Origin of the sequence: Cohnella rhizoplanae, from assembly GCF_948329515.1 — a bacterium.
Classification (GTDB): domain Bacteria; phylum Bacillota; class Bacilli; order Paenibacillales; family Paenibacillaceae; genus Cohnella; species Cohnella rhizoplanae.
Map to the genome: position 1 here is coordinate 1 of NZ_CAOJCN010000008.1, position 57,671 is coordinate 57,671.

General features: G+C 55.1%; 43 protein-coding genes (1 of these 43 running past the window's edge). 10 read left to right on the forward strand and 33 right to left on the reverse strand.

The features are described 5' to 3' along the window. The first annotated feature begins 190 nt into the window (after positions 1-190). The gene (locus PQG80_RS13765; RefSeq protein WP_271751944.1) at positions 191-2,500 is read left to right on the forward strand and encodes a right-handed parallel beta-helix repeat-containing protein; all 2,310 of its coding nucleotides are present in this window, start codon (positions 191-193) and stop codon (positions 2,498-2,500) included. Positions 2,501-2,606: 106 nt separating this feature from the next. Here the strand turns inward: PQG80_RS13765 and PQG80_RS13770 are convergent, their stop codons facing one another. The 3 genes from PQG80_RS13770 to PQG80_RS13780 form a co-directional block, all read right to left on the reverse strand. After that, entirely contained in the window at positions 2,607-4,040 is a 1,434-nt protein-coding gene (locus PQG80_RS13770) for a serine hydrolase domain-containing protein (protein WP_271751945.1), read from the reverse strand. Positions 4,041-4,246: 206 nt separating this feature from the next. After that, positions 4,247-4,906 (reverse strand): hypothetical protein, encoded by a 660-nt coding sequence (locus tag PQG80_RS13775; RefSeq protein WP_271751946.1) that lies wholly within the window; start codon positions 4,904-4,906, stop codon positions 4,247-4,249. Positions 4,907-4,932: 26 nt separating this feature from the next. After that, positions 4,933-5,430 carry an AAA family ATPase gene (locus PQG80_RS13780; RefSeq protein WP_271751947.1) on the reverse strand — a complete coding sequence of 166 codons (498 nt, stop codon included), beginning with the start codon at positions 5,428-5,430 and terminating at the stop codon, positions 4,933-4,935. 124 nt (positions 5,431-5,554) lie between these two features. Between PQG80_RS13780 and PQG80_RS13785 the strand changes: the two genes are divergently transcribed. Continuing rightward, positions 5,555-6,250, forward strand: a complete 696-nt coding sequence (locus tag PQG80_RS13785; RefSeq protein WP_271751948.1) for an HAD family hydrolase — start codon at positions 5,555-5,557, stop codon at positions 6,248-6,250. Between the two features lie 27 nt (positions 6,251-6,277). Here the strand turns inward: PQG80_RS13785 and PQG80_RS13790 are convergent, their stop codons facing one another. From PQG80_RS13790 to PQG80_RS13800, 3 genes are all read right to left on the reverse strand, one after another. Continuing rightward, positions 6,278-6,697, reverse strand: coding sequence for a hypothetical protein (locus PQG80_RS13790; protein WP_271751949.1), 420 nt, complete (start codon positions 6,695-6,697; stop codon positions 6,278-6,280). Beyond that, a complete protein-coding gene (locus tag PQG80_RS13795) occupies positions 6,694-6,903 on the reverse strand; it encodes a hypothetical protein (RefSeq protein WP_271751950.1) in 210 nt (69 codons plus the stop codon). The genes PQG80_RS13790 and PQG80_RS13795 overlap by 4 nt, the downstream gene beginning before the upstream one ends. Before the next feature lie 105 nt (positions 6,904-7,008). Further along, entirely contained in the window at positions 7,009-7,233 is a 225-nt protein-coding gene (locus PQG80_RS13800; RefSeq protein WP_271751951.1) for a hypothetical protein, read from the reverse strand. Between the two features lie 142 nt (positions 7,234-7,375). Here PQG80_RS13800 and PQG80_RS13805 point away from each other — a divergent pair, with 142 nt between their 5' ends. Next, positions 7,376-7,702, forward strand: a complete 327-nt coding sequence (locus PQG80_RS13805; protein ID WP_271751952.1) for an antibiotic biosynthesis monooxygenase family protein — start codon at positions 7,376-7,378, stop codon at positions 7,700-7,702. Positions 7,703-7,832: 130 nt separating this feature from the next. On the opposite strand, the gene PQG80_RS13810 is transcribed toward PQG80_RS13805, so the two are convergent. From PQG80_RS13810 to PQG80_RS13835, 6 genes are all read right to left on the reverse strand, one after another. Further along, positions 7,833-8,264 carry a DoxX family protein gene (locus tag PQG80_RS13810; protein ID WP_271751953.1) on the reverse strand — a complete coding sequence of 144 codons (432 nt, stop codon included), beginning with the start codon at positions 8,262-8,264 and terminating at the stop codon, positions 7,833-7,835. A gap of 103 nt (positions 8,265-8,367) precedes the next feature. Further along, complete coding sequence (locus PQG80_RS13815) at positions 8,368-9,162, reverse strand: alpha/beta fold hydrolase (RefSeq protein ID WP_271751954.1); 795 nt, start codon at positions 9,160-9,162, stop codon at positions 8,368-8,370. Between the two features lie 202 nt (positions 9,163-9,364). Next, positions 9,365-10,591, reverse strand: a complete 1,227-nt coding sequence (gene spoIIP, locus PQG80_RS13820) for a stage II sporulation protein P (protein WP_271751955.1) — start codon at positions 10,589-10,591, stop codon at positions 9,365-9,367. A gap of 225 nt (positions 10,592-10,816) precedes the next feature. Further along, positions 10,817-11,251 carry a HEAT repeat domain-containing protein gene (locus PQG80_RS13825; RefSeq protein WP_271751956.1) on the reverse strand — a complete coding sequence of 145 codons (435 nt, stop codon included), beginning with the start codon at positions 11,249-11,251 and terminating at the stop codon, positions 10,817-10,819. A 79-nt stretch (positions 11,252-11,330) separates the two neighbouring features. Continuing rightward, positions 11,331-11,900, reverse strand: a complete 570-nt coding sequence (locus PQG80_RS13830; RefSeq protein WP_271751957.1) for a YdeI/OmpD-associated family protein — start codon at positions 11,898-11,900, stop codon at positions 11,331-11,333. 5 nt (positions 11,901-11,905) lie between these two features. Then, a complete protein-coding gene (locus tag PQG80_RS13835) occupies positions 11,906-12,373 on the reverse strand; it encodes a VOC family protein (protein WP_271751958.1) in 468 nt (155 codons plus the stop codon). A 91-nt stretch (positions 12,374-12,464) separates the two neighbouring features. Here PQG80_RS13835 and PQG80_RS13840 point away from each other — a divergent pair, with 91 nt between their 5' ends. Continuing rightward, positions 12,465-13,376, forward strand: coding sequence for a helix-turn-helix transcriptional regulator (locus PQG80_RS13840; protein WP_271752115.1), 912 nt, complete (start codon positions 12,465-12,467; stop codon positions 13,374-13,376). 61 nt (positions 13,377-13,437) lie between these two features. Here PQG80_RS13840 and PQG80_RS13845 read toward each other — a convergent pair whose 3' ends face one another. The 5 genes from PQG80_RS13845 to PQG80_RS13865 all read right to left on the reverse strand — a co-directional run bounded on the left by PQG80_RS13845 (position 13,438) and on the right by PQG80_RS13865 (position 23,199). Next, a complete protein-coding gene (locus tag PQG80_RS13845; protein ID WP_271751959.1) occupies positions 13,438-14,721 on the reverse strand; it encodes a carbohydrate-binding domain-containing protein in 1,284 nt (427 codons plus the stop codon). 253 nt (positions 14,722-14,974) lie between these two features. Then, on the reverse strand, positions 14,975-21,334 hold the full coding sequence (locus PQG80_RS13850) for an S-layer homology domain-containing protein (RefSeq protein ID WP_271751960.1): 6,360 nt from the start codon (positions 21,332-21,334) through the stop codon (positions 14,975-14,977). A 226-nt stretch (positions 21,335-21,560) separates the two neighbouring features. Further along, the gene (locus PQG80_RS13855) at positions 21,561-22,205 is read right to left on the reverse strand and encodes a peroxiredoxin-like family protein (protein WP_271751961.1); all 645 of its coding nucleotides are present in this window, start codon (positions 22,203-22,205) and stop codon (positions 21,561-21,563) included. A gap of 18 nt (positions 22,206-22,223) precedes the next feature. Further along, on the reverse strand, positions 22,224-22,916 hold the full coding sequence (locus tag PQG80_RS13860) for a cytochrome c biogenesis CcdA family protein (RefSeq protein WP_271751962.1): 693 nt from the start codon (positions 22,914-22,916) through the stop codon (positions 22,224-22,226). Between the two features lie 16 nt (positions 22,917-22,932). After that, positions 22,933-23,199, reverse strand: coding sequence for a thioredoxin family protein (locus PQG80_RS13865; protein ID WP_271751963.1), 267 nt, complete (start codon positions 23,197-23,199; stop codon positions 22,933-22,935). 181 nt (positions 23,200-23,380) lie between these two features. Between PQG80_RS13865 and PQG80_RS13870 the strand changes: the two genes are divergently transcribed. The 3 genes from PQG80_RS13870 to PQG80_RS13880 all read left to right on the forward strand — a co-directional run bounded on the left by PQG80_RS13870 (position 23,381) and on the right by PQG80_RS13880 (position 30,990). Further along, positions 23,381-24,094: a response regulator transcription factor gene (locus PQG80_RS13870; RefSeq protein WP_271751964.1), complete on the forward strand. Its 714-nt coding sequence runs from the start codon at positions 23,381-23,383 to the stop codon at positions 24,092-24,094. Further along, positions 24,091-25,125 carry a sensor histidine kinase gene (locus tag PQG80_RS13875; protein ID WP_271751965.1) on the forward strand — a complete coding sequence of 345 codons (1,035 nt, stop codon included), beginning with the start codon at positions 24,091-24,093 and terminating at the stop codon, positions 25,123-25,125. The genes PQG80_RS13870 and PQG80_RS13875 overlap by 4 nt, the downstream gene beginning before the upstream one ends. A 264-nt stretch (positions 25,126-25,389) precedes the next feature. Further along, a complete protein-coding gene (locus PQG80_RS13880) occupies positions 25,390-30,990 on the forward strand; it encodes an Ig-like domain-containing protein (RefSeq protein WP_271751966.1) in 5,601 nt (1,866 codons plus the stop codon). An 83-nt stretch (positions 30,991-31,073) separates the two neighbouring features. On the opposite strand, the gene PQG80_RS13885 is transcribed toward PQG80_RS13880, so the two are convergent. The 7 genes from PQG80_RS13885 to PQG80_RS13915 form a co-directional block, all read right to left on the reverse strand. Beyond that, positions 31,074-31,949 carry a carbohydrate ABC transporter permease gene (locus PQG80_RS13885; RefSeq protein WP_271751967.1) on the reverse strand — a complete coding sequence of 292 codons (876 nt, stop codon included), beginning with the start codon at positions 31,947-31,949 and terminating at the stop codon, positions 31,074-31,076. A 17-nt stretch (positions 31,950-31,966) separates the two neighbouring features. Beyond that, positions 31,967-32,935 (reverse strand): ABC transporter permease, encoded by a 969-nt coding sequence (locus PQG80_RS13890; RefSeq protein ID WP_432432755.1) that lies wholly within the window; start codon positions 32,933-32,935, stop codon positions 31,967-31,969. Positions 32,936-33,039: 104 nt separating this feature from the next. After that, the gene (locus PQG80_RS13895) at positions 33,040-34,725 is read right to left on the reverse strand and encodes an extracellular solute-binding protein (protein ID WP_271751968.1); all 1,686 of its coding nucleotides are present in this window, start codon (positions 34,723-34,725) and stop codon (positions 33,040-33,042) included. 147 nt (positions 34,726-34,872) lie between these two features. After that, positions 34,873-37,182 carry a helix-turn-helix domain-containing protein gene (locus tag PQG80_RS13900; protein ID WP_271751969.1) on the reverse strand — a complete coding sequence of 770 codons (2,310 nt, stop codon included), beginning with the start codon at positions 37,180-37,182 and terminating at the stop codon, positions 34,873-34,875. Positions 37,183-37,267: 85 nt separating this feature from the next. Then, positions 37,268-37,837: an SF0329 family protein gene (locus PQG80_RS13905; RefSeq protein WP_271751970.1), complete on the reverse strand. Its 570-nt coding sequence runs from the start codon at positions 37,835-37,837 to the stop codon at positions 37,268-37,270. Positions 37,838-37,863: 26 nt separating this feature from the next. Continuing rightward, positions 37,864-38,853, reverse strand: a complete 990-nt coding sequence (locus tag PQG80_RS13910) for a tRNA dihydrouridine synthase (protein ID WP_271751971.1) — start codon at positions 38,851-38,853, stop codon at positions 37,864-37,866. 22 nt (positions 38,854-38,875) lie between these two features. Next, positions 38,876-40,063, reverse strand: a complete 1,188-nt coding sequence (locus PQG80_RS13915) for a winged helix-turn-helix domain-containing protein (RefSeq protein WP_271751972.1) — start codon at positions 40,061-40,063, stop codon at positions 38,876-38,878. Between the two features lie 100 nt (positions 40,064-40,163). Between PQG80_RS13915 and PQG80_RS13920 the strand changes: the two genes are divergently transcribed. After that, positions 40,164-40,769, forward strand: coding sequence for a copper amine oxidase N-terminal domain-containing protein (locus PQG80_RS13920; protein ID WP_271751973.1), 606 nt, complete (start codon positions 40,164-40,166; stop codon positions 40,767-40,769). 84 nt (positions 40,770-40,853) lie between these two features. Here the strand turns inward: PQG80_RS13920 and PQG80_RS13925 are convergent, their stop codons facing one another. The 6 genes from PQG80_RS13925 to PQG80_RS13950 form a co-directional block, all read right to left on the reverse strand. Next, the gene (locus tag PQG80_RS13925) at positions 40,854-41,150 is read right to left on the reverse strand and encodes a hypothetical protein (protein ID WP_271751974.1); all 297 of its coding nucleotides are present in this window, start codon (positions 41,148-41,150) and stop codon (positions 40,854-40,856) included. A 45-nt stretch (positions 41,151-41,195) separates the two neighbouring features. Beyond that, positions 41,196-41,537 carry an endoribonuclease MazF gene (gene mazF, locus PQG80_RS13930; RefSeq protein WP_271751975.1) on the reverse strand — a complete coding sequence of 114 codons (342 nt, stop codon included), beginning with the start codon at positions 41,535-41,537 and terminating at the stop codon, positions 41,196-41,198. Next, complete coding sequence (locus tag PQG80_RS13935) at positions 41,531-41,761, reverse strand: AbrB/MazE/SpoVT family DNA-binding domain-containing protein (protein ID WP_271751976.1); 231 nt, start codon at positions 41,759-41,761, stop codon at positions 41,531-41,533. The genes mazF and PQG80_RS13935 overlap by 7 nt, the downstream gene beginning before the upstream one ends. A 557-nt stretch (positions 41,762-42,318) precedes the next feature. Next, complete coding sequence (locus PQG80_RS13940; RefSeq protein WP_271751977.1) at positions 42,319-42,720, reverse strand: hypothetical protein; 402 nt, start codon at positions 42,718-42,720, stop codon at positions 42,319-42,321. A 5-nt stretch (positions 42,721-42,725) separates the two neighbouring features. Then, a complete protein-coding gene (locus PQG80_RS13945; protein WP_271751978.1) occupies positions 42,726-43,415 on the reverse strand; it encodes a response regulator transcription factor in 690 nt (229 codons plus the stop codon). A 153-nt stretch (positions 43,416-43,568) separates the two neighbouring features. Next, complete coding sequence (locus tag PQG80_RS13950) at positions 43,569-50,894, reverse strand: InlB B-repeat-containing protein (RefSeq protein WP_271751979.1); 7,326 nt, start codon at positions 50,892-50,894, stop codon at positions 43,569-43,571. 224 nt (positions 50,895-51,118) lie between these two features. On the opposite strand from PQG80_RS13950, the gene PQG80_RS13955 reads away from it, so the two are divergent. After that, positions 51,119-53,266 carry an ATP-binding protein gene (locus PQG80_RS13955; RefSeq protein WP_271751980.1) on the forward strand — a complete coding sequence of 716 codons (2,148 nt, stop codon included), beginning with the start codon at positions 51,119-51,121 and terminating at the stop codon, positions 53,264-53,266. 4 nt (positions 53,267-53,270) lie between these two features. Continuing rightward, positions 53,271-53,978, forward strand: a complete 708-nt coding sequence (locus PQG80_RS13960) for a response regulator transcription factor (protein WP_271751981.1) — start codon at positions 53,271-53,273, stop codon at positions 53,976-53,978. A gap of 52 nt (positions 53,979-54,030) precedes the next feature. Here the strand turns inward: PQG80_RS13960 and rlmD are convergent, their stop codons facing one another. The 3 genes from rlmD to PQG80_RS13975 form a co-directional block, all read right to left on the reverse strand. Further along, positions 54,031-55,776, reverse strand: coding sequence for a 23S rRNA (uracil(1939)-C(5))-methyltransferase RlmD (gene rlmD, locus PQG80_RS13965; RefSeq protein WP_271751982.1), 1,746 nt, complete (start codon positions 55,774-55,776; stop codon positions 54,031-54,033). Positions 55,777-55,841: 65 nt separating this feature from the next. Beyond that, positions 55,842-56,759, reverse strand: coding sequence for a diacylglycerol kinase (locus PQG80_RS13970; protein ID WP_271751983.1), 918 nt, complete (start codon positions 56,757-56,759; stop codon positions 55,842-55,844). A 219-nt stretch (positions 56,760-56,978) separates the two neighbouring features. Continuing rightward, a protein-coding gene (locus PQG80_RS13975) for a sirohydrochlorin chelatase (protein WP_271751984.1) crosses the window boundary here: on the reverse strand, positions 56,979-57,671 show its 3' portion. It continues 174 nt past the right edge of the window; 693 of the gene's 867 nt are visible here — the last part of the coding sequence; the start codon falls outside the window, past its right edge; it ends in the stop codon at positions 56,979-56,981.

Here is a 57,671-nt window from a genome sequence, read left to right on the forward strand (position 1 = left end):
CCCCACCCGCTTGCTCGCTTCTACGAGCAAGAAATGTGAGGTTGGCTTGACATAGATATTCTTCGAACATCGTTCGTCAAGGCAGGTGATCTCCACTATCGCATGCGGCAACAAATTGCTTCCTGATGGCTGAAAACCGTCCGTACCCATTTAGGTTCTCATGAACGTACATTTTGGGAGGAGTGATTTGATGTTCACTGTTCGTAGCGCTTCAAGATTGAAATCGGTTTGTCTTGCTTTACTGCTGCTTGCAATCGGATTAGGTTCTATTGCCGTTCCGCAGCCGAAGCTTGCCTTGGCAGCCGGAACGACCTATTATTTTTCCACGACTGGAAACGATACCAATAACGGGACGTCCGTGTTGACGCCGAAACAATCCATCACAGCCGCGAACGCGCTGCTCTCGGCAGGCAATACCGTGCTTTTCAAACGCGGGGACGCTTGGTATAAGAACAGTGTGGACAGTGTAAACGGCACCGGAGCGAATATCGGAGGCTCTCTCATTCTATACGGTAGAAAAGGGACCCTTACCAACCCCATCACGATTGGGGCTTATGGCACCGGAGCGAAGCCGATGATTTCGACCACGCACTTATTGGACGATGCAGGTTGGATCTACGACGGCAGCAGCAACCGTTGGAAACATGCGCTACCAAGCAATACCGACGCTTTGCGTTTGTTCGTAAACGGCGTTTCCAAATACAAGGTCAATACGACCAATTCGAGCGCGAACGAGACCCATGTCGATCAGACCTACGAGTGGTACATCAATCCCACGACCGGTTGGGTATATGCCAATTCCGGTTCTTCGGCGAGCGGACCGAAAAACGTAGAGTTGATTCTTGCCTCTAACGCGGCGCCCGTCTCGATGGGAAATACGGAATATGTGACGGTTCAAAACCTCGATATTAAAGGCGGCGTTGTCAGCGTCGATTCGCCGAGCGCTCATATCACAATCGATAATAATACGATCCGGCAATCCAATCAGACCGGGATCCGCGTTTATAACAGCAGCACAACCAACTTCACCGCGCACGTTTCAAATATAACGATTACGAACAATGTGATCGACAAGGTGTGGACGACGTATGAGAACGATCCGGCTATCTTTTTATCCGGAGACGGGATCTATATGCACGATGCGGCGGAGGGGGGACTCATACGCGGCAATAAAATCGTTAATTTCGGTCACAGCGGCATAGAGCTAGCCTCCACGATATCGACGAGCTATCACGGCGTCCACCATGTCATCGTCGAGCAAAACGATGTTTCGGCAGGCGATTCCGGTTATATGCACGCCTTCGGCGTTTACGGGCTTCCTGGCGAAACTACCGACAATATGATAAGACGGAACTATTTTCATAATTTCACAAGCGTGAGTCATGCGGGAGGAAGCGACAACCAATTTTACAGCAATATCTTTGCGGGGGTTAAACTTACCCCTCAACCTAAACATAGCCAACAGCCTTACGCGCTCGACATCGCTCCCTGGGGATCGATGGAAGCCCGCGACCTGTATATCGTGAACAATACGTTTCTCAATACCGACCATTTTTCCATTCAGGTGACCGACTACAATGCCGCTCCAAGTAATGTGACGAACAATGTGATCGCCAATAACATTTTTGGGCAATATGGCTTCAACGACAACGCGAATGGGGCTATTGGGGAAGTCGCGCTCGATGTCTCAAACGCAGTGACGGGTACGCTATATGTAAATAACAACGCATTCTGGGATTCCAGTTCGAACGTCGCTCGCTTCAAGGATATTTCAAGATCTGTCCTTTATGACATCGACGGACTTAACTCCTGTCCGCATACGACGCCGGACACGTGCGATGCGAACCTAAAAGTAAATGACCCCGGATTCGTCGACTATGCCAATCGCGACTTCCGCTTAAGCGCCAGCTCGCTTGTTAAAGCCTCCGGCACGAATGCGTATGCGGCAGCGCTCGGCAGCGGCTTCGTCGACTTCTACGGCAATCCGTGGCATCCGACAACCCCGAGCATCGGCGCCATTCAGTACGGGCCGGCAGCTCCCTCCAATCTGTCGGCAGGCCGAGCGCCATCGTACAGCAGCACTGTACTCTATGAGGCATCGCCGTCGAACTTGACGGATGGCTATACGACTTACTATGTTGGAGTAGGCGATGCCCATGAGCGTGTCTATGCGCAAATCGATCTGGGGGCTCTCTATGATGTCAGCAAAGTGAAGATGTGGCACTTCTTCAGCGATGGAAGAACGTACAAGGACGTCATCGTCCAGCTGTCCCAAACGGCCGACTTCAGCAGCTACGTAACGACCGTATTCAATAACGATAAGGATAATAGTGCCGGCCAGGGCTATGGCGTGGACTCTGAATACGCAGAGGGCGCCGGCGGGAAAACCGTCAGCTTTCAGCCGATATTGGCGAGGTACGCAAGGTTCTGGATCGGCGGGAACAATACCGACCCGTACAATCAATTTGTCGAGCTGCAGGTTTACGGCACGACGCCATGAGAGAAGCTGGTGTCCATGTACTGAGATGCGGCCTCTCGACACATAAGTGAGGCTTTTCCAGTAGTTAGCTCAACAGCCTGCCGGATCTTACCGGCAGGCTGCGCAATTATAGTATTGTCTCCCTCTTGCCTTCGAGCGTTAATTCCTTCGGAACGAACAAACTATACTCAGAAGTATAGGCAATCCGTAGGGCGTCTCCGTCAAAATGGCATCGATAGGTCTGCACGAAGGCTGTCTCGATCGGCCGAACGGCGAGCAAAAAGGTTTCCTCGTCTATCCAGCCTCCGCTCGCCGCTAGTGCCATGAAGCCGTCCGATGCCATCCGTTCGTTTAACGTCCATGCCGGACGGCCGTACTTCAATAGCCGCTCCTGTCCGTTTTGCGTCCAAACGACGGAGCCGCCTTGCTCTTCTTCGCGCAGTTCCACCTCCGACAGGCCCAAAGGATTGTCGGCCAGCCGGTAACGGACGCCCGACTTGTCTTGCCGCCCGCGCGGCGAGATTCCGGAAAGCCCCGCAATGTGAAGCGAGGCCAGCCTGTCTACGAGCGCTTGGCTTGCCCCTGCAGAGGGCTCGATCGCATCCGCTTCTTTATGCAGCGCCGGCAGCAGGCCGTCCCATACCGCATTCATGACGGGCTGCATATCGTTAACGCCGCTTGTAATCGCAAGTACCGCATCTTCCTTGGGGAATACGAAGATGAATTGGCCGAAAGCGCCATCCGCCCGATACGCTCCATGCCGGCATTGCCAGAATTGATAGCCGTAACCTTGATGCCAATCGTTATCCGGATCGCTGCCGTTCTCTATGCGTTTGCCCGTAGATGCCTCGACCCACTGCTCGGATAGGATGCGGCGGTCTTGCCACTTTCCTTTGTTCAGATAGAGTTGTCCGAGCTTCGCAAAATGCTCCGTGTTCGCGCTAAGTCCCCATCCGCCGACCGTGATCCCCTTCGGGCAGGTCTCCCATTTGACGCCATGAATGCCAAGCGGCTCGAACAATTTCGTACGTGCGTATTCGAACAGGGATTGACCGGTCGCCCGCTGAACAATAGCGGACAGCATATACGTGGCGCCGCTGTTGTAGACGAAAACCGTACCGGGCGTATGCGCGACCGGCAGCGCGAGAAAGGCACGCACCCAGTCCTCATCCGTTGTGATCGCGGGAACCGTGTCCTCTTGGTGTCCGCTCGACATGGTGAGCAGATGCTCTACCGTCATGGACCCGAGGCGCTCGTCCCGCTTCTCCGGCGCATACTCGGGGAAAAAGGAGAGCACCTTGTCCTGAACAGTCAGCAGTCCCTCGTCCACTGCGATTCCGACGCAAGCCGAGGTAAAACTTTTGCTGATCGAATTGGTCAGTCTAAGCAGATTGGTCGAATACGGCTTCCAACCACCTTCTGCAACGACCGATCCGTGACGAAGCAGCATGAACGTATGAATTTCGCCGCTGTCTTCCAGGCGATCCAGGAACGCAAGCAGATCGGAAGAACGGATTCCCTGCGCTTCGGGGGCGCTGCGCTTTAATGCGAGACTTTCCATTTTAAATGGGGCTCCTTTCGAAATCCATCGAATTATATTATAAATTCGAAATCCATCGAAATACATCATCAATAATAACCCTTTTCCTGGTTTGAATCCATGCCTATATTTGCATGAAAAGAGAAGGCGAGCGGCATAAGCTTGCCCTCCAGCTTAATGAAAACGGCAACCGATCATTAGACCCGCTGCCGTCGTGTATGGTTGAATTATTGTTTCTCATGAGCTCCATCATTTAAACGTAATCGCTCTAATTCTTGAAGAACTTCCTTTACATCGCAGTCGGGATTTAAGTGATGGATCATCTCTTCCGTGATGGGAAATTCGTCGTAAATTTTGGCAACCACCTCTAATGATGGCGATAATTCAAAATAACCGATTGCAAACTCTACAAAGTCTTCTGGCGTATGGAATATACAGCCCACTAAAAAATCGGAACCATCGTTTTCGCCATTTGGAATCTCGACTTTTCCCTTGTGCCAGTTTGCGTCATTGTTTTTGCGCCAAATACAAAAAGTCGCATCGTCTATTTCCATGGCATCGTCTTCGAGCAAAGCTAATAATTCCTTTGGAACGTCATCATAAATTCCCGGCAGTACTTTATGTTCGTCTTGCGCATAGGGGCTTAACTCAGATTCATGATCGAAGCCTTTGATTATGGAGCCTTCAGGGGAAAACAAAAGGATGAGATGATCGCCTGCTCCATTATCTATCTTCGCCAAACTAACACCCTCATTCCCATCTTGCACAAAGCTATGGTAACGAAGCCATTCCTCTCGACAAAGAATAATATTTAGCGCTGCTTGGATTTTCATTAGCTTTTTTAAGATTATGGGATCCGGCAACCGCTCCAACACATTTACTTCCATGAATCCTCACCCTTTCATCTCATCTTTCAAGCGTATTTGCGGACCCACTCTTTGATCCGAGAGGCAACTTCGGTTACGTCGGTATCCGTTGTATCGATAGTAGGCATAGGCGGGTCATAGACCTGATCGGCGATTTCAAGCAATTTTTTCGCGAAGTTTTTGTGATTCTGGATCTCTTCCTCCGACCAATTTCTTTCACGCAGACGTTTTTCGCGGGTCTCTTCATTACAATGGAGGTTGAGGTAATACACATGCTTAAAAAAAGGAAAGTCCGCACATTTTTCAATATCCCAAGGCATCATGGTTCCGCAGATGATGGTCATGCGTCCGCTCTGAGCGATATTTCGGGCAACCCGCAGCCAGATATTTCGCACTTTCTCCCAATCATGCCCTATAAACTCTACAAGATGATCAGGATCAAAAACATCAAAGTCAGGCATCCTTATCCGAAGTTCCTTGATGACATAGGTTTTCCCAGACCCGCTTGCGCCCGTTACGATAAATAAAGGCAACTTGCCTTCCATCGTTATAACCTCCTCTCCTATACCGATCTAACGGCAGGAAAGTCTCCCTTCCTGAAGAAACTTATAGAAGAACTGTTGTCTCATCATTCTAAATAACAGCCGCCTAACGGATTGGAGGTCTCGCGTGAGCTACAAAGCCATTCTCTTTGACCTGGACAACACGCTGTTGAACTACTCGGTCAGCGAATTAAAGTCGATGCAAAACACCGTGGAGGCGCATGGTCTCATTCATAAAGAGACTTTCTCTTGGGACGTCTTCTGGGCGCTGTTCAGCAGCGTGAACTTCCGTTATTGGAACGAACGCCTAATGTCCAACTATACGATATATCAGGTGTTAGAGTATTCATTCCGGGACACGCTCGCGGGTCTTGAACTGGACCACACGGAGGCCGACATCCTTGCCAAGCTGTACTGGAAAACCTTTTGCGGCGCTTGCGACTTCGAGGACTATGCGATGGAGATCCTGTCGCACCTGCATGGCAAGCATAAGCTGGCGATCATATCCAACGGCATTGGCGAAGCGCAAAGAAACCGACTGGCCGCGGGAGGAATCCATCACTTCTTCGACGCCTTGATTATCTCCGATGAGGTCGGCTATTGGAAGCCGGACAAAAAAATATTCGACGAGGCGCTTCAGCGATTAGAAATTGACCGTGCGGACGCCTTGTTCATAGGCGATTCCTTGCATGACGATTACCATGGGGCCGTCAACGCGGGAATCGACTTCTGTTATTACAATCGCAAGGGCCAGCCCGTCGATCGTTCCGTTCGCCCGAAGTACGTCATCGATAGTTTAATCCATATCACGACGATATTGTAGCGTAAATAATCGCGCGAATACCCCGGCTCAGCTGCCGGGGTTGGGCTTATGTAAATGCCTCGCGGCGTAGCTGGGATACCGCACGTCGAACGGCAGCCGCGGAATCTGTACCTTCTGGATCAGCTCGGCGTAATCCTCCACGCGCTCCGTCATATACGACCGCAGCGTCGCCCGTTCGACCTCGTACACGCCGCGCCGGCCGGCTACCGAATAAGCGAACCGCAGCACGAGACCCGACCGCTCGGGCTTATCCTGGATCCAGATGCGCCGCTCCTTGAGCCGCCCGAGCGACCGCTCGAGCTCGCCCTGGAGAAAGCTCCCCACGATCGTGGTGATGGCCGTTCGCGTGCCCTTGGCGTCCGCGTGCTGCAGGCGCGCGAGCTCGGCGAGCGTCATGATCTCGACGTGATTCTGGATCAGCTTCAGATCGTCCAGCTCGATCGTCACGATACGCCACGCTCCCGGGACGGCACCGGCCGGCATGCCAGGATGCGATCGGGATGCAGGCTCCGGGGCGCTCGCTTGGCGAGGTCGTAGGCCGATACTTTGTTTGCGGTAACCGTAATGACCTTGACCGTGCGCCGGGTGAATCTCCCCGCCATGTCTTCGTAAATGATCACTACATCATGATTGATGTACTTCGAGACATCCATCCCCATCGCCTCCATAAGAACATGCGTTCTGTTCTTATATTAACCAGAATGTATGTTCTTAATCAATAGGAGGCGGCTTCCATAAACCTGCGGCTCACGGATAAATCAAAAAACGCGCCGCATCCGTAGATGCGAGGCGCCTTTCGAATGGTCGCGACGCTGCGTTAAGCTTGAAAGATAACCGTAGGCGAAACTCCGGTATCCTGCGTAAGCGAACGCGAGCCGGACCGCGACGTTCGCGGCCCGGAAGACGACGTTCGCGTCCGTCCCGACGTCCTGCTGCTTGCTTAGATTCGCGCCTTCGTACGACACGTTGAACGTATAGTTCACGGGCAGCAGCTCCTTGTCGCTGCCGGTCAATGCGCCGAACGAATGCCCTTGTACGATTTTTGCAGTTTAATAAGCTATACAACGGGGCGCACCACGCGTAAAGTAGGTAGGGTAATCGAAAGCGAACGACGGAGGTGCTGACATGAGCGGAATCGCCATTACCCCTGAACCGCCGTATTATGCAGTGATTTTTACGTCTGAACGAACGGACGGAGATAACGGTTATGCGGAAATGGCGGACGAAATGGAAAGACTCGCGTCCCTCCAACCTGGTTTCTTAGGCGTGGAGAGCGCTAGGCAAGGCGTAGGCATCACCGTATCTTTTTGGGAATCGCTAGAAGCGATACAAAAATGGAAACAAAACGAACGACATTTAATGGCCCAGCGGAAGGGCAGATCTGACTGGTATCTCGCTTATAAAACAAGAATCTGCAAGGTCGAACGGGACTATGGCTTTGGAAATGGCTGAATAGTTCGGCAAGCTGCTCGCCAAATCATCCTCTAATGCAAAAACAGGGTTACCCCTAAGCTGTTTGTTCAACAGACTTCAGGGTAACCCGCCGCTTTAACCTACATACTCAGATGCTCCTGCACGCTTTTTAACCGGCGCTCGTCAGAAGCCTGCGCACCCGCTCGTCGCGCAGCCAGAGCGCGCCCCACACGAGGACGGCCACGTACACCGGGAACAGTGTATTTGAAAACAGCGGCGCATCGATCCTCACTTGAGCCGCTACCGCCCCGCCTAGATAGCCGGTCAGCAGCACCGCGCCCCAGAAGGAAGTGCGAGGCACGAGGTACAGGAGAGTTGCGAGCAACGCGAGGACGCCCATCACGGCCATATGGCTCTCCGAATAACCGAGCTCGAGCGTGCCTTCGATGACGGGCGCCGGTCCGACGAGCTTCCCGATTCCGTCAAAAAGCATGAATAAGACGGCAATGCCGCCCATGATCCGCGCCGTCCAGACCCTCCCTCCGCTGCGAGCGCTTGCCCGTACGCCGGTCTTCATCTTCATTTCCCGTTCGATCGTCATGCTCTACATCCTCTCGGCATTGTTTTTCGGCTTCTACTCAGACAACGAACGGCCAACGGCGAGATCGACATACCGGCAAATATTTTTTATGACAGCTCTGGTATTATCGCAAGAAATCAGCCAGGACGGGCGCCAATGCGGCGGGTTTTACGATATGCGTCTGGCCGGGCAGCGTATGATGCTTCGCTTCCGGAAGCGCCTGCGCCAACGCATCCATGGCTTGGCGCATCCAGGACGGGCTCTTGCCGCCGACCGCAACCAGCGTCGGAACCCGGACGTCCGACCAACGGCTGAGCGGCTCCTTGCGGCCCTTCTGCAGGTCGAACGTCAGCCGCGTGTCGTACGGCAGCGTGCGGGCGACCGCTTTGAGCTTGGACCACGCCGGCATGAGCGGCATCAGAGCCACGACCGGGGCCGGCAGCCCCACGCCCGTGCGCATGAACAGCTTGACCGCCGCGCCGCGTCGATCCGCTTCCACTAGCGCCTCCATACGCTTTTCATAATCGTCCGGCAAGGGCCGGCGACTGTCGTCCGTCACGAACGGGGCCTCGTACAAGGCCAGCTTCCGGATCGTCGTCAAGCGCGCAGCCGCTTCCAGCGCCAGCGCCGCTCCCGAGGAGATGCCGTATACGTACGCGGATCCTCCCGCTTCCTCGATCAACGCGGCGATATCCTCGACCTCGCGCTCTACCGCATATACCGCCTGGTCGCCGCTCTCGCCGCGCCCTCTTCGGTCGTACGTGTACACGGCGTATTCCCGCTGCAGCAGCGAAGCCAAAGCTCCGTTCGGTCCGTTCGACCGGCTGCACAACGCCCCGTCGATCAACAGAAGCGGCGGTCCTTCTCCAAGCTTGTCGTACGCGATCCTGGTGCCGTCCTTCGAGGTTACTGTTCTCATAGCGCCTCCCGGTAGATGCTGCGTCTTTATATAGACAACGAACGAGCGAAGCCGGAATCGACAGCGCCGTCGCTCTTTTTCACGATAAAAGCCATGAAAAGAACCTTGCCGACCGAAGTCGCTTCATGGCTCTCATTCATGGCTCTCATTCATGGCTCTCAGATGATAGTTAGTAAAGATAAGTCCGCATATATGCCTTCGATCAAGTCAGCTTCGTCGCTCCTACATAAGCGGCGAATATATCGGCCAACGCATCGGCCGTATGGAGCGACTCCTGCAGGGTGTTGTTGGCGCCGCCGATCTCGATCAGCATGCTGCGCGGGGACAGCGACTGGTTGTACTCCCCGTCTCCGTGCGCCGAATCCTTCATCAATACGCCTCGCGACAACCCGGGGTACTTCTTCTCCAGCCGAGCGCTCAGGGCCTCCGCGAATTGCTTGTTGGCCTTGTAGTCGGCATTCCCCATCCCGATGACGAACATCACCCGGGCATACGACTTGCCTCCCAGCGTCACGGTCGTCTGCTTGCGGGGCACGTCGCCGTCCCTATGAATATCGAAGAAGTATCCGAGCGAGGCATTATTTCTCATGGCCGCCTGGACCGTCTTGCGCGATTCGGCATACGCTTGCGAGTAACCGAGATCCTTCTCCGCGAGCCGCTCCGTGATATCGTCGTCGGCCACGAGGGCCGAGACGCCCTTCTTCCCAAGCGCCGTCCCGAGCCGCTCTCCCACCAGCGTGATGTTGACCTTGGGATCGTCGATCGACAGACCCTGGGTCTGCGTGGCCGCGTTCTTCCACGATTCCCGGTTATGCGTGTGATAAATGTAGACTTGTCCGCCGCTCGCCGACGTGGCCGTCTTGGTTCCGGGCGAGCCGTCCGCCGACACGACCCACGCGGCCACATAGGCCGTCCCCTTCTTGCCGAGCGAGATGCGATACCAATCGCCCTTCTGGGACAGGATGGTATACGTCTCTCCCGGCTGCGCCTTGCCGACGATATCCTCGTCCGTGCTGGGCCCCCTGCGAAGATTCGTGACATCCGTAATCCTCACGACCGCAGGCTTAGCGCTCGCCTGGATGACGGCCGGCTTGGCATCGGCTGTCGTCTGCTTGATATAATCGGCGAATACCCAGCCCGACTTCTTCTCCGAGAGTTGGATCTTCAGCCATTCGCCCTGCTTGTCCAGCACCTCGTAGCTGCCGCTCTTGCCGATCATCTGGATGACGGACGCGGTCAGCTTGGGCGCCGTCCGCACGTTCAGCCGGTCGACCGTGCTCCGGGCATACGTTTGACTAGACTTCAAGGCGGCTGCCTTCACCGAGGCGCTGCTTTTCGACTGGGAGGAAGCCTGCTGTCCGAAGGCCGGCTGGGTTGCGCCGAGCAGCAGACATACGCCGATTACCGCGCTTCCGATCGCATATCGCAACAAGTTGTCCCCTTTCGATTTTGAATATCAAGCGTTATCCTTCCGACTTTGCGTTCAACACGTTTTCGACGCCAATCTCTTATTTCCTGCTCCGAACGCCAATTTTTGCTTATTAAAAAGGACTCATCTCTTCGCAGACCATCCGCGAGAAAGAGCCCTTCGTTGTTTGTCGGGGTATATGATACAACAAAAAAAGAGGGGGTTAGCCCCTCTTTTCCCAAAGTTTTATTTCAGCGAAGCCCACACGTTTTCAAGCCAATTATCGAAGTCCGCGCCTCGTTCGCCTTCGTAGGCATCATAGATGTCGAGTCTCATCTTTTTTAATTTCTCTTTAAACTCTTCGAAGGAATGGCCTGCGGGCAAGCTTTTCTTAATTCGAACCAAAATCTTCGTAACGCCTTTGACCAAGTCGCCTGTTTTCCTGGGCGGCAATACGACGTCTTCGCCCAACTGCTTGAGCTTGTGGTACGCGGCCGCTTGAACGGAATATACCGTATCGTTATTCATCCTATGCTTAAGCACATCGATGGTCTTGGGATTGTTCCACCGACCTAGCTCTTCCACGGCGTTCAGGCGTTCTCTCCAGGACGTGCGATTCGCGGCTGCCTTTAACTCTTCATAATTGGAAGGCAATTCATTCTTCACTTCATCTATGCGCAATTGAACCCATCCCGTCCTTTATGTTCGTTGTCGATCGTAGATATGCATCCATCCTCATCTCTATAGTATAGACTAAATTCTAGTCCTCTAAAAGACGTCCATTATCGTTCCATTGGCCGTACATTTTATTTAGTCTGGTATATGCGATAAACTTGTCCAACCGCTTGTTGAATCGTTCGGAATCCTTCTTATAGCTCTGGATCGTGTCGATTCGGACGGTTTTGTACAAGTCCGGGAACTTGGAGTAATGCTCGTACGCCTTTGCATCCTCCATCAGCCTTCGCTCGATGACCGGGTCGATTCTAAACGCGTCTTGGCGCAGATCCGGAAGGACGCGCCTTCCTTCTTCCGTCATCCGTCCGAGCTTTTCGAGCCGGCGGACCCGCGCTTTATTTAATTCGGTCCACGAGCTTGCTTGGCTTCTGGGAGACAGCCTTTGAGCGAGCGCCGTTTCAGCTATTTTCTTTTTCGTTCCATCGATCCACCCAAAGCATAGGGCTTGCTCGACGGCGTCCAGATACAGCAACGTATCCGGGGTTGGCGTCATCCTGACGACAACCCAACATGATTTTTCGGTCCTGCTATTTTCGCAGAGCCAAGCCCTTAAATCTTCCTTGGCTCGCACGGACAACAGATTTTCCATCTTCATCCTTCTTACGGTTGCTTGGCTGCCAGCACGCGATCCAGGAACTTGTCGGCGTCGCCGTTGAACTTCCAGACGATGCCGAACCGGTCGACCAGCATCCCGAAGCAGGAAGACCAAGGCATGTCGGATAAAGGCATGATCACATACCCGCCGGCAGACAAACGATTAAAATACGCTTCCAGCGTTGGTCGGCTCTCGTTGACGATGCTGATGAGCACGTTATTTCCTTTTACCAGATCGCCCATTCCCTGCTTCATCGAGGACAACAGATCCGATATCATGATCTTCCCCCCGGCAAACGCGATCGACGACTCCATAATCATCCTTAACTCGCTCTCCGGCAAGGGGTAATTCGGATCGTGCGGGAGATCCCCGAATCTCACTTGCTTCACTTCATTCGAGTCCAAAGCCTCCGCATAGAACTGGATCGCCTCCGCTGCATTCCCGTCAAAATTCAAGTACGCGATAACCGCCATGTGTAAAACCTCCTCTTTGTTATAACTGAAGCATAAGCTATGATAGGTGACAGCTAGTATGTCACCATTCCATGGCGGATCGAGGATGAAAATGGAGAAGATCGAGCGGTTAATCGCGATCGTGATGGTTCTGCTGCAAAAGGAAATCGTTTCGGCTGCGACATTTTCTAAATTATTGAACGTGTCCAAAAGAACCGTTCTCCGCGATATGGAAACGCTCGGCTTGTCGAATATACCGGTCTATGCGATCCAGGGAGCGAGCGGCGGCTACGGCATTATGGATGAATACAAGATCGACAAACGTCTGTTAAACAGCACGGACCTGGAAAATATATTATTGGCCCTGAGCGGTCTGGAACAGATCTATGTGAGCCGGGAAGTCGAAGTCACGATCAAAAAAATCGAAGCCATGGTCAACGCCGTAACGCTGAAAAGGTCCGTTCGCTTGTCCTTTTATGACTGGAGCGGCCGCGACGAGATGATGGATGTCTTGAAGATATGCCAAGAGGCGATCTTGCACTATAGACAGGTTACCTTTGACTACATCGATAAAGAGGGCGTGCCGACCGCCAGAACGGTCGAGCCGTACCAGCTTCACTTTAGCGAGATGAGCTGGTATCTGATCGGATTCTGCCTGACGCGCATGGCGTATCGAACTTTCAAGCTGTCCAGAACCGACAATCTGACGTTGGACAAGCGGACATTCGTTCCTAGAGAGGGCGCAGCGGACCAGCGGTTCGCAGCAGGATTTTCGCCCGAGCTCGTGGAAGTGAAGGCGCTGATCTCGCCTGCGATCAGGGATCAATTCATTGAGCGGTACGGTAAACACAGCATCGAGCCCCATAGCGCCGCATTTCTACTCGCAACCATCGACATTCCGCAAAACCGCATCGGGTTCCGGCATTTAGCCGGCTTCGGAACGGAGTTAAAGGTCATCGCGCCTTCCTCTTATGTAGAGGACTTTCAGCGGTACGTCGAGGACATCATCGAAAATTACCGTTAAAAAAGAGAGGCGGACCGCCTCTCCTTATTCAGACTCTCTACGCTGTATGTTCGGCTACCTCTTACCGGCGCATACCGCCTCTGCCGCCACCGCCACCGCCGCCACCCATGCGCGACTGCGTAATTTCCGTGATCTTCTCTCCGTTGACCGTCACGTCTCCGCCGTTCAATTGAGCCGTGCCGTCCGCGTCGAAGGCAGAAGTCGGCGCCGTAACGTTGATGGTGCCGCCATTCACGTACAGATCGCCGTTGGAATCGAACGCGTCCGTATCCCCGCTGCCCATACTTACGTCGATCGTGCCGCCGTTCACCACAATCGATACATCGCCATCGACTTTTTGCGCGGCATTGATGCCGTCATCGTTCGCATGCAGCGTGATCTGTCCGTCATTGATGAGAATGTTGTTAGCTTCGATGCCTTCCGCGCTTTCCGTAATGTTGATGGTGCCGCCGTCGATCTGAACCAGGCTGTTGCCTTGGATGCCGTCGTCGGCCGCGGCGATGTTCAGCGTGCCGTCTTTGATATAGATGTAGCCGAGGGTCGCATCCTCTTCGTTCTCGCTGTGCAGGGCATCCTTGCCCGCCTCGATCGTGATCGACCCGCCATGGATCAGAAGGGCATCGTTCGCCTCGAGCGCATCCGCAGCCGATTGAATATGGTAGACGCCGCCTGTGATCTTGAGATCGTCCTTGGACGAGATTCCGTTCCCTTCCTTCGATACGATCTCCAGCGTTCCGGGGCCATTCAGCGTCACGTCCGCCCTGGAGAAGATCACCGCATCCAGATTCGTCTCTCCATCCGCCGCATAAGTCCCCGTGACCTCCAGATGATTCGTACCGTCCGTGGAGGTCACGAATACCTTATCCGCTGCCTTCGCATAGATGGCCGGCGCGTCTTCGTTGGTGATGCTGACGCCGTCCAGGACGATCTGGACCTTCGCATCCTCGGGGGCTTCCACGACGACCGTCGCATTCGTCGCTTCGCCGCTGAGTACATATACGCCTTCGGCATCGATCGTCACGTCTTTACCGCTCTCGAGCTTAACTTGCGCAGCCCCGGTCAGGTCCGCCGTTTGCTCCAGATCCCGATCGCTGAATAACGTCGCGGTGTCGAGAGCGGAGGTTCCGGCTGCCGACGTTCCGCTCGACGCCGCTGTCGCGCTCGCCGCGGACGCGGCTGCCGATGGAGCGGTTGCTGCCGATTCGCTCGTCGCCGAAGCGACTGCGGCCTGCGCAGCTGCGGCGTTCCCGTTGCCGACTTCTGACTTAGCGCATCCTGCAACGGTTGCGGTTAGTAATAGGGCCATCGTGGCGGCGCTAATGGTTTTCATCTTATTGGATTTCATAGAATAACACTCCTCGTATAATCGGTGGTCTTGATTTATTTACATCATGCGGGATAGGGCTTAAATCAACCTTAAACTACTCGCGCACGCAAAAAAGAGGGGTTGCAGCCCCTCCTTACGATGATCGTCGCTACCCATAGTCAGAAATTGTTCTCGGATAAAACGCAAAGTGGGACCGGACTGAGAGTATCTCAGACCCGGTCCCGTTTGTGCGGAGCGGCCTCCCTATCGGTGCGGCCGCTCACGCCACCGCCTAAACCACTGTCTCAATAAACCGCTGCAGGATGGCCGCCACTTCCGCTCTCGTCGCCGTTTCCTTCGGCGCAAAGGCATTGCCGTCCCGTCCGGTGAAGATGCCGTTCTGCTGACCGTACAACACCGACTGCCGCGCCCATTCTCCGATCGCCGGTGCGTCGGCATAGCCAAGCGTCTCTCCTGCCGCTACGCTCGTATCCACCTTGATGAACTGGGCGAACCGGTAGAGCATCGTCGCCAGTTCCTGACGCGTCACTTGACGATCCGGCTCGAACCGCGAGCCGCCCACGCCTTGAATAATGCCATTGCTCGCGGCCCAGTCCAAGTACGCTCCGTACCAGCTGCTGTAATCTACGTCGGTGAAGGCGTGCGGGTCAGTCACAGCCACTGTGCCGTAGCTTCTCTCGTATAGACGGCCGATGACGGTCGCCAGCATGGCACGGGTCATGCCCGTGTCGGGCGAGAAGTTCTGCTCGCTCGTACCGACGAAGATCTCGCGTTCTGCGACAAAGTCGATGTAGGACTTGCCCCAATGGTTCATGATGTCGGTGAACTTCTTGGGGTTATTCTGAAACTCAATCGTCTTGCCCGTAGGCGCTATATACTTCATCTCTCCGGAAGCGTCGGAAGAGAAGCCGATAAATACTTGGGTGCCGCCATTATAGTAGAACGGCAGTCCGACAAGTTTTACTTTTGCGAATTCGGCCTTGATCGTGTGCGCTTCGGTGACATTGGAGAACGTATAGCTGCCGACCGCGCCCACGCTCTTGCCGTCAACTGTCACATTCGAGATCGCATAGCCTGCATCTGGTGTTATCGCAAAAGTTTGGCTACCGCCTTTGCTAACCGTCACGTTTCCTGCGGGGCTGATGCTGCCGCCTGCGCCCGCACTCGCCGTAATCGTCTGGCTACCGGCGGATACGGCGCCCGGCGTGGAGGCGACTATACCGGAGGCGACTGCATACGTCGAGAAATTCTGCGCCCAGATGATGATCTGGCCGCCAGCCGCGTCGAGCATGTAGCCTTCTCCTGAAGGTACTGTCGATGAAAATGGCAGCAGCGTCATTTTTCGAGCGACGCCGTCATGGTACCGGTAAATCGTGACGTTGTCCTTTCCCGTCTGATCATACGGAACGATGATCTTCAGCAAACTCCCCACGGTAGACAGCGTGGTGCGGGTTGACTGGTTGGACGTATCGATCCGCGTCTTGGTCAGCGTCATATCCAGGTACAAGTCAAGATTTTGACCGCCTGCCAGACTTTGAAGCGCGGAAGCGCCGGCGGCTATGGTCGCGTCCAGCTTCTCCACGCCCAGCGTGATCTTGACCGCTCCGCCATCCGCGACAAGCTGCTGATCGTAGGACGTATACACGTTTTGCGTATCCGCGAACAGATCATTCAGCCCGTCTACGACTACGCTTGGCGTGTCTCCCTTGATCTCTAAGGCGCTGTTCTTGTTGCCCCTCGGCAGAATGATGAACCTTGGGCTGAAATCGTAATCCTGATCTCTCACCGTCACGGCGACAGTGATAATCTGATCGTCCTTCGTGACGACCAGGTTATAAGTTCCGTTCGGCACGCCGGTGACCCTAAAATGTCCGTTCGCATCGGTCAACGCGATCGAACCGAACTGGATGTTGCCCTTCATCACCTTGACTGTCGCCCCGGAGCTGAAATTGGCGTCAGGCGTATCGTCCACGACCGCGCCGAGGACGCTATAGGTGCCGTCGGCTGTGAAAACGATCGTCTTTTCCTCGCCCGGCGGCGTGCTGCCGCTCGCTTTTACGCGAACTTTAACCGTATGATTGCCGCTTAGGACAGGCGATTGCTCTGGATCGTAAGAGACCCAGCTGCCGCCGTCGATCGCGTACTCCATCGTCGCATCGGCACCCGCGATTGTATCCGTCGTATCGTTTGCCGATACGTTTGGCGCTGCCGGCTGACTCGGGACGTTCGGCGTGAAGTTCAACGTCGCCGGCGTTCCCGCGAAGCCGGTGTCGGTGGCCGAAGTGCGAACTTGGACCGTATGCGTACCGGTTAGGTCCGGCGCGTTTGTGCCGTTGTACTTGATATAAGAGCCGTTATCGACTGCAAATTCAATGCCCAGTACGAGACCCGCAATCGTATTGGCGGTATCGTCGGCCGTGACCGCTGGCGCGACTGGACGGGACGGGATACTCAGCGTTTGCGCTGCCGAGTCAGTCGTCGTCGAGTTGTTGCCAACCTTGATGACGGAGATCGACTTGCCAATCCAGCCAGCTCCTATCGCGATTTTGCCGTTAATGTCCGCCGTCAGGCTTACACCTTCGATCGTATAGGACGCGCTCGGCGTCAGACCGGTCAGCATTTCATCGGTATAGCTAATTACGGCAGTAGGTGTCGTTTCCGGTGTCGGTGTCGGTGTCGGTGTCGGTGTCGGTTCTGCCGTCACGTTAGCCGTCGTCTGACCGAAGCGAACGACCTTGCCGTCCGCATCCACTTCTGCGATCCCGATTTTATCGCTGGTTGCGGCGGACACTAGGCCGTCGCCCAGCAGCTCCGTGTAGCTCGGCAGCGTATCGCCCACGTTCGGCACTGCCACATTGCCGCTCGTAAAGTTGAAATACACAAGTTTGTGGCCGCTTGGCAGCATCTCGGTGACTTCGATCTTCGTCTTGCCGTCATTGCTCGCGCCGGTTGGGTCCGTCGACGTTACCGTCAGCCCCGTTGCCGGTGTCGGCGTCGGCGTCGGCGTCGGTGTCGGCGTCGGTGTCGGTGTCGGCGTCGGCGTCGGCGTCGGTGTCGGTGTCGGTGTCGGTGTCGGCGTCGGCGTCGGCGTCGGTGTCGGCGTCGGCGTCGGTGTCGGTGTCGGTGTCGGCGTCGGTGTCGGCGTCGGTGTCGGTGTCGGTGTCGGCGTCGGCGTCGGCGTCGGTGTCGGTGTCGGTGTCGGCGTCGGTGTCGGCGTCGGCGTCGGTGTCGGTGTCGGTGTCGGTTCTGCCGTCACGTTAGCCGTCGTCTGTCCGAAGCGGACAACCTTGCCGTCCGCATCCACTTCCGCAACGCCGATCTTGTCGCCGTTCGTTGCAGATACCAGACCGGCGCTCAGTAGCTCCGTGTAGCTCGGCAATGTATCGCCCACGTTCGGCACAGCCACATTGCCGTTTGTAAAGTTAAAGTACACCAGCTTATTGCCGCTCGGCAGCGTCTCAGCAACTTCGATCTTTGTCTTGCCGTCATCGCTCGCGCCGGTCGGGTCCGTCGACATCACCGTCAGGCCCGTGGCCGGGATCGGCATCGCCACGTACGTGAATCCGCCTTCTACCGTCACGCTGCCACTGGCATACGTCACTGTCACATTCACAGCGCCTGCCGTTCCTGCCGGCGTTGTCACTTCAATTGCCGTATCCGATACAACCGCAAAGTTGGTTCCCGACACCCCGCCGAACGTAACGCCGGTTGCGCCGGTAAAGTTCGTTCCGGTCAGCGTTACCACCGTACCGCCCGCAATCAGACCGGATGACGGGTCGATGTTCGTTATCGTCCGAGCCGTGACCGTGATCGCGGACGTATCCGACTTCGTGCCGTCCACCGTGGACGTCGCCGTGATCGTGTACGTTCCCGGTGTCGCATCGGCCGCTACGCTGACCACGCCGCTTGCATTAACCGCAACTTTCCCGCTCCCGTCGCTGCTCGACCACGTCACCGTCGTCGCGGCGCCGCCGACTGCATTTACCGTTGCCGTCAGCTGCTGCGTACCGCCTTGCACGACGCTCGCCGTCTCAGGCGAGACGGTGATGCCATTGATTGCCGGTACCGGTTGTGCTTCATCCCCGATTTTCACTTTAAAATACAGATCGATATTTTCACATACGCTTGAGACGTTGCAATAGGCCTCATTCCCATTCAAACCATCCACGGTAAGCGTATATTCCCAAAACATTTTTCCATCCGAGTAGGTGTTTGGAGTGGACACAATCGTTTTCATAACGTTATGGTTTTTAAACATGAACGTATATTGATGTCCTTGGATTACATTCACTTCCCCCATAATCGGGAGCTCAACAAATGGATATCTGTAATCATTCGGAGGCGAATCGGCCGATTCATTCGTATTAAACACGGGAACCGGCTGACTGTGCAATAACTCCCCGGTCACGCCTTCTCCATCGCGAATTTCCAATGTGGCAACATCAAATATCGCCGCCGATATCGATATACTTTCTAATGTTCCTGACTTCGTTGCCACAAACGATTGCCCGATATAACTGCCTACGGAATTGGTAAAATCATACCCCGTCGCACTGTCAGGGTCATTAACAATCTCTGCAGTCGGCGCTGAAGCAGCTCGGACATCCTTGATTTCAAAGTCTTGCAACTCCATATACCCATTCGCCACAATCTCGATTTGACTCACATCGTCGATGGCATGCGTAAAAGAATTTAAGATCGCGTATCCCGTGGAACCATCCTGGGTTACGGCATACTCGTCGACCCGATCTTCCCCGGCAGATGTAAATTTCAATGTAACCTTTGGAACATTGTCCGTGTACGCTGCGTACTTGAAGCTCGCTAAATCAAACGTGTAACCGGCCTGAACTTGAATAACCAATCTGTTCATATCGTCGTTACCGTTATACGAATAGAGGCCGCCAGGGTACGTACCCGCATTCTCCAGCACATCATATACATACAGAAACGAACTTTCGTTCTCCGGCGTCTTAAAGGTGAAGCTCGCGGTCTGACCGGCCGTTACTTGCTTCGTTAAGCTGTTGTCGGAGATGTTATCATTGTCTTCAACTGAAAAGCCGACATCATTGACGTCGGTTACCGTCACGGATACGTTCTTGGTCGAACTGCCTACGGAATCGGTTGCCTTAATGACCGCCTCATACACGTTGTTGTGATCCGCATCCGATGGCTGTTCATAATTCGGAGCCCCTATGAAGGTCATATCGCCTGTAGAAGAATCGATGGAGAACTTGCCTTGATCAGCCCCGCCAGTAAGGGAATAAGAGATACTCCCTGTTCCTGTTGCTTCTGCTTTGTAAACCGCCCCCGACTCGTTTTCCGCAAAAGTTGCAGTGGCCGCGGAGCTTATAACAGGCACTGATGGCCCCATATCGACAAAGTCGCCATAACTTCCGGTAACAAAACCTGCGGCCGAAGAACCCTCATCAAAATACTTGACCAAGAGTGTCCCATCTGCAGGGATAACCGGGTAAATGATAGGATTAGAAAGCGTTAAAACAGACTCAAGCTGCTCTATGTCTGTATAACCTTTTGTCCATCCGCTGCCGCTTGCCGTCTTGGCGTAAAAGAAAAGGTCAGTGGGCGGATAATTCTCCGTAGACTCCGCTAAAACAAACTTGTTGTCGTTTGAATCAATTAACAGGGCGCCCAAGGAGCCGGGTTTAAACGGTGTAGTACCCGATTGGTCGATAATCTCCGATTCCCAGATATTCCCGCTGCCGGTGTTAGACACCATCCCGAGATTGCCGCCTTCCCAGTTGTCTACGAACAAGATATTGATTTTGTTATTTGAATCCACGGCGGCGCCCACAGCATCATAGGGCCCCTGGATGACTTCAACCGGCGCATCAAAAGGAGCGCTTAGTATGCGTATACCTGAATCCGCACTGTAAACCAAACTTACATTCCCCAAATGATCTTTAACAAAGTAAGATTTCAAAAAACTCCCGTCATTTATTGGTAAGTCCTTTGTTAGCCATGCGTTGCCTGCGCCTTGCCCGGTCTGAACCATTAAATGATAGTCTTGACTTCCGTCTACTGCGTACATGAGATGTTTTAGATAAGCAACACTTGCCACGCCGGCATCGTCCGCTTGCACTATTAAATTTTCATATTGGAATTTATTAGCAATTGAAGAGACAGGCTTACTTTGAGAATCTAATGTACGGATCTCGCCCCATGAATGGGTCTGGATGTCGTAAGCAACATAATATACCGCTTTGTGATAGGAATATTTTCCGGTGCTGGCGTCCAGATAGGAGCCGTTTTCAACCATCGCTATGTTCAACTTGCCGTCTGACGCAACCGAGAGGGCGATACTGGAATAGTAATCTTCATATTGGTCGAAACCAAACTTAGCGTTTACATCTGTCACGAGGGTAAAACTATTATTCGAGGCATCCCACTTATATAACTTGTAGTTTTTGATGCCATTGCCTCCGTATACAGATCCAATCTCCGGGAATGCATAGTACATATCCCCATTGGGTGCTTTGGCAAATGCCGATGGCGTACCCTGATACGGATAAGTACCGCTGTTCATCGAAGCGCCAGCCATGGAATAAACGGGAAACGACATGAAAAAAACGATAACCGCAAGAAATAGCTTTATAAGTTTGCCGGATCTCATGATGTTGCTCCTTTTCTACTCAATTGAACTCCCGTGATTACTTCCATTATTATCGGCTAAAACTTGACTCCGAATGAGGATCGATTCGACATATTCCGATAACCTATTAATATTAATTACAATACCGGTAGAAGGCATAATAGGCGATCGCCCCTCGCCAAATAAAAAAGAACGCCCATCAAGGACGCTCTCATGCTTTGTTGTCTTCCGGCGAGTCGATGGCCGTTCACAGCTTCCTTAACTCATCCAGAATATCCTCCGGCGCCAAGCGCTTCATAAAATCCGGGTTGACGTATGCGGAACGGATGATGCCGGACTCGTCGATCATGAAGGTGGAAGGAATGGGGAGGATCCACCGCTCGGTCGCGTTGTATTCGGCCAGATTCATGTTGAACCGGTTCGTCATGAGCTCCTGAAGGTACGACGGCACGTCGTATAAAATGTTGTAAAAGGCGGCCACCAGACCGTTCGTATCGCTGAGCACCTCGAACTGCAGCTCTTCCTTCTCCTGATGGGACAGCGTGTTGTCTGGGCTTTGCGGGCTGACTGCGATGAGTCTGGCGCCCAGCGCTTGAATCTCCGGCAATACCTTCTGATAGGACCGAAGCTGAGCGTTGCAGTAAGGGCACCAGCCGCCACGGTAGAAGGAGAGCACGACAGGTCCTTGGGCCAGTTCTTCGAATAAGTGAACGGGGCTGCCCATCGCGTTTTTCAACGTAAAATCCTTCGCCTTCTGCCCTTCCTGCAGGCCATACTGCATACCCGACTCCTGCTGCTCCCGGATCGAACGGAACATCGCGGCCTGGACCTCCATGGGCGAATGCGCGACAAATTGTTGTTTCATTTCTTCCAGCGTTTGATTTAATGACATGGTTGAATCTCCTCCTACTTATTTTATAAAACCAACAATCAGAAACACAATGCCGATCACGATGGACAGATAGCCGGCAATCTTTTTAACAGGACCGCCCCATTTTGCCAATTTGCGTAGAATGGCAATGGAAAAGACTGCGACAGCCGCGAGGATCACGCCTTTTCCTAACGAATAGGTCGTCATGAGCAGCGCGCCGTGAAGCGGGCTTCCCTGTAGTGCAATATAGCTCATTAGCGCAAAAAAGATCGGGATGGCACAGGGAGAAATGACAAGGCCGTAAGGAATTCCCAGCTTAAAAGCGGCCACCGCGCCTTGCGAGCCTTCCGGTCGGCTCAACGGCTTCTGGAAGACAGGCATGGCAAATGAAATGACGCCAAGCAGCTGCAGCCCGGCCAGGATGTCAAAGATAGGCGGAACCCAGGTTAGTAAACGATATTTCTCAACAAAGGGCAGGAATTGTTGGCCGAGCAGCGCGATGATCAAACCGGTCAGGAGTGAAGTAACCGCCATACCCAAGATAAAATTGATCGAGATCAGCATCGCTTTTCTTTTATCGCCGGCCGCTCCTCGCTGAACATAACCCGCAAACATCGCAAGCACAGGCAGATAGCAGGCCAACACCGCGCTGACGATTCCGACGATGAATACAAGAATGTAGGTCGAGACGGACACGCCGCCCGTAATCGTAAAATGATATAAGTCTTCCATTCGTTTCTCCTTTTATCTAGCGATTCTCTTCATCATCGAGCCAGGCATATACGCGTTCACGAAGCTCAGGCAATTTGGGCAAAGCGCCGAATTCCGCTTTTCCATTGATGAGAATCGCTCCGGCGCTGAAAATGTTCAGTTCTTGTAGACGCTCGAATTCATCGACCACATGCAGCTCCCGAATCTCGATTTGCGAAAATCCCGCCGCCGCTTGTTTCACAAGACTGAGCGCCTTTTGACAAACGGAACACCCCGGTCCGGCCGATACCACCTCGATTAACAAAAGACCTCCTCCTTCATTCCATTCTGTTCACGATCCTCCGCGCAAAAGGAGGAATTGCTTTGATTATAGCGGTCGGGCTGTTAAATCCTTGTTAAGTGCGGCGCGGAAGAACAGCAAGATTTTCCTCGTATCGCGAAAACGCGAATGCTATGCTATTGTCGTTACAGGAAGGAGTGGTGATATGCGAATTCTCATCGTTGAAGATGAGGAGGACCTTTCGCGTGCGCTGGCAAAGGGTTTAAAGCGGGAAGGTTATGCCGTGGACTGCGCGCTTGACGGACTGACCGGATGGGAGCTGGCGGATACCAACGAATATGACGTGATCCTTCTCGACATCAATCTGCCGGAGCTGGATGGCATATCGCTTTGCCAACGCATTCGCCAATCCTCGCATCATAACGATGTATATATCCTCATGCTGACCGCGCGCAGCCATCCGGACGAGGTGGAAGAAGGACTCGATTCAGGGGCGGACGACTACCTCCGTAAGCCGTTTGTGTTCAATGAGCTGCTTGCCCGCATCCGGGCGCTCCTTCGCCGACGTTCATCCGTGAAAAGCACGGTCCTGCAGTTCGACCGGCTTGCCCTGGATTCGAAGACAAAGGAAGTCTGGTTTGAAAATACGCTTATTCCGTTGACGAAAAAAGAATTCGGCTTGCTCGAATATTTGATGCTGCATCCCGGCGAGGTCGTATCGTCGGAAAGGCTTCTTGAGCATGTGTGGGATATCCATGCGGATCCGCTAACCTCAACTGTCCGGGTTCACATCAATTCCTTGCGCAAAAAGCTCTCGCAGCACGATCCGGCGGCAGGAGAAGCGTATATTCAGACCGTTCAAGGTTATGGATATCGATGGACGCCGCGCGCAGCCGGAGAGAAAGAGGCCACGACATGAGACCATGGAATCGTTTATCGCTGCGCTTCAGATTGACGCTGTTTGCCATTATGAATTTAACGGCCATGATTATTCTATATGCGGCCTTAGAGTTCTTTTTCTCGGCTTCCGGGATCGTGTCGGAGCTGCAGGGGCGGATCATCAGCTTGCTTGTCGCGCTCGCAGGCATGATACTCAGCGCGCAATGGCTCGCCATAATGATCCTTAAGCCTGTGAAGCGGATGAGCGAGACCGCCGCTGGCATAACGGCAACCACGCTCGACAAACGGCTGGAGATCGACCAGCTTCACGATGAATTGAAGAAGCTCGGGATCACGTTTAATACGATGCTGGACGGGCTGGAACGCTCTTTTGATCAGCAGGCCCGTTTTGTCTCTGCGGCTGCGCATGAGTTAAGGACGCCGCTGTCCATCCTGCGCACCAATCTTGAAGTGGCGGGAGACAACGATGGCATCGATCCAAGCGATTGGCAAGATTACAGGGCGACAACGGAGCGGACGCTCTCGCGACTGGAGTCATTAACGGAGGATTTGCTGCTGCTGGCGGACGGGACGTACGATCGCGAGCATCGTGAGCATCATGTGGTGGAGCTTGCCGACATCCTCGCGGATGCCGTTTCCTTTATGGAGCCCATGGCGGTCGAATACGGGGTGAGGCTCCATCTGGCGGAGCCCTTCTCTGCGTTGGTTAAGGGGGATGAAAGCTTCTTATTCTTGGTGTTTCGAAACCTGCTGGACAACGCCATCCGGTATAATCGGCCAAACGGGAGCGTTACGCTGCAGGTTGCGCATGAGGATGGGTGCGTAACGGTCCGGGTGGCGGACACGGGCAAGGGAATATCCCCTTCGTCAAGGGAGCTGGTTTTCGAGCGGTTTTACCGAGTCGACGCATCTCGGGCACGCAGGCTTGGCGGGGCAGGTCTGGGTCTGTCGATTGTCCGCCATTTGCTTGGTTTTTTTGAGGGGACTGTGGAATTGGAGTCGAGCTCGGAAGAGGGAAGCGTGTTTAAGGTTACGTTGGTGCGGGGTTAGGGAGATTGGCATCGTCACCGCCGCTAGACCGATCGTAGAATTGTTACTGTAGCAATGTCCTTTCCAGCCTCTAAGACGTGTTTTAGTTTTTACTGAGATGCTATCTAAAATGAAATTAGCTCATGCAAAAAACGGTTTATAGGCCGGATGAAACTAGGTTTGTCGTTGTGTAGATCCTCTAATAGGCAGAAATAAAACCATCCTCTATATTAAATGTATGCGCTTACAAAGAGCGTAAATTTATAGTAATGAGGTGGTTTATTTATGCTTCGAAACGTACGCCTGGTCTTGCTTGCTATTCTGGCGCTTGTCTTGCTGCTTCCTCCCGGCTGGGGTCCGGCAAGACTCTCTTCCGCGCAGGCAGCGGAAGTGAATCTCGTCCAGAACAGTTCGTTCGAGACCTACACCACGGATTCTCAATCCGGCTGGACAACCAGAAGAGCTGCCAACTGGGCGATATGGGTGGACACGGCATCTACGCCGGTCGCGCCGGCGGTCACAGTGGAATTGTATCATTCGAGTCCGGGCGCGGGCAGCCGTTCCGTGAAGATCAGCTCGCCGTATCCGAACAAAAGCAGGTTAACGGTGTATCAAGGGAATATTCCGGTCGTTCCCGGCCAGGAATACCGGTTATCCGGCGCGTTCAAAACCCAGCAGATTACAGGAGCCACCGCCGCTTACGGCGTCAATATCCGGGTTGCCTACCTGGGCTCGAATGGGCAGCTGCTGCGGATGGATTATTTGCTTCCTTCCACTAAACCGGTCCGGGGCAACGTAACGGACTGGCCCAGCTACGCCACGGCCACGATTGCTCCGGAGGGGGCCGTTACGGCGAGAGTCGATCTCGATTACAACCAGGTTTACGGCTACGCCTGGTTTGACGACATTCAATTCAAACCTTGGACTTCCCTGAAGGGTCTCTCCTTTCAGGAGCAGGGGGCCATGATCCCCGTCGGAGGCACGAAGCAGGCGCCCGTTCAGCTCACGCCCGCCAATCCGTCCAATCCGAGCCTGACCTGGTCTTCGTCCGCCCCCGGCGTGGCGACTGTAGACGGACAGGGCGCGATTACCGGGGTAGCGCCGGGCCTTGCCTCGATTACGGCCACTTCGGCCGAAGGCGGCTATACGGCATCCTACCTCGTGACGATAGCCCCTGCCGGGCTGGTCAAGAACAGCGGTTTTGAAACGGTGACGAACGGCTCGCAGAACGGCTTTACGGATAAGACCCCTTCCTTCTGGTCGGCTTTAACCCCTTACGGAAGCCCGGTCGTCACGGTCGATGAAGCCGTATACGGAGCTGGAAGCCGCTCGCTGCGCATCAGTGCTGCGGTTAACAGCAATGCTTCCGCCGTGCAGTATAATATGCCGGTGACCGAAGGTCATTGGTATCGCTGGAGCAGCCTGATCGCGACAGAATCGCTGACCGGTACCGGGGCATCCCTCCGTTTGAAATGGAATGGTTCAGGAGGGACTGCGATCAGCTCGGAATACTTGCCGGTGACAGCCTTGAATGGGACGCAATCCTGGAAGAGCTACGAGGGTCTCGTTCAGGCTCCCTCCGGCGCGTCCGGGGCAAGCGTATATGCGAATTATGATCGAGCCAAGGGAAAAGCCTGGTTCGACGACGTACAGCTAACGCCATGGGTACCCGTTACCGGGCTTTCCGGGGATGTGCCCTCTTTCCGGGCGCTTAGTCCCGGCGAAAGCGTAACGTATGCCGTTTATGCCGCCCCCTCGAACGCGACGGACAGACGGGTGTACTGGTCGTCCTCCCAGCCTGAGGTTGCCGCTGTCGACGGATCCGGCAAGGTAAGCGCCAAAACGGCGGGACAAGCGGTCATTACCGCCAAGTCCGCGGAGGGTGACTGGTCCAAATCGTACACGGTGATTGTGTCGGGGGCTTTTCCCAACGGGGGGTTCGAGACGACAGTCGCTACCACCTCGACGGATTGGCTGAACGGGACCAAACCGGGCACCTGGATCAATTATTTCGGTACGGGGACCCATCCCCAATTATCGCTTGATTCGACGGTGAAGAAGGAAGGCGCGAAGGCGCTCAAGATTGAAGCTTCCTCCCAAGGAAAGGCGGTTCTGTACAACAATATCGTTGGGGCCGCAGCCGGCAAGAGCTATCGGGTCGGCGGTTGGCTCAAGCAGGAGAACGGCGGAACGAATGTCAGCCTGCGTCTGGTCTACCAGGATGATTCGAATGCGATTATCTCGAAGGACGGCAAGGTCTATGAGACGCTTCCCGCCATCGGAACGACAGGCGCGGACGGCTGGAGCTATTACGAAAAAATCGTCACGGTCCCTGCGGGCGCCACGAAGGCCCGGCTTGAGGTGGCCTTCGAGCTCGGTACCGGTACGCTGTGGGCGGACGATATCCAGGTGATCCCGTGGGTTCCGGCATCCGGCATCCAATTGAATAAAACCAAGGGCCTGATCGGCGTCGGCGAGAGCGTGGCCTTGACGGCAACGGTGCTGCCCGCGGACGCCACCAATCCGGTCGTGTCCTGGGAGTCGAAAAATGAAGCGGTAGCCGTCGTCGAGTCGAGCGAATCGAATGCCGCCCAGGCTACAGTCAGAGGGGTCGCACCCGGCATCGCTACGATCCGCGCGAAAGGAGAAAACCCGCAGTCTTTTGCCACGTATACCGTCATTGTCGGGACGGATTCGGACATTACCGCTTCCGATGAATCCGTCGAGGTCGACGAGGATCATTCGATCACCCGCCCGATTCTGGCAACCGATGCAGCGGGCGACCCGCTTGCCGCATCCGTGCTCCTGGCACCGTCGCACGGTACGGCCGCCGCGCGCGACAACGGGACATGGACGTATTATCCGAATGCCGATTATATCGGAGCGGATACGTTTACGCTGCTGATTACCGACGGCCATGATCATTTTGCTTTCTCGATCATCCAGGTCCATGTCGGGTCGCAGCAGGATGCCCCGTCCATGGATAAGCTGCAAGTCAATGTAGGTACGGTTCGGGGCCAAGCCGTATCGGGCCGCGTGACGGCCAAAGACAAGGATGGCGACCCGTTAACGTTCGCCCTCCAAGCGGATCAGGCATCCCAGCCCCAGCACGGCAGCGCAGCCGTGCAGTCGGATGGCGATTGGACGTATACGCCCGCAGCGGACTTTACGGGCTACGATTCCTTCCGGATTGGGGTTTCGGACGGACAGGGCGGTACGTCCAGCACCAAGATCGTCGTGTATGTCGGCCTGCCGGGAGCGGATATGATTGCGTCCCTCGTCTCCAGGCATTCCGCGCCGGGGTCGGCTCACCCACGGTTGTTTGCAACAAGCGATGACTTTACGAGAATTCGGGGGCTTATTCAGACCGACCCGATCATGCAGGAGTGGTACGCCAAAGTGAAGGCCGATGCGGACCTGGAGGTCCCCAAGCCTTCGATCCAATACTATACGACCAGCTCGGGTTCCAACATCAATATCGTCAACCTGGCGGATGAACTGAGGCCGCGGATTGAAAAGCTTGCCCTGATGTACCAATTGACAGGCGACACCAAATATTCGGTTCCTGCCATCAATCAGTTGAATGTGATGGTGGATTATCCGGACTGGCACGGCGGCGTCAAAAATTTCCTCAGCATTTCGGAAATGGGCGTTGTGGCTTCCATCGGCTATGACTGGCTGTACGACGCGATGACGCAGCAGGAGCGGGATGAGCTCCGCGCCAAAATGATTCAGGAAGTATTAATCAACGCGAAGTATGAATATTTGGAGGGCGGAGCCAAGAACAATGCCTGGTGGACGGTCTCCCCATCCAACTGGAACTTGGTGGTCAATGGCGGTATCGTGACAACCGTCCTCGCCATCGGAGACGAAGCGGATGCCAACCGCGTCCATACGGAAGCTTCCGATCCGCGCTTCCAGGTTCCGATCGCCGAGTCGGTGCTCCAGGCGGCGCTGTCCTCCACGCAATACGGTCTCGGCGCATTCGCCGCCGATGGCGATTGGCCGGAAGGGACCGGGTATTGGAATTACGCGACCGAATATTTTGCTTATATGATCTCGGCGCTCCATACGACGCTGGGCACCGATTACGGCTTTATGGACCAGGCCGGCGTCCGCGAGACCGCGAAGTATATGGCAAATCTGCACGGCCCGAAAGGTCCGTTCAATTATGCGGATGCGCATCAGACGGTTCTCGATACGCCGCAGCTTCTGCTGTTCGCGAATTTGCTCGGAGACCCGGATGTGTCCTGGTACAGGCAATTCAGCTATAAGGAGAATCATAAAGCGCTTCCGATGGATCTGATCTGGTACCGTCCGGGACTGTACGGCGCCAGCGTTGATCCGCAGCAGCTTGACGTGCTGTACAATCATCCGCTCAAGAACAATGTCGCGGCCTTCCGCGATTCCTGGAGCGATCCCGGCGCCAACTACGTCGCGATCAAGGGCGGGGTCAACGATTATGCGATATCGAATACCCTGCATAACCATCTCGACGTCGGGACATTCGTTCTGGATGCGCTTGACGTCCGGTGGGCCGTCGATCTCGGGAAGGACGACAAGGACTATAACGTGCAGGGATACTTCACAAGCAACCCCGAGGCCGATCCGAACCGGTGGGATTGGTACCGCACGAGGGCCGAAGGCTCCAACACGCTGGTAATCAACCCGGACGACGGACCGGATCAAGCGCTCGACGCCAACGCGCCGATCATCGCTTACGATTCCAAGCCCGAGGGCGGCTATGCGGTCGTCGATATGACGTCGGCCTACAAGGATGACGTCGTGTACGCGAAGCGGGGCATGATGCTGGGTCAATACCGCAGCAGCTTCCTCCTCCAGGATGAGCTTCAGCTGAAGGCCCCATCGGACCTATATTGGTTCATGCATACGGAGGCGCCGGAGATCGCCGTTGCGCCGGACGGCAAATCGGCGATCCTCACGCAGAATGGGAAGCGGCTCTATGCCCAGCTTCTGTCCCCAAGCGCGGCGAGCTTGGAGGTCCGAACGGCAACGCCGCTCCCGACGACGGATAGCAGCGGTACCAACCAAACGTTAAATGCCAAGGTGAAAAAGCTGACGATTCACATCCCTGCTGCCAAGGATCAACTGACGATTGCCGTTCGATTCACGCCGTTGTCAGTAATCGAAGCACCGCCTGCCGATGTGCCGGCCGTGACGCCGCTGCAGGCGTGGAGCATTGATTCGACGCCTACCGCGCTCTTGTCGCAGCTCAAGGTCGATGGTGTGCCGGTTGCCGGCTTCCGATCGATGAAAATGAAATACGCGGTGGAAGTTCCCTTCCTGACCCAGACCGTACCTGCGATCACCGCTGTCGCTGCGGACCCGAACGACACGGTAACCGTAACGCCGGCTTCCGGCATACCGGGAACGGCTGTTGTCGAAGTAACGGATGACCAGGGCGTCAATCGACCGGGTAAATATTTCATCGATATAACCCGGGGCATATTCTCGGGCGTGCTCACGGATGTCACGGTATTGCCTGTCGCGTACTTGGCCGACAGCGGACCTGTTAACAACCAGTGGCCCGGGCCGCGCGCTGCGGATCACGATCCGGCAACGTACTGGTCCGTCAGCGGACCGAACACCATCGATTTCGATCTCGGCTCCGAGACGACGGCCACGTATGTCGGCATCTCCTGGCGGTTTGGCAATCAGCGTCAATTCTTCTTTGATCTACTGACGTCAACGGATGGACAGACATGGACGAAGATCTATCAAGGGCCGAGCTCGGGGAAAGTGACCGACGATTATGAAATTTACGATATCCCGGATACGACGGCACGGTATCTTCGAATAGCCGTATCCGGCAACAACATCACGACGGCAACCAGTATTATGGAAGTCATGGTTTACGGAGAGTAAACAAAAAAGCCGTTATGCCGAGGACTTTGTGAAGTCCAAGGCTAACGGCTTTTTCCTGTATGCGCAAGGGCAATGGGGGAGCTTCACCCCTTTATCGCTCCAATCATCACGCCTTTAACGAAATACTTCTGCAGGAAAGGATACAGAAGCAGGATCGGCCCTGTAGCGACGATGATCGTCGCGTATTTGATCGTTTCTCCGAACTGCATCTTATCGGAGTCGCCAATGCCGGTCATCATCGTATCGGTACTGTTCGTGATGAGGATCTCCCGCAGAATGAGCTGGAGCGGATACAGGTCGCGCGTGCGCAAGTAGATGAGCGCGCTGAACCAGGAATTCCAATGGGCCACGCCGTAGAAAAGAATCATAACAGCGACCACGGGCATCGACAGCGGAAGAATGACGCGGAACAGGACGGTAAAGTCGTTGGCGCCGTCAAGCTTGGCCGATTCCTCCAGGCTGGCCGGCACGCTCATGAACGAGGTGCGCATGATAATCAGGTTATAAGCGCTCATCGCAGCGGGAATAATCAGCGCCCACCGGGTGTCTGCCATGCCTAAATCGTCGATGAGCAGGTACGTGGGGATTAAGCCGCCGTTAAAGAACATGGTGAATATAATCAGGAACATGACCGGGTTTTTCCACATCACCTGTTGTCTGGATAAAGCGTAAGCGCCGAAGGAGGTCATGAGTATGTTAAGCAGAGTGCCCAACGCAACGTACATCAAGGTGTTCAGATAGCCGGTAATAATCGACGGATTCTGGAAAACCAGCTTGTAGGCTTCCAAGGTGAAGCCTTTGGGGTACCAGATCAGGCCGCGCGTTTGAATCGCCCACGTCGGATCGCTTAGAGAGGCGATCAACACGAACAAGAACGGATATAAAGTGATCAGCGACAATAGAATCAAGAGCAGGGAATTCGACAGGTCGAAAACATGTTCCCCCCAGCTTCTGCGCATGTTGGACGGCCTCCTTCTTACCAAAGTTTATGTTCGCTGGTGCGCCGGCTTAGCGCATTGGCCGATAGGAGCAGCGTAAAGTTAATGAGGGAGTTGAAGAGGCCTACGGCAGCGCTGTAGCTGAAGTTGGATTCGAGTATCCCTTTTCGGTAAACGAAGGTCCCGATGACATCGGCGGTTTCGTAGGTCGTCGGGTTATAGAGCAGCAGGATTTTGTCCGCGCCGACGGACATGAAGTTGCCGATCTGCAGAATAAGCAGGATGACAACCGTAGGCATGATACCCGGCAATGTAATGTGAAAGGTCTGCCGTAAGCGGCTAGCGCCGTCAACGCGGGCGGCCTCATAGAGTGATGGATCGATGCCGGCCATGGCCGACAAATAGATGATGGAGCCCCAGCCGATATTCTGCCATATGTTCGAGGAAATATAAACGGAACGAAACCAGCCGCTCTCCTGCAGGAAGGCGACCGGCTGCACGCCGAACCAGGAGCTGAGCAGATTGTTGACTAACCCGTCCCGGGCCAAAAAGTCGATCAGCATACCCGAGACGACCACGATCGATATAAAATGCGGCATATAGGTGATCGTCTGAACCGTTCGCTTCAGCGTTGCGCTGCGCAGCTCGTTCAGCAGAAGCGCAAGCAAGATAGAGGCCGGAAACGTGAACAGCAGCTCATACAAGCTGATCAGCAGCGTATTGCGCAAAATACGAGAAAAGTAATGGCTGCCGAAGAAATCCTCAAAGTGCTTCAGGCCGACCCAGTCGCTGTGCAGAAAGCCGAGGCCGGGCGAATAATCCTTAAACGCGATCTGCAGTCCATACATCGGCACATAATAAAAGAGAACATAATAGACGACGACGGGAAGCAGCATGAGATAAATGTATTTATTGATCCTGGCATCGCGGGTCAACCGATACTTGAACCCGTTCTTGTCGACCGCGGGCTTTAAGGGGTCGGATTGTTTATGGAGCGCTGTGGACATCGCGAGCTCCTCCTTGATCGAATGAGTCTGTCAAAATGGGTGCAAAAAGACGCCATACGGCGGGAAGGTTTTCTCCCACGCCGTATGTTTTCGTCTCTGCTATCTTATTTTCTGGTGAGGTAACGATCCAAGGCAGCCTGACGGACTTTGATCGCTTCATCAATCCCCATGCTCTTCATCGTTTGCACGTATTTATCGAAGTTCTCGATCGGCTCGGCACCCATGACGAATTTATTGAACATCTCGTCCCGATAGGTCTTGACGTCGTTCATGATCGAAGCGGTTTTCGAGCTTTCGTCCGCACTCAGGGCAATGCTCGGCATTTGCTTGGAATGGTCCGCCTGGAACCACGTTTTTTGCGCTTCGCGCTGCGCGGGGATGGTGTAATATTGCTCGATAACCCGTTTATCCTGAACGAACGGTCCATTCCAGCCGGATTGGAAATACTTCGCCATCGCCTGCGACATCGGCAGCTTATCGGGGTTGTTCATGATGAGGTCGGTAAACTTCGGATAGCCGTTCTCCATCTTGTAGCTCTCGCCTTCGATCCCGAAGTTGATCAGCATATGGCCTTCCTCGCCATATTTGTAATCGAGCCATCTAACGATTTGTTCCGGGTTCTTGGCTTGGGCCGATATGGCTGCCCCGTATCCGGTGAAAGGCAACGAATATTGACCGAGCGGATTCGCGCCGCCTTCATTGAGCTTCGGGTAAGGAGCGCCCACCAAGGAAAAGCTTGGATTCGTCTCTTTGACCAGCGTTAAGTAACGGCCAAGACCGCCGCCGGCAAAACCGGAGAAAGCCCCGACTTGATTGCTAATCACTTTGTTATCCTTCAGCTTGGCGTCCGTAATGCTGGCATAGTCTTTATCGATCAAGCCGTTCTTGTACCAGCGGGCGAGCGTGGCCAGGAACTCCTTGTATTCGGGCTGGATCGGACCGTATTTGACCTGGCCGTTATCGTTATAGAAGTCTGTGGTTATGCCCCAAGCGCCAATCAGGAGGTGGTTCAAATCAAAGTCGCCGACCAGATTCATAAAGAAAGGGATCTCGTCCTGCTTGCCGTTGCCGTTCGGATCTTTATCGCGAAATGCCGTCAAAACCGTTTCCCATTCCGGAATCGTAGTCGGCACCTTCAGATTCAATTTATCCAGCCAATCCTGGCGGAATATCGGGCCGTTCACAACGCTTAACAGCTCGTCGCCCAGCAGGAAGGGCATCACGTAAATATTCCCTTCATCGGTCGTGATCATTTTGCGAAACTCGGGATGCTCCTTCAAGACTTCGCTCAAGTTAGGCGCATATTGTTCGATTAACTCGTTCAAGCGCAGGAGCTGGTTCCCTTTAATCAGGGCATCGGGACTTTGGGAGGCGGACAGCCCGACGGTCGAGCCGAAATTGTATTCCACCACGTCAGGCAGGTTGCCTGAAGCCAGCATGATATTGAACTGGTCTTTCTCCTGCCCCGTCGGAGGATGCTGGAATTCAACCTTCGTGCCGGTTTTCTTCTCTATTTCCTTATAGGCAGCCATCTCGTTGTAAGTCTTCATGATCGCGCCCGCATTGCCGTTCATCTGCACCCAGTACGTTAACGAGGCGGGATACTTCACTTCGGCAGCCGTCGGTTTGTCTTGGGCCGTCCCTGCAGCCGTCGATGCCGGAGATGTAGTTGCGGTTCCGGATGCATTGTTGTTGTTGTTGTTGTTGCTGTTGCTGCAGCCTGCTGCCAATACGGCAAGCAAGGTTGCCGAGACTAACGTGTATTGAAGCGATTTCAGTTTTTGGTTCATCCTTCGATGACCCTCCCATGTACGATTGTATTGCGGTTGCGCCGTCCGCAATCTCAATATAGTAGAGAAGGCTTCGGCTGCCTACAGAACGTTCGAACGGAGGATAAACACCGCTTTAGATGAGGTACAAACCGATTTTCACAGTACCTAACTTTCTTTCGGATCCCCGGATAATTGCAGCATATCACGGTACTTTCCGGGCGTAATCCCTTCCACTTTTTTGAAAATGCGAATGAAGCCGATGTCGGTGGAATATCCGACCCGCTGAGCGACCTGCAGGACGGTTATTCCCGGATCGGCAAGCAGACGCTTGGCTTCGGATATCCGAACCTCGATCATATAATCGGTCAGATTGATGCCATACTGCTTCTTGAACAATCCGGACATGTACGCCGGATTCAAACCGAAGTGATCGGCGACGGTAGTCAAGCTGAGCGAATGGTCTGCGTAATGCCGGTCGATATACTTCTTCATCCGCTCCTGCCATCGTTCCTGCTGCTCGGATCGCGCTTCGCGTACGCAGTCGCAAATGAATACGATCAACTTTTTGATTTTTTTTATCATTTCGTCAGCCGAAGGACTGTTCAAAATCTGCTTCACAGGATCGGCAGGCGTCTCCAGCGACAGCTTCTCGTCGATCTTGAGCGCATTCGTAACCTTCAGCAAGGTGCCGAGGATATTCATGATCAGCAGCTTGCCCAGCTCGGGCGTCGTGTCGCGGGCGCCTATATTTCGTTCGTAGAGATCGTCCAGAATCCGCTCTGCGGCCTCCTGCTCACCGCTCTTGAGCACATTCATGAACCTCGCTTCGACTTCCGTCGGATAGTAGTAATCGGTGCGCTCCAGTTCCCGGATTTGATCATAATGGATGATGGAGCTTATCCCGTGAATGATGCGATAGTCCAGCGCGTTCAGCGCCTCGTTGTAACAGCGCGACACCTCCTGCAGGCCATGATGAATGGAGCTGGTCGCGACCGTTATTTTCATGCGGAACCTGCCCTCGATGATCCCTTTGAGCTCGGCGATGAACCGGTCGCGGTTAAGCAGCGTCTCTTCCGACGTGTCGGGAACGTTCAGAACCAGCGCCAGCCGATTGCTGTCGGTTTCCGTTGCATAGCCCGAATCCCTTAATAGCTCGCTGCTCAGATTCAATATAATAAAGCGGACCAGCGCGTAATCCCGCTCGCTTTCTTCGACTCGGAATTCCTTGCTCTCATCCACCTCGATCAGCACGACCCCGACGCAGGGATGCGGGAAATGCACGTCCATAAAAGCGAGAGAGTCGGGATTGAGCTCGGCAGGGTCCATCTGCCCCTTCAGCAGCCTGCTTAGAAAATGGGCGCGTACGACGGGCAGATGACCGGCTAGCTTGGATTTCAAATCCATGCTCTCGGCAAACGATTCCGTAATGGAGGTCCGGATGAACTCGTACTCGTTCGCAGATCCGCTGCGCGGCACGCTCCTGCCCTTATTAATCGTGTACACCAGATCCCGGATCGGACTATAACTGCGGTTGGCCATCCAGTAAGCGGCCGCGCTGCCGGCGGCGACCACGAAGGCCAGCAAGCCCAGCGCCCAGGCCTTAATTTCATTAACTCTTTCCAGCACGACGTTTTTGGGCACCAAGGATATATATTTCCAGCCGCTCTGGCCGGTTGTATAAGAGAGCATCTGCGCTTGGCCGTCCATCGGGTACGTCCGGTAACCGCTGGCACCGGCGATCTCCGCGGACAACCCGGCGGGGAGCGCATGCCCGCCCGCCGTCGAGACGATGACTTGTCCCTTCGAATCGAGGATGAGCATCGTTCCCTCGTTCACCCACTGGATCTGCTTGAGCAGATTGAATATTTGCTGTTCGTCGATCAGCATGATCAGGGTACCCTTCCCGTTGCTCCCCTCTCCGAGCGGCAGCGTAAAGGCGCTGGCGATCACGTTGGCCGCTTGATCTTGTACGCCTTGCGGAACCGGCCAGAAGTCCATGTAATGATAGCCGGATAAGATCTCGGCACGCACTTGATCGAGGCTCCTGCCTGGAAGCGGATACAGTTCGGTGAAGAAAGTGACCGCGTCCGTTTTCAGTCTGGAGGAAATGACCGTATCGTCTTCGCGCAAGTAAATATATAAATCATCGATAAAGCGCGATCCGTTACGGATATTCCTAAGCGAGCGGACGGCTTCCTCGTATTGAATATATTTCTCGCCGTCTCTAACCGTCCATAACGTTTGCAGCTTGGGCTGCATGGCGATCTGGACGCCAAGCTGCTCCATTTCCTGCAGATTGCTGTCCACCACCTGGCGGGCTTGCTCCAGCATGGCGAGGTTAGCGCGGTTGGCATTGTCGATCAGCGTTTTTTCCATATTGGTGTAGAGCACGAACGTAACGGTAACGGGAATAAGCAAGACGAGGATATAGGAGAGCCATAGGGTCAAGAAGATGCTCTTGCGGCGGAGCAGCACGCGAGTCCCTCCCAAGGGTCGGATGATGTTGGTAATTAATGGACAACGATGGGAGGAGTGTAACATAACTAGCGTCGGTACGCCATCATGAAGTACGACGACGCAGCTCATAAAAATACTGCACAATCGGATGCTTAAACTTCATCTTCTCGGACATATTTAAAAGCCGCTTTTTTCCGACTCTTCTGTCCACCAGAGCTAGAATGTTCAATACCATATCATCGCTCTCTATGCTTTCCTCTATAGAAGAGGATAAATACAGTTGAGCCACGACGATAAAGTTCGATTTACTTAATGAAGCCTGCGCCGACAAAAGCGTTTTGGCATGCTCCGTCCTTTTTCTGCTTCTGGCCATGACGATTAAACGATCTTCCGGCACGGTCCCCTTGGTCTCCGTTCTGACCGCTTCCATGTCTTCATTGCTGATCGGAATTTGGATAACCGGATCATTCTTAATCTCCAGCTCCGATTGATACCATCTGATCGGGTTCGTTTTATCATACATGTTGAGAACATTCTTTTTATCTACCGAAATATAACAAATACCTGGTTTATCGGGTAAATAACGATAACCCGGCGCGCGGTATTCCACTCTTTGATTTAATGTGGGACTGAGGAAGCCCTCCAGTTGCTGCTTCAATTTGCTCCAGGACATGGGGCTTTCCCCCTCTCCAACCGATTTTAGTCTCCGCGTTCCTCGGCCTCATCATGCGCCTTGCTTCCAAACTCGCCCAGCAGCGCACGCGCTTCACGGGTGGACTTTGCGTTCATTAAGTTATTTCTTAATTCGCTTGCTCCCCGGAATCCGCGGACATATATTTTGAAAAATCGGGTCAGCGCTCCAAACGAACGGATTTCCAGTCCTGCATATTGATCATGGAGATCCAGATGCAGCCGCAGCAAATCCAGCAATTCCTCGCTGCCGTGCTCCCTTGGTTCCTTCTCAAAGGCAAACGGATTATGAAAAATACCGCGCCCGATCATAATGCCGTCCACGCCGTATTGTTCAGCGAGCTTGAGGCCGGTCCGGCGGTCGGGGATATCTCCATTAATGGTCAGAAGGGTATCCGGCGCTACCTCATCGCGAAGCCTCTTAATCTCCGGAATCAGTTCCCAGTGCGCATCTACTTTGCTCATTTCTTCTCTCGTGCGCAGATGGATGGACAGATTCACGATGTCTTGCTTCAAAATATGGGTTAACCAGCCGCGCCACTCGTCGACTTCGGTGAAACCGAGCCTTGTTTTTACGCTGACCGGCAATCCCCCGGCTTTGGCCGCTTGGATAATATCCGCCGCGATCTCAGGACGGCAGATCAGGCCGCTTCCCTTCCCGTTCTCCGCTACATTCGCGACTGGACAACCCATATTAATATCGATGCCTTTGAATCCCTCTTTTGCCATGCCGATGCTCATCTGACGGAAGAATTCAGGCTTGTCTCCCCAGATATGAGCGACGATGGGCTGTTCATCCTCCGTAAAGGTCAACCGCCCGCGTACGGCATGCTTCCCCTCCGGGTGGCAGTAGCTCTCCGTATTCGCAAATTCCGTAAAAAAAACATCCGGTCTGGCTGCTTGGCTTACGACATGGCGAAATACAACGTCCGTCACATCTTCCATGGGCGCCAGTATAAAAAAAGGCCGTGGCAAATCGCGCCAGAAATTACGTGTCATATCGAAAACCTCTCTTTACATATCAGGACTTTATCGAAACCGTCTCACATTCGTTGAATGATGCGAAACGTTGAAAACAATGGTTCAAGGCTGTTCGCATCTGCTTTGTTGGCTGTATGCCGTTCTCGTACCAGATGTTTTTGACAACCAGCACCCCAGACTTTCGCTCCGCGACGACTTCGGATCGTCCGATGAGGCTTTCTCCGTATAACAGAGGCAGTACATAATAGCCGAACTTCCGTTTGATTGCGGGCGTATAAATCTCCCAGGTGTAATCGAAGCCAAACAAATCGTTGATCAGCTTTCTGTCCCATATCATATTGTCCAGCGGGGCAATCAGCTCGCAGCGAGATTTTGGCGACGGATTTTGCAGGACGGCTTCAATAAGCGGCCAGTCCTCCGCACGGCAGTACAGCGTATCCTTCAATTGCTCTACGGCAATCGCGACAATCCGGGCTTCGTCCAACAATTGGCGAAAAACTTCGTTGCGCTGCTCCGCTTTTAATCCCCATATATTCAGCCAGGCATCGGACGCGCGATTCCATAAAAGGCCGACAGCGCCGATCCGGCGCAGTACCCGCCATTTGTGATGCTCAAGCTCGCCCGTCAGCGGCTCCGCCGCATCCAGCAGATTGGGCTGTATGTGTTTTCCGGCGATATCGTAATATTTACGCGTTCCTTTTTTGTGATGGATAATCAACTCGCCTGTCGAGTACATCTGTTCCAGCACCGACCGGGACGTATTGCTGCCGCTGCTCCAGTGGATGGCCGATCGCCATGAGAAATTCCCGTCCAATTTGAGATCGTCCGAACTTAGCGCGCCGCGATTTTGGATATGAACCCGCACCTGCTCCGTCAACATTTCCATCTCGGGATAGCGCTTGGCATGCTGCCTTGCGGCCTGCCTGTACCGCTCAAAATACGGCCAGTCCTCGACGGGGATAATCGCCAGATTCTTGTCGGGATAATCGATCAGGAATCTATCATTATACAGCAGCTCGCCCAGCATGTTCTTGGTAAATCCTTCGATTCGCGACTGCAGCACCAATTCGGCGTTTTTCCCGCAGACATCGATGGGATCGTATTGAATGCAGCCGACCTGCCGCACAAAATCCATGATTCCCTGCTTTCCGGAAAATCGATATTCGCCTAACAGCCCGTGCTTCAATAAAAGAAATTGCCGCGCCTGACGCTTCGTCAAATGGATCATATACGCATCGGCTCCTTAACGAAACTGGAAACAAACCTCTGTGATTAAAAGCAACCACTCGCAAGTGTAGCATTCCTCGCTTAAACCCCACAAGAAATACATGAACACCTACAACGGCGCGGTTCCGCTTCCTCCCATTGTCGTACGTTTCGAAGTGCACGGCTGGCCGCAAGTGTGGAAAACGGTCGCAGACGTGGCGTTCGATCCGGACTTGAAGATGGATATGCGGCCGGAAGCCGCCAAAATCATTATTGATTATATGGTATTGTACAGCGACAAAAAGGTAATCAACCCCTTTGCCGAAGAAAGCCGCCTTACGCTTCGAATCGGGGATCGCGACTTTAAGCTGAACGGCGAGAAGTTCGAGATCGATCCCGGCTACGGCACGGCGCCCGCCTTGGTCGATAGCAGCGCCTACCTGCCGGTTCGCTTTCTGACGGAGGCTGTCGGCGGAGACATTCGCTGGGAAGCGGCCACGCACACCGTGCAGGTAGATACGGCCCATGTTTCCATGAAGCTGACTATCGGTGAAAAGATCGCTGTCGTAAACGGAGAGGAAAAGCAGCTGCTCGGCGCCCCTTACATCTCGAACGGGCGCACCATGCTGCCGTTCCGCTTCCTCGGAGAAGCGCTCGGCTTTGACGTCTCATGGGACGCCGCAATGCGCGAGATCGGTTTGACGCTGGACTCGCAGTCGCACAAGTAATTGGATAAGAGCTCGGAAGAAGGAAGTGTGTTTAAGGCTATGTTGGTGCGGGGTTAGGAGAGCGGCATCGTTATTAGAACCGCATTATAAAATGGTGACGGCAGCAATATCTCTCCCAGCCCATAACTTGAAGCTATATCCGGGTTCAAGCAAGTGCCAAGGTGCCTCTTCTACGATAAAAGCCACATCTGCATAGGTATGCGATTCATCGATCACTTCTGTGACGCGAACCAAGACAGTCCATGCATCGCCATGAATGATCTTACCGACGACCTCTCCAAATATGACGACAATATCGTGAAGCCATTCATTCAATGGAAACTTGTTCGGGTCTTTACCATTAATCCATTCGATGATGGCTTTGCAGTATCTTCTTTCCATCCTATCCTCCCTTTCGAATCAGCCCCTCTAAAAGCTAATTATCGGTTAGCGGATCAGTAAGTCCAGTTTTGTAAGTACCTCTGACAGAATCTCTGGCGGCACTTTACAAATGAACGCTGCCTGTTTTGATTGCCAGTCGAGACTTTTTACCTGATCGGCAAGGATGACCCCTTCGATTGGCAAATCCTGCGGGATAACTACTTCAAACGGGTAGCCCTTTTGCTTGGAAGTTACCGGACAGAGCAAGGAAAGTCCGACCTTACCATTATAAGATGCAGGCGAAACGACCAAAGCCGGGCGTTTACCTGCCTGCTCATGCCCTGCTTGCGGGTTGAACTGCAACCATACCAAGTCGCCGCGATCCGGTACGTATTCTTTGCTTACCATGCTTCCCGTCCTTGTGGCTTACCGGTTGGAATCTCGGTGTGGACATTATCCGGCGTGATTTGGGACAGCAGCTCATCGAGCGTTCCCGACTTCGGCTTGATTACAAGGTGACCTTTTTCAATATCCAAGTCGATTTCGGTTCCTTCCTCGATGCCCACCTTCAAGGCAAGGGATTTCGGGATGCGGATACCGAGGGAATTACCCCATTTTTGAACCTGAAACATATGACCGCCTCCTAAAATGTATAAACAAAGTATATACATAATATCTTTAAAAAATCAATTCGAGGTGGTGTATGATTGGCAGTGATTACCTAAAGCTCAGAGTAAGGCGAAAGGAAAGGTGATTGAAGGAAGAAGGCGAAAGACAGCTGTCGTAAAACTTGATGCCAATCTCCGCTTGCTCATATCCTGCAAGCTTGCGATGCAACTGAATGATTAACTCGTCAACCTTCCGACTCTGCGCCTGAACCGCCTCATTTTTCTACAACGGGATTCCTTGCTCTAACGACCGGCACCCAAGCTCGTTTAACTTTCGTTTTTCATCCTCATACTGATGAAGTAAGTGGAGCATGGAGTGACCTCCTTATTTCCAAACTCTTGAATGTCACCAATCATTTGTAACCTATTAATGGTCGAGGAACGATCCTTTTGGAACGCCGATGTCTACGAAACAAGATATTCAGGACGTTGTCGATCGTTTTTTGACCGTATAACTTCCCCTAGAAAAATAGCGGCGCAAGGGAGATCATCCCTGCGCCGCTATTTTATCACTATCCATCTCACTCCAGTGAGGCATACTTGCTCGATCGCACGAACTCGCGATGGGCTTCCTGAATCGCGTTCGTGCGCATCAACTGTTCCTCGGAACCGCCCTGCTTCAGTTGCCCGGCAATCTGCATTAGCTTGAACGTGTTGTAGTAATTCGCATCCGCTTTGCTGCGGCTATGCTGCAAGGCGTCCTCATACGCTTGGCGTTCCATCGAGAGGCTCATGGCTTGATGATGCAGATTGGGATCGTGTCGCTGCAAGTCGTCCAATTCGTCGGTGCGCAGCTCCTTGCCCAGCATGAGTGTATTTCGAATCGCTGCCAAACGCGACTGATTCATCGCCGCGCGTGCGTCCTTGTATGGCTGCATCGTTTTGAAATATTCACTGACTGGCTGCACGGACTTTACATTCACGCCATTCACCCCTTAATATCGTCGCGCGTACCTTTGGCCATGAGCATATATCCCGTGCCTCGAATCGTAACGATTCTCTCCGGATTAGCAGGATCCGCCTCTATTTTTTTGCGTAAATTGCTGATATGTACGGCGACCGTTCTCGTATCCTCCAAACTCTCCATGCCCCAGATGAGCTGAAACAACGCATCGACACTGACGGCACGATTCGCGTTCTGGGCCATATAGGACAGCAGACTGAACTCTTTTCTCGATAAAAAGATCGTTTCGCTTCCCCTGTTGACGGACTGTGCATAGTAATCCAGCGTTAAACCCGGCAGCTCCAGCAGCTGTTCCCGTCTGCCCGTCGACACTCTGCGAAGGTGCGCCTTGATCTTGGCCATGAGTACGCCCGGACTGAACGGCTTGGTGACATAATCGTCGCCGCCATAAGATAAGGCGCTGATTTTCACCTCGTCTTCCTCACGGCTGCTCAGAAACACGATCGGTGCATTCGTGCGGTTGCGTGCGTTCCTGCACCAATCAATGCCGTTTTCATTAGCCAAGAGGACATCCAGTACAATCAAATCCGGCTCGAAGGACGCCAGCAGCTTCATGGCTTCTGTCCCGCTATGACTGTAGGAGAATTGGAAACCCTCCCGCTCGCAATACACCTGGACGATCTCGCATATATGAGGATCGTCATCGACGATCATGATTTTGTGAGCGTCCGCCACACCGTCACCTTCTTTCCGTATCCTTCGCCAGCCCAGTGCGCTTGAATGTCGGCAAAGTCAATGGCATAACAGCTTTAACGACAGCGTACTCCGACGGGAGTAGGCTGTTCTGCTCGTTTTATCGGTTTAAGTTTAATGCAAGTCCGAATCATACTTCATCACGGTCACTTTACCTCCTAATGCGCCGTTTCCTGTTGCAACATAATAGCTCACATAGATGTTGTCTGTGCTGTCTATGGCGAGGTTTACCCACTCCGCATGATCAGCGGAGATGCCGGCATACTCGACGACGCTCCAACTCATGTTCTCGAATTTCATCACAGTCACCCTGTTGCCGTTTGCAGCATCCCGATAAGCAACATAAGGCGTACCTTGGCTGTCGAAGGCGATACTAGCGTATAAGACCCCGCCATTGTTTTGGATCGGGAAGTCGGCAGTGCCTACAGCCGCCCACGCGGAGCCCGTATATCTCGCCACAGCCAGCTTGGAATTGCTCGTATAGGCCATATAAGGTACGCCGCCCGGATCAAGCGCGAAGGATGCGCTCCAATAACCGCTTGGTATCGGGGGCTCGCCGAGAAAATTCCGGGTAAGACTCTGGCCCTCGTATTTCGCCACGGCAGCTTTAACCGGGTTCCCGACGTTAAAATACGTATAGAACAAGTAAGGCGTGTTGCTCGGGTCTAGCGCGATGACTGAATTATTCGCGCCTCCCGCCACGATACCATTCTGTATCTTCTGCCAATTGCCGTCTTTAAGCCTCACCACATGGATGTACTTCGTGCTCTGAGAGACATCGATATAAGACATATAAGGCGTGTCATCCTCGTCGAACGCAATGGAGATATTGTCCCCGAATTCCGCTATACTGCCTACGGATTCCCAAGTCCCTCCCCGATATCTCTTCACGATGGTTTTCATGGCTGAACCGATATAAGCAACGTAAAGCGTATCCTGGCTGTCGATGGCGAGCGTTACGCCAACCTCGCTCCACGACTTATCGAGGCCGGTCGGACCGCCGACGATCTGCCACTCGCCTGCCGCTTCTACGTATTTCTTCACGAATACCTCTTTACTCCAGGTCAAGACAGCAACATAAGGAGTGCCCCGGCTGTCGATTACGACATTGGACTGATGATTCACGCCCGCTTCCATCGCGTCACCAAGATTTAGCCACGATGTCATCGTCCACTTCGCGTACAGGGTCATATCTGCGTTCACCGCTGCCGAGAAGTCATAGACGTTCGTCAACGCGGGATCGCTGTACCAACCGCCGAACCTGTAGCCCACCCAATTCAGTGCGGCAGGTGCCGCAGCTTTGCCGCCGGGAATCACCGTCTGGCTCGCGACGGCCGGCCCGTTGTTGCTGTCGAAGCTCACCGTGTAGCTGTTAAATGACCACTTCGCGTACAACGTGAGGTTCGCGATTACCTGTCTCTCCGTGAAGAGATAAGCTTCGCTCAGTGCGGAATCGCTGTACCAGCCGACGAACGTATAACCGTCCTTCGTCGGTGCGGCAGGCGCGGCAGCCTGGCCGCCGCTTGCCACCGTCTGATCAGCCACCGGCGATCCGCCGTTGCTGTTGAAGCTGACCTTGTACATCGCCGTCCACTTCGCGTACAGCGTGAGGTTGGACCTCACCGGTGTCGTGAAGCTGTAGGCTGTACTCAGACCGGCGTCGCTATACCAGCCGCCGAACGTGTAACCGCTCCTTGTCGGTGCGGATGGCGCCGTCGCATTGCCGTCATAGCCCACCGTCTGGTTCGTCACCGACGATCCGCCGTTGCTGTTGAAGCTCACCGTGTAGGCGTTAAGCGTCCACTTCGCATACAGCGTGAGGCTCGTCGCGATCGGTGTCGTCGAGAAGCTGAAGCGGCTCGTCAAGCCGCTGTCGCTGTACCAGCCTTCGAACGTGTAGCCGTTCTTCGTCGGTGCGCCGGGTGCCGCAGCCACCGCGCCTTCCTCTACCGTCAGATCGGCCACCGCCGAGCCGCCGTTGCTGATGAAGCTCACCGTGTAGCTATTTTTGGGAGCGATCGTCCATTTTGCATATAAGGTGAAGCTGCCCGTCACGACCGTCGTCTCGAAGTCATAGGCGCTCGTCAAGCCGCTGTCGCTGTACCAGCCGCCGAACACAAAGCCTTCCTTCGTCGGTGCGCCAGGCGCCGCAGTCTTGTTTCCTTCGATCACCGTCTGATCAGCCACCGCCGACCCTTCGTTACTGTCGAAGCTCACTGTATAACTGCGCAGCCACTTCGCATACAACGTGAGATCTGCCGTCACCTGTGCCGCGAAGTCATAGACGCTCGTCAGCGCGCTGTCGCTGTACCAGCCGGCGAACACCAGATCGTTCTTCGTCGGTTCATCCGGTTCGCTTGCCTGGAACCCGTAACCTACCGTCTGGTCAGCCACGGCCGAACCGCCGTTGCTGTTGAAGCTCACCGTGTTGTTGTTCAGCGTCCACTGAGCGGTGAACGCGACATCGCGCGCGGGCATCGTAGCCGTAGAAGCGGGCGACCATCCCGTGAATGCATGCCCCTGCCAGGTTGGAGAGCCAAGGTATAACCCAATCGTTGCTCCAAGCGGTACGTTAACGACCTGGGTCGCATCGCCGGAGCCATTGTAATTGATCGTCATGGCGTAGCTATTTCTTTTGTAGTACAGCTTTAGCACCGTTGTGCCTCTGCCTGCGATCGGAGCCGACAGCACCGTCCCCGGCACGCTGTCGTCGAACGTAAAGCCTTCATAGGACCTGGTCGGATTCGTCAGGCTCGCCGCGGTATCGGTTGTGCCGCGATACGATTCCGTATCCGCAACCGTATAGGTGTCGCTTCCGATATTTTGCAGCAAGTAGACGACCTGATAAGGCGTGTCCTCTCTCGCCGTCCACTTCGCGGTATAGGCGGTGTCCGAAGCCGGCATCGCGCTTGGAACCTCCGGCGACCAGCCGGCGAACGTATATCCCGGCCTTGTCGGCACCGGTATGCGCGCGGCGATGTTCTTGCCGACGGCTTCCGTTACCGAACTTCCGGGCGCCCCCGGATAAGCCCAATCGAAGGTCATCGTTCGATTCACCGGGTAGTAATTAACCTTGACGACCGTCGAGCCGTCTCCCTTGATCGACACGCCGCTTGCCGTACCTGTCGCATAACCTTGGTTCTTGAACCTGTCGGAGGCGATCCGAATCTCCGCGCCGGTTGTGCCGGTCAACGTTTCCGTAACCGCAGGCGACGTCGATGTCTTGGTGTTCGGGTCTATCAAATAATGCTGAACGGTATACGGCGTATCCGTGTTCGGGATCCAGTGCGCGATCAGATTCCGATCCTCGGCAGGCATATGGCTCGGAATCGTCGTCTTCGTGCCGCCGGAGATCGACCAGTACCAGCCGTCAAAGGTGTATCCCGGATATACCGGAGTGTCCACGCTGATCGCCGCGTTATACGGGGCTGCGACAACCTGGGTCACACCGCCGTTCTGCGGATCCAGCTGGAGAATATAGTCGCCCACTCTGGCCAACCATTTCAACGGAATCTTGCGCGTGAGCGAAGCTGACGAGTACGCCAGCGGCGCCCCCTTCCAGGTGATGACCAGGTTGCCCTCGCTCACCTGAATGTCCCTGTTCACCACTTCGATCTTCCCGGTCGCCGGTTTATATCTGAAATTCGCATGGTCCACCTGGATGTCGAATCTCGAGCGGTCATACGCCCGGGTATTCGTCTCGCCCGTCTTCAGATCAAACGTGCGCATCGTGAACAGCGTCTCCGGCACAGCGATGGATGATGCGGAACCCGCCAAGTTCACTACGGGCGCCTTATCCTGCGTATAGGCAAAGTCTACGATATGCTGCTGCTCCCCTACCGTGTACAGCGGCCACATGTTGTCGTACACCGGCACGCTGGCCGAGAGCAAGCCATCGCCCAATTGGGCGCCTACTGCGCTCTCCAGATAGATGCCGATCTCTACATACAGAGCGCCCAGAGACCTGGTGGACTTCACCCCGTTCAGCTGCTTGAACTGATAGTAGAAGTACCCCCACAGATTCACGTAAGCGCCGGGCTGTACGGACAGCCCGATGCTGTTCAGCTTGACGCTGCCGATCCCCGCTTTAAGCTCCAGCTGTATGCCCGCCCGCAATCCGAGCGTCCCCATGACATAGAAGGTGAACTGGTAATTGCCGTCCCCCGGCAAGCTCACGGTGCTGCTCGAGCCTGTGAAGCCAAGCACGTGCAGGGTAGCCGAGTAGCGCTTGGCGGTCGTATAGTTGAAATCGGCCCCGATCGTCAGATTCACATTGGCGTTGACGACAAACTCTGCCGTAAAGTTGATTTCAACGATCCCATACGCCACGCGCATGCTGTAGTTTACGAGCTCTTTCTTGATTAACGTAACCCAATCCGTCTCGTTCTCCATCATCTCTTGATACTGTGCCTGCAGCGAAGCGTCGTCTACGCCGATATCCTGCACCCCGTCGATTAACGCTTTAATTTCCGTCGTGATGTCGCGCACCTTGCCAAGCTTGCCGCCGGTACTGGCTTTATCCCAGTCCTCCAGCGCATCCTCCAGCTTGTCGTGTTCGACGGTGGCGATCTTCGCCGTAACGTTGATACCGGTATACGTATAGGCGTCCAGATTAGCGGTGACCACATAATCGCTCGGGTAGGGGATGCAGATAAACAAAAGACATGCCTCTCCCCACTCCGTCTCCCCGTTGACGCCGAGATTCAAGCTCATCTCTTCAAGGAATGTGCCGGTCATATGGATGACGAGGTCGCTTTCTTCATTGATTTGAATGACAATATCGGCTGCGACCTGAAGCGTAGCGCTTACGCCGGAGGTTTGTCCGTTTATATGCTTCAATGTCGTACCAAGCGAAGCTGTGACGGTCAGATTCTCCACGCTGACTTTTCCCGCGCCTTTTGAGGCCGAAAGTACATTGACCTCCATCCGTGTCTTGAATGCATTCGTCTTCATGGCCAGCGCAGATAGATAGTCCGCGGCTTGATCGATGAATCCGCTGGCTGTCGCTTGCTGCTCAATCTGATCCTCAAGCTTCGCAATCTGCTCATCCGACAACAGCAGGCCGCCGTCAATCGCTTGCTGCCGATAGATGTCGAAAACATGCTCGATGTCTTCCACAGCAGCATCGGTATACGTAATGACATCCATCTCCGCCGTAGGCGTAATCGACGTAATGCGCCCATAACCGGTTACCGTAGAACCTTCTTCAGTGAATTGACCCTCGTAGAAAGCGATGAAATCGCCCGCATCGACGGTGGTGAGCTCACTCAAGCCTAGCGGCGCATACAGACTGTCGCTGTAGTTCATCGCGATATGTGCGATCGTGATCGTATGGTCGTCCCGGTCTCCATCCCTATCCGCCTCTACGCTCACAGGCAGCACGTCCGGCTTGAACAACACTTGCTTGGCATCCGCGTGATCGTAGGTGTAGGTGGTGCCGTTAATCGCAGTGATCCGTACATAGGCGACGTCGCCGTCGTCGGCGCCGGTTGTGTCTACCGTGCGCAGATCGGGGCGAACCCCTTCATAGATGGCGACGGCATCGCCAACCTGAATCCCCGCGCTGCCAGTATACGTGAACGTGCCGCTGCCCCCATTCGCCGCGGGGAGACCGGCATCGCCGTCGCCCACCGTCGTCGTGACGACCGGAATCGCGGGCGAACCTGCTTCCGCGCCGTCCAGCATCATATCCGAGACTTCCGCGAAGGGCAGATAGATCATGTCCGGATTCAACGGGATATTCATGGCTTCTTGCTTGGCAACGCTAAAAACATAGATGCTCGTCGTTGCGTCTTGACCTTGGAAGGCGAGGTTGTCGTCCGTCAACGTAAGTCGATAGGTGTGGCCTTCCGTGAACTGACCGTCTGCGGCTGCGGACGCTACCGTGAAGGTGCCGTTCGCACCGGTGACCGCAATCCCCGCGAAATCGGGATTCGCGGTATCCTCAATCGTCATCCGCGCCTGCACCTCGGATGCCGTCAGGCTGCCGGTCGCCTCGTTGACAGCGATCGTGAAGCCCGGCGCGACATCCAGCACCGCGTAGCTTGGCGTGCGCTGGACGGCATTATCCACGTTATCTATGTACTTCGCATACAGCTTCATATCGGCAGCAACCGTGCTGCCCTCCACGAATATGAGCGACAAATCGCTGTCCCTGAACCAGCCCTGGAAAATATACCCCTCCTTCACCGGAGCAGGCAGCCGGCTCGGCGCCTCCCCTTGCCGCACCGTCTGATCCTCGATCGCCGTGCCTCCGTTGCTCTCGAACGAGAGCGTATACGTAGGGGCATCGGTGACGGTAGGTGTGGGAGTCGGCTGGGCACTGCCGGTAGGTGTCGGCTGGGCGCTGCCGCTAGGTGTCGGCTGGGCGCTGCCGGTAGGTGTCGGCTGGGCGCTGCCGGTAGGTGTCGGCTGGGCGCTGCCGGTAGGTGTCGGCTGGGCACTGCCGGTAGGTGTCGGCTGGGCGCTGCCGGTAGGTGTCGGCTGGGCGCTGCCGGTAGGTGTCGGCTGGGCGCTGCCGGTAGGTGTGGGTGTCGGTTGGCCGGTGCCGGTAGGTTCGGGTGTCGGTTGGCCGCTGCCGGTAGGTTCAGGTGTCGGTTGGCCGCTGCCTATAGGTTCGGGTGTCGGTTGGCCGCTGCCGTTTGTCGTGCCGTTATCCGCACCGGTTGTTGGCGTCGGTGTCGGCGTCGCTTCGTTCGGATTTGCCCATGCCTCCACAATCGCGTTGTTGCGCATGAAGAGAACAGCCGCTTCCGCGCGAGATGCTTGGGCATGCGGATTAAATTTGCCATTTCGATCTCCGACGAACAAGCCTGCTTGCCACAGCTTAACGACTGCATCCGCCGCCCACGGAGAAACGTCGGCGAGATCGCCCGGCACAGTCGTTACGCGATTGCTGGTTTGATAGGGAATCCGATAGCTTTCAAAATATCGCAAAGTCATCGTCGCCATCTGTTCCCGGGATACGTTTGCATCCGGAGAAAAATGCTGCTTGCCCGTGCCGGATGCAATCCCGTGCTTAACCGCCCACGCTACATATGGCGCATACCAAATCCCCGCCTGCACGTCGGCAAAGGTCGAGGCCGAATACTCGCTTGCATTCGCGCCTGCCATTCGTCCAAGCGCCGTCACGTACATGGCGCGCGTCATCGTCCCTTTGGGCGAGAAGACGCCGCTGCCCGTTCCGCTGAATATGCCATTCTTCCGGACATAGTCGGCCGCATCGTAGAACCAGTCCGTTGGACGCACATCCAGGAATCCGCCTGCCCCGGACGCTGCCGCCTGCTGCACAGGCAATTCCGACGCTGCCGCCTCCTGCACCGGCAGCGCGGCCGCTGTTCCCTGCTGCACAGGCAGTACAGTCACGATCATGCTGATGATCAGCATCCACGTCAAAATCCGCGATTTCGACTTCCATCCCCATTTTGTCGCCTTATTCACACTTATTCATCCCTTCTAGCAGCTGGATACAGGAAAAAATGTCGATTTTTCTCCTCCCATTCTAGCAGGGGGTCTGGGATCACTTATGAATTACAAAGAAAACTTTAAGTTCGAGCGATTCGCGAAGAATTTACCACCGCTATTCACACATTTCTTTTCGTGATGCTATCATAAAGGAAACTACTCGTTTTTAGCGCATTTCGTAGATTGGGGTCGAATTCATATTGAGGCGCATTCTCCGACTCGGTTCTCGTTCTATCCTGCTTTATATAGCGATTGTCGTGGTTGTCGGTTTGGTCGCAAGCTATGCGCTCGTGTCTGCACCGGACTCCTCTAAGTTTCAAGGTGAAAAGGGCGTTCTGGATTTAACGCAAGCTCATGTCAGCGAGCATCCGATCAAGTTAAACGGAGAATGGGCGTTTTACTGGCAAGAGCTGCTGTCGCCGGCGGATATACGGAGCCGTACGGAACGAGGGGAACAGGTGAATCGATATATCGACATCCCCGGATCTTGGCTAGGCTACCCGTTGGACGGTCAATCGCTCAAAGGAGAAGGCTTTGCCACCTTTCGGCTGGTCATCCGCCTGAGCGAGCAGGATCGGAATGCGCGACTTGCGCTGCGGCTGCCTACCATTTTCCATGCGTATCGGTTATGGGTAAATGGAGAACGGCTGGCCGAAGTCGGCGTGATGGGTCGGGACAAGAGCGGCGTGACGCCGCGTCTGTCTACGAAGCTGGTGTTCTTCCAGCCTGCAGACAACACAGTAGAACTGGTTATGCAGGTAGCGAACTTCCATCATAAGCGGGGCGGCATCACCAAATATATAGAGCTCGGCGGCAGCGATGCGTTAACGGTCAGGAAAAATCTGAGCGTTGCCTCAGGGATGTTCATAACGGCAAGCCTGCTGGTGATCGGCTTGTATAATCTGCTGTTGTTCGTGCAGCGACGCAAGGACAAGGCGACGTTGTATTTTGGTCTGTTCAGCCTGTTGTTCGGTATCCGGTCCTTGCTGGTCGGCGAGCTCATGCTTACGCAATGGTTTCCTTATTTCCCGTGGGAACTGCAGTTCAAGATCGAATATCTGATTCTTTGCGTCAGCGGCTATATCATCACCATGTATTTTGATTGCATCTTCCCGAATTATGTGTCGCGATGGTTTCGTCTTGGCAGCCGGATCGCGACCGGCGCGCTCTGTCTGGTCGTTGCGGCGACCCCTGCGCTCATCTATTCCAAAATGTTACTGGTGATCGGCGCGATCGTTGTTCTCCACATGGTGTACCTGATGGCCGGCCTGGTTCAAGCGGCGGTGCGGCGCAAGGAGGGAGCGCTATCCTTCCTTGTGGTGTCGGTAATTACGCTAGTTACGGTGATCGACGACTTTTTATATTTCAACGGTTCGTCCCCGGTCGGAAATACATCTCCGCTTGGTCTGTTGATATTTACGATCGCCCAGATGATGCTGCTTTCTTCTAGATTTACGAGGGCGGCATCGAACGAGGAGCGGATCGCACGCGAGCTGCAGGACGCGAACAACAAGCTGACCGAGATGAACGCGAATTTGGAACGGACCGTGCACGAACGCACGCAGGCCTTGTCCGAAGCCCACGATGATCTCCGCACCTCGTATGACCGGCTGCTTCATTCCGAGCAAGGGCGGAAGAAGCTCCTTGCCTATATTACGCATGACCTGCGCATGCCGCTGTCCAGCATGCTTGGTTATGTAGAGGCCGTACAGGACAAGGTCAAGCCGGAACGTAACGAACAGTACCTGAAGTATATCCAGGATAACACGATCAGGATTAACCGCATGATCGAGGAGCTGTCCTTCCTGTCGCATTTGGAGACGGGACAAGTCTCGTACCGAATGGAGCAGGTTCCTGTACTTTGCTTCTTGCGCGGTTTTTTTGAACAGTATGAGCTGGTCGTACGCGACGCAGGGTTGGATTTTAGGCTGGATACCGGAAATACGGAAGAATACCGGACTCATTTGCCCGTTGTCGAGATGGATGCGCAAAGATTAGATCAGGCTTTGTTTAATCTGGTGTCGAACGCGATGAAATTCACCGCCAGAGGCGGGCTGGTGCGTCTTGCGCTGACTGTAGACGAGGTCCAGGGTACCCGCTATGCGATCATTAGCGTACAAGATTCCGGTACGGGTATTCCCGCGGATCAGCTCGAGCAAATCTTCGACCGCAATTATAAGTATGATCGACCGGGCGCGGAGAAGGACATCGAGGGCAGCGGGCTCGGGCTGGCCATTTGCAGGGAAATCGTACAGGCGCATGGCGGGACGGTACGAGGGGAGAGCGACGGCAAGACGGGGTCGATCTTCTATGTATCGCTTCCTTGCACTGTAAATGAAGGAAGGTGACGATGTGGCGGACACGCATAAAATCATGATCGTCGATGATGATCCCCATATTTGCGAGATTGTCCAGGTGTATTGCGAGCGGGAGGGTTTCCTGTCCGCCTACAGTCATAGCGGGACAGACGCCATGAAGCTGCTTGTGTCCTTCGAGCCGGATTTGATTGTACTGGATGTCCTCTTGGCTAATGAAAACGGCATTGACTGGTGCAGGAACGCACGCAGCCGCACGAATGCGCCGATCGTTTTTCTGAGCAGCCGTGAAGAAGACGAAGTGAAAATCAGCGCCTTATCCGATGGCGGCGACGATTATGTGACCAAGCCGTTCAGTCCGGGCGTACTCATGGCCAAGATCAAAGCTCACCTTCGCAGAGTGTCGAAGGGCAGAAGAGAACAACTGCTGGAGCTGCCGGGTTTGACGCTGGATTTCTACGCCCAGACCGTCAACATGGGCAGCGGACCCACCTTTTTATCGAAAAAAGAGTTCAATCTACTGTCCTACATGGCACAAAATGTGAATCGTGTCGTAAGTGCCGATACGTTGTTCCAGCTCATCTGGGGAATGGAGAGCTTGGAGGATACGAGAACGGTCGCCGTACACATCAGCAATTTACGCAAAAAAATCGAGGCCGACACCGCCAATCCCGAGAGAATCATTACGATTCGGGGGAGCGGATATATGCTGGTTGCAGGCAGTGCGCTGCACGCGCGACCATAGTGTTAAGCTTGTAGCCTAAATAAAGCGAAATCCTGGAAGACAGTCTGAGGGCTCAACGCATTCCGGCTTCTGTCCTATCCTGTACCAGCAAAGCTACGCACTCCACATGCGTCGTATGCGGAAACATATCGACCGGCTGCACTTCTACCGTCCGATAGCCGCCATCTTCAAGCACGCGCAGATCGCGCGCAAGCGTGGCCGGGTCGCAGGAGACATACACGATGCGCGTCGGTCGAAGCTCCAGCATCGTAGCGAGCAGCGCCGGATCGCACCCTTTGCGCGGGGGATCGACGACGATCACGTCCGGGGCGACGCCTTCGGCTTGCCACTGCGGCATGACGACTTCGGCCGGGCCGACGGCGAATTCGGCGTTGGCGATGTGGTTGAGCAGCGCGTTGCGGCGGGCGTCCTCGATGGCTTCGGGGATGATCTCGACGCCGTAGACGCGGCGGGCATGGCGGGCGAGAAACAGGGTTATCGTACCGATGCCGCAGTAGGCGTCGATAACGGTCTCTTCGCCGGTGAGGCCGGCGTAGTCGACGGCGGTCCGGTAGAGGCGTTCGGTCTGGGTCGGGTTGACCTGGAAAAAGGAGCGCGCGGAGATGGCGAAGCTGATGCCGCCGATCTCGTCATAGATGACGTCGTTGCCCCAGAGGACGCGGGTCTCTTCGCCGAATATCTGAGAGGTCGTACCGGTGTTGATGTTTTGGCAGATGCTCGCGACGCCCGGGATGTCCTCGCGGATGAGTCCCGTGAGTTCGTCCGCGTGCGGCAGGTCGCGGCCGTTGGTGATGAGCACGACCATCCGCTGGCCGGTCGCTTCGGCGTGGCGTACGACGACATGGCGAAGCAGACCGCGTCCGGTGGCGCGGTCGTAGGCGGCGTAGCCGAGAGACCGGGCGATGCGCTTGACGGCGCGCACGGTCTCTTCGTTCTGCTCCTGCTGAATGAGGCAGGCCTCCATGTCCACGACCTGGTGGCTGCCCTGCTCGAAGAAGCCGCCGATGAGTCCGTGGCCGCCGATGCCGGCCGCCATGGGGACCTGCGCCTTGTTGCGGTAGCGCCAAGGCTCGTCCATCCCGATGACGGGATGGACGACGACCGGCGCGCGACCCGCTGCAGGCGCGCTCTCGCGGACGCCGCTTCGCCCGGCGTCCACGGACCTGGAGCCGCCGGCCCCCGCGGCGGCTCCGCCTGATTGGCCGCCCGCCTCGCCGGCGGCGGCCTCCTCCAGCGGCGCGACCGGCAGCTTGCCGATGCGCGCCAGCACGCCCGCGACGTGCTCCCGCTTCCAGCGGAGCTGCGCCGCGTAGCCCCAATGCTGCAGCTGGCAGCCGCCGCATGCCTCATAGATCGCGCACGGCGCCGCGATGCGGTCCGGGCTCGCCGCGACGAGCGCGGCCATGCGCGCGCGTCCGAACGACTTGCCGATGCTCTGCACCTCGGCCTGCACCCGGTCGCCCGGCACCGCGCCGGACACAAATAGGGCGTAGCCCTCGACCCGGCCTACACCCTGTCCCTCATGCGTCATCCCGACGATGTCGATGACGACGGAATCGCCGACCGCGACCGGCACGCCCGCGATCTGGCGCGGCGCCTCGCCCTGACGGCGATCCCGCGCACCGCGAGCCTGCTGCGGTTGTCCTTGCGGCCGCCCGCCGCCCGCACCAGCCGCGGCTCCGCGGCCGCCAGGCTTGCCGCCCCGATCCGCCGCTCCGCTCCGCGAGCCGCCGCGCCTAACCTTGTCTCGCACGCCGCTCCGCTCGCCGCTCGATCCGCGCTTATCCTTGTCACTCATGCTGCCCAGCCCCGTTCATAAGTTCCGCTTCTATCTAACGTTCCTATTTAAATAGTAACGATCCGTCAGTGATACTTCGTCTCGCCAAGCTCATCCATAATGATCTGCACATGCCCGGGCAGCATCGTAAACGTCCGCGCCATCTGCCCGCCGTACTCGCCGTCGAGGTTCAGGTGCAGGCTCTCCGTGTCGGACTCGACCGTGACCCGGTTCGTCTGGAACATCGTAATGTGCGAATCCTGCAGATGCTCGCCCCGCATGGCCAGCGTCGCGATGCGGATGAACTCCCCGAGGTTGCATTTGCGCATGAGCAGCACGTCGAACATGCCGTCGCTCGCCGAGGCGCTCGGCGCGAGCTTCTCGAAGCCGCCGACGGAGTTGCTGTTGGCGATCAGCATGAGCATGTATTCGTCCTCGAACTCGCCGACGCCGTCCATCGCGATCTTCATATGGAAGGAGCGCAGCCGCGCGATCTTCTCGAAGCCTCTTATGTAATAGGCCAGATTCCCGATCATTGTCTTGAGCTTGCTCGGCACCTCGTAGGAGAGTTCGGTCAGCGAGCCGCCGCCCGCGATATTAATGAAGTATTTGCCATCCGCTTGGCCGATATCCACCGGCTTCGCATAGCGTCTGACGATGAGGTCGCAGGCCTCGTCCCACTTCTTCGGAATACCGTGCGCTCTGGCAAAATCGTTGGTCGTCCCTACCGGCAGAATGCCGATGACAGGACGCCGTTCGTGAGGGGCGATGCCGCTGATCACCTCGTTCAGCGTGCCGTCGCCGCCCGCCGCGATGACGATGTCGAAGCCCCGCTCCACCGCCTCGGACGCAGCCTTAACCGCATCGCCCTCCGACTCGGTCGCATGACAGGACGTCTCGATCCCGCCCCGCTCGAGCCGCTGCAGGATCTGCGGCAGCCTCCGGCGCATCTCCTCGCGGCCCGAGGTCGGGTTATAGATCAACCGAGCTCTCACAATATCCAACTGGAATCCCCTCTTCTATAGCTCTATATAGGTATAAGTGCTTTTCCGTTCCGTTTCCATCTTTACTTATTCATGCTAGCGAATCGTCAAGCCAATGTCAACGCGGCCCGGCGGCTTCCGGCGACGGTTTTTTCATCTGACAAGAGTCTGACATGGTGCCGCAAAAAAACGCCGCTTGCGCCACAAGCGGCGTTGCATGAATTTACAATTGTCGACGGATTATGAAGAGGTCGCGGTCTCATATCCTCCCAGCCAGGTCCGTACCCGACGCGCGATCCAATCGCTGACCAGCGGGTGCGGCAGCAGCGCACCCTCGGCGTAGTCGATGTCCTGCCCCGCGAGCCGATTCGGCACGGCCGACGAGGTGAAGTACCCTTCGCCCAGGAAAACGGGTACGGCCAGCAGCCGCGCCTCCGGATGGCGCTCGCGCAAGCCCGCGATCCGCGCCGCAGGCTCGTCCGGCCGCAGCAGCGCCGCATCCGCGCCCGCATAGCCGCCGATGCGCGCGAGCTCCGCCGCCAGCCCCTCGAGCTCCCGGCGCCACGCTTCATAGAACCATGGCTCGTCGCTGCCGTGGCCGATGAGCAGCACGCACTCCGCCGCCGGCTCGCGCGACCGGGCGCCGAGCTTATCCGCCAGTACGCGCGCGATCTCCGAATCGCTGCCGATGGGCTGACCGTAAGTGAGGCGCGCCGCGACCTCGACGGGCTCCAGATCCGTCTCGCGCCGCGGCTCCGCGTAGGCGCCGAGCGCCCAGCCGATCTCGTGGACATGCGTGCTGCCCGACGAGACGAACAGCGGCAGCGCATAGATGTCCGTAACGCCCTGCGATTCCAGCTCGCGTACGCCGTCCTGGATCAGCCGGCCTTCGACCAGCTCCAGATAGGCGGCCGCAATCGGCAGCTCGGCGGG

Excerpts from the sequence above, each read along its gene's own strand:
- PQG80_RS13875 (WP_271751965.1), top strand. The coding sequence starts at position 24,091 with ATGAGACCATGGAATCGTTTATCGCTGCGCTTCAGATTGACGCTGTTT.
- PQG80_RS13775 (WP_271751946.1), bottom strand. The coding sequence starts at position 4,906 with ATGGAAGTAAATGTGTTGGAGCGGTTGCCGGATCCCATAATCTTAAAA.
- PQG80_RS13845 (WP_271751959.1), bottom strand. The coding sequence starts at position 14,721 with ATGAAATCCAATAAGATGAAAACCATTAGCGCCGCCACGATGGCCCTA.
- PQG80_RS13805 (WP_271751952.1), top strand. The coding sequence starts at position 7,376 with ATGAGCGGAATCGCCATTACCCCTGAACCGCCGTATTATGCAGTGATT.
- PQG80_RS13870 (WP_271751964.1), top strand. The coding sequence starts at position 23,381 with ATGCGAATTCTCATCGTTGAAGATGAGGAGGACCTTTCGCGTGCGCTG.
- PQG80_RS13910 (WP_271751971.1), bottom strand. The coding sequence starts at position 38,853 with ATGACACGTAATTTCTGGCGCGATTTGCCACGGCCTTTTTTTATACTG.
- PQG80_RS13795 (WP_271751950.1), bottom strand. The coding sequence starts at position 6,903 with ATGGATGTCTCGAAGTACATCAATCATGATGTAGTGATCATTTACGAA.
- PQG80_RS13895 (WP_271751968.1), bottom strand. The coding sequence starts at position 34,725 with ATGAACCAAAAACTGAAATCGCTTCAATACACGTTAGTCTCGGCAACC.
- PQG80_RS13860 (WP_271751962.1), bottom strand. The coding sequence starts at position 22,916 with ATGGAAGACTTATATCATTTTACGATTACGGGCGGCGTGTCCGTCTCG.
- rlmD (WP_271751982.1), bottom strand. The coding sequence starts at position 55,776 with ATGAGTGACAAGGATAAGCGCGGATCGAGCGGCGAGCGGAGCGGCGTG.
- PQG80_RS13890 (WP_432432755.1), bottom strand. The coding sequence starts at position 32,935 with ATGTCCACAGCGCTCCATAAACAATCCGACCCCTTAAAGCCCGCGGTC.
- PQG80_RS13840 (WP_271752115.1), top strand. The coding sequence starts at position 12,465 with ATGGAGAAGATCGAGCGGTTAATCGCGATCGTGATGGTTCTGCTGCAA.
- mazF (WP_271751975.1), bottom strand. The coding sequence starts at position 41,537 with ATGGTAAGCAAAGAATACGTACCGGATCGCGGCGACTTGGTATGGTTG.
- PQG80_RS13765 (WP_271751944.1), top strand. The coding sequence starts at position 191 with ATGTTCACTGTTCGTAGCGCTTCAAGATTGAAATCGGTTTGTCTTGCT.
- PQG80_RS13885 (WP_271751967.1), bottom strand. The coding sequence starts at position 31,949 with ATGCGCAGAAGCTGGGGGGAACATGTTTTCGACCTGTCGAATTCCCTG.
- PQG80_RS13780 (WP_271751947.1), bottom strand. The coding sequence starts at position 5,430 with ATGGAAGGCAAGTTGCCTTTATTTATCGTAACGGGCGCAAGCGGGTCT.
- PQG80_RS13935 (WP_271751976.1), bottom strand. The coding sequence starts at position 41,761 with ATGTTTCAGGTTCAAAAATGGGGTAATTCCCTCGGTATCCGCATCCCG.
- PQG80_RS13905 (WP_271751970.1), bottom strand. The coding sequence starts at position 37,837 with ATGTCCTGGAGCAAATTGAAGCAGCAACTGGAGGGCTTCCTCAGTCCC.
- PQG80_RS13770 (WP_271751945.1), bottom strand. The coding sequence starts at position 4,040 with ATGGAAAGTCTCGCATTAAAGCGCAGCGCCCCCGAAGCGCAGGGAATC.
- PQG80_RS13925 (WP_271751974.1), bottom strand. The coding sequence starts at position 41,150 with ATGGAAAGAAGATACTGCAAAGCCATCATCGAATGGATTAATGGTAAA.
- PQG80_RS13945 (WP_271751978.1), bottom strand. The coding sequence starts at position 43,415 with ATGATCGTCGATGACGATCCTCATATATGCGAGATCGTCCAGGTGTAT.
- PQG80_RS13815 (WP_271751954.1), bottom strand. The coding sequence starts at position 9,162 with ATGAGAACAGTAACCTCGAAGGACGGCACCAGGATCGCGTACGACAAG.
- PQG80_RS13830 (WP_271751957.1), bottom strand. The coding sequence starts at position 11,900 with ATGAAGATGGAAAATCTGTTGTCCGTGCGAGCCAAGGAAGATTTAAGG.
- PQG80_RS13920 (WP_271751973.1), top strand. The coding sequence starts at position 40,164 with ATGAACACCTACAACGGCGCGGTTCCGCTTCCTCCCATTGTCGTACGT.
- PQG80_RS13850 (WP_271751960.1), bottom strand. The coding sequence starts at position 21,334 with ATGAGATCCGGCAAACTTATAAAGCTATTTCTTGCGGTTATCGTTTTT.
- PQG80_RS13915 (WP_271751972.1), bottom strand. The coding sequence starts at position 40,063 with ATGATCCATTTGACGAAGCGTCAGGCGCGGCAATTTCTTTTATTGAAG.
- PQG80_RS13880 (WP_271751966.1), top strand. The coding sequence starts at position 25,390 with ATGCTTCGAAACGTACGCCTGGTCTTGCTTGCTATTCTGGCGCTTGTC.
- PQG80_RS13855 (WP_271751961.1), bottom strand. The coding sequence starts at position 22,205 with ATGTCATTAAATCAAACGCTGGAAGAAATGAAACAACAATTTGTCGCG.
- PQG80_RS13835 (WP_271751958.1), bottom strand. The coding sequence starts at position 12,373 with ATGGCGGTTATCGCGTACTTGAATTTTGACGGGAATGCAGCGGAGGCG.
- PQG80_RS13810 (WP_271751953.1), bottom strand. The coding sequence starts at position 8,264 with ATGACGATCGAACGGGAAATGAAGATGAAGACCGGCGTACGGGCAAGC.